The sequence below is a fragment of the Desulfurellaceae bacterium genome (genome assembly GCA_021296095.1).
In the GTDB taxonomy this organism is placed as follows: Bacteria; Desulfobacterota; Binatia; order Bin18; family Bin18; genus JAAXHF01.
The window spans coordinates 1-53,498 of the sequence record JAGWBB010000025.1; the positions used below are offsets into that span (position 1 = coordinate 1).

Annotated in this window: 49 protein-coding genes, 1 tRNA gene and 1 pseudogene; 21 read left to right on the forward strand and 30 right to left on the reverse strand. The window is 63.1% G+C overall.

From position 1 onward, the window contains the following. Positions 1-466 precede the first annotated feature (466 nt). The 3 genes and pseudogenes from J4F42_07725 (at position 467) to J4F42_07735 (ending at position 1,662) form a co-directional block, all read left to right on the forward strand. Positions 467-922, forward strand: coding sequence for a hypothetical protein (locus J4F42_07725; protein MCE2485387.1), 456 nt, complete (start codon positions 467-469; stop codon positions 920-922). Positions 923-1,081: 159 nt separating this feature from the next. Then, positions 1,082-1,360, forward strand: a pseudogene (locus tag J4F42_07730) (Uma2 family endonuclease). Positions 1,361-1,410: 50 nt separating this feature from the next. Further along, the gene (locus J4F42_07735) at positions 1,411-1,662 is read left to right on the forward strand and encodes a Uma2 family endonuclease (GenBank protein MCE2485388.1); all 252 of its coding nucleotides are present in this window, start codon (positions 1,411-1,413) and stop codon (positions 1,660-1,662) included. Between the two features lie 9 nt (positions 1,663-1,671). Here J4F42_07735 and J4F42_07740 read toward each other — a convergent pair whose 3' ends face one another. After that, a complete protein-coding gene (locus J4F42_07740; protein ID MCE2485389.1) occupies positions 1,672-4,071 on the reverse strand; it encodes a CoA transferase in 2,400 nt (799 codons plus the stop codon). A gap of 133 nt (positions 4,072-4,204) precedes the next feature. Between J4F42_07740 and J4F42_07745 the strand changes: the two genes are divergently transcribed. The 3 genes from J4F42_07745 (at position 4,205) to J4F42_07755 (ending at position 5,931) form a co-directional block, all read left to right on the forward strand. Next, positions 4,205-4,438, forward strand: a complete 234-nt coding sequence (locus tag J4F42_07745) for a hypothetical protein (protein ID MCE2485390.1) — start codon at positions 4,205-4,207, stop codon at positions 4,436-4,438. After that, positions 4,435-4,836 (forward strand): type II toxin-antitoxin system VapC family toxin, encoded by a 402-nt coding sequence (locus J4F42_07750; protein MCE2485391.1) that lies wholly within the window; start codon positions 4,435-4,437, stop codon positions 4,834-4,836. The genes J4F42_07745 and J4F42_07750 overlap by 4 nt, the downstream gene beginning before the upstream one ends. A 75-nt stretch (positions 4,837-4,911) precedes the next feature. After that, on the forward strand, positions 4,912-5,931 hold the full coding sequence (locus J4F42_07755) for a phosphotransferase family protein (protein ID MCE2485392.1): 1,020 nt from the start codon (positions 4,912-4,914) through the stop codon (positions 5,929-5,931). A gap of 40 nt (positions 5,932-5,971) precedes the next feature. Here J4F42_07755 and J4F42_07760 read toward each other — a convergent pair whose 3' ends face one another. From J4F42_07760 to J4F42_07780, 5 genes are all read right to left on the reverse strand, one after another. Beyond that, on the reverse strand, positions 5,972-6,583 hold the full coding sequence (locus tag J4F42_07760) for an invasion associated locus B family protein (GenBank protein ID MCE2485393.1): 612 nt from the start codon (positions 6,581-6,583) through the stop codon (positions 5,972-5,974). 181 nt (positions 6,584-6,764) lie between these two features. After that, positions 6,765-7,142 carry an HU family DNA-binding protein gene (locus tag J4F42_07765; protein ID MCE2485394.1) on the reverse strand — a complete coding sequence of 126 codons (378 nt, stop codon included), beginning with the start codon at positions 7,140-7,142 and terminating at the stop codon, positions 6,765-6,767. Positions 7,143-7,385: 243 nt separating this feature from the next. Next, positions 7,386-9,824: a phosphoenolpyruvate--protein phosphotransferase gene (gene ptsP / locus J4F42_07770; GenBank protein ID MCE2485395.1), complete on the reverse strand. Its 2,439-nt coding sequence runs from the start codon at positions 9,822-9,824 to the stop codon at positions 7,386-7,388. Between the two features lie 79 nt (positions 9,825-9,903). Next, on the reverse strand, positions 9,904-10,698 hold the full coding sequence (gene thiD, locus J4F42_07775; protein ID MCE2485396.1) for a bifunctional hydroxymethylpyrimidine kinase/phosphomethylpyrimidine kinase: 795 nt from the start codon (positions 10,696-10,698) through the stop codon (positions 9,904-9,906). Between the two features lie 3 nt (positions 10,699-10,701). After that, positions 10,702-11,382 (reverse strand): PHP domain-containing protein, encoded by a 681-nt coding sequence (locus J4F42_07780; protein ID MCE2485397.1) that lies wholly within the window; start codon positions 11,380-11,382, stop codon positions 10,702-10,704. 189 nt (positions 11,383-11,571) lie between these two features. On the opposite strand from J4F42_07780, the gene J4F42_07785 reads away from it, so the two are divergent. From J4F42_07785 to J4F42_07800, 4 genes are all read left to right on the forward strand, one after another. After that, entirely contained in the window at positions 11,572-12,777 is a 1,206-nt protein-coding gene (locus J4F42_07785; GenBank protein MCE2485398.1) for a CoA transferase, read from the forward strand. 45 nt (positions 12,778-12,822) lie between these two features. Continuing rightward, positions 12,823-14,040: a CoA transferase gene (locus J4F42_07790; protein MCE2485399.1), complete on the forward strand. Its 1,218-nt coding sequence runs from the start codon at positions 12,823-12,825 to the stop codon at positions 14,038-14,040. 105 nt (positions 14,041-14,145) lie between these two features. Beyond that, the gene (locus tag J4F42_07795) at positions 14,146-14,340 is read left to right on the forward strand and encodes a hypothetical protein (GenBank protein MCE2485400.1); all 195 of its coding nucleotides are present in this window, start codon (positions 14,146-14,148) and stop codon (positions 14,338-14,340) included. Positions 14,341-14,349: 9 nt separating this feature from the next. Further along, complete coding sequence (locus J4F42_07800) at positions 14,350-15,288, forward strand: DNA-3-methyladenine glycosylase 2 family protein (GenBank protein MCE2485401.1); 939 nt, start codon at positions 14,350-14,352, stop codon at positions 15,286-15,288. Here the strand turns inward: J4F42_07800 and J4F42_07805 are convergent. From J4F42_07805 to J4F42_07815, 3 genes are all read right to left on the reverse strand, one after another. After that, on the reverse strand, positions 15,249-16,646 hold the full coding sequence (locus tag J4F42_07805) for a cytochrome P450 (GenBank protein ID MCE2485402.1): 1,398 nt from the start codon (positions 16,644-16,646) through the stop codon (positions 15,249-15,251). The two genes, J4F42_07800 and J4F42_07805, sit on opposite strands and share 40 nt — an antisense overlap. A 52-nt stretch (positions 16,647-16,698) precedes the next feature. Continuing rightward, complete coding sequence (locus J4F42_07810) at positions 16,699-17,901, reverse strand: CoA transferase (protein MCE2485403.1); 1,203 nt, start codon at positions 17,899-17,901, stop codon at positions 16,699-16,701. Positions 17,902-18,175: 274 nt separating this feature from the next. Further along, on the reverse strand, positions 18,176-19,291 hold the full coding sequence (locus J4F42_07815; GenBank protein MCE2485404.1) for an amidohydrolase: 1,116 nt from the start codon (positions 19,289-19,291) through the stop codon (positions 18,176-18,178). Between the two features lie 147 nt (positions 19,292-19,438). Between J4F42_07815 and J4F42_07820 the strand changes: the two genes are divergently transcribed. Together J4F42_07820 and J4F42_07825 are read left to right on the forward strand one after the other, a co-directional pair. Beyond that, positions 19,439-20,875: an amidohydrolase family protein gene (locus J4F42_07820; GenBank protein ID MCE2485405.1), complete on the forward strand. Its 1,437-nt coding sequence runs from the start codon at positions 19,439-19,441 to the stop codon at positions 20,873-20,875. 10 nt (positions 20,876-20,885) lie between these two features. Then, on the forward strand, positions 20,886-21,716 hold the full coding sequence (locus J4F42_07825) for a methyltransferase domain-containing protein (GenBank protein MCE2485406.1): 831 nt from the start codon (positions 20,886-20,888) through the stop codon (positions 21,714-21,716). Positions 21,717-21,759: 43 nt separating this feature from the next. Here the strand turns inward: J4F42_07825 and J4F42_07830 are convergent, their stop codons facing one another. The 6 genes from J4F42_07830 to J4F42_07855 form a co-directional block, all read right to left on the reverse strand. Beyond that, positions 21,760-22,560 carry a hypothetical protein gene (locus tag J4F42_07830; GenBank protein MCE2485407.1) on the reverse strand — a complete coding sequence of 267 codons (801 nt, stop codon included), beginning with the start codon at positions 22,558-22,560 and terminating at the stop codon, positions 21,760-21,762. 596 nt (positions 22,561-23,156) lie between these two features. Then, positions 23,157-23,564, reverse strand: a complete 408-nt coding sequence (locus J4F42_07835; GenBank protein ID MCE2485408.1) for a nuclear transport factor 2 family protein — start codon at positions 23,562-23,564, stop codon at positions 23,157-23,159. Positions 23,565-23,733: 169 nt separating this feature from the next. After that, positions 23,734-24,762 carry an LLM class flavin-dependent oxidoreductase gene (locus tag J4F42_07840; GenBank protein MCE2485409.1) on the reverse strand — a complete coding sequence of 343 codons (1,029 nt, stop codon included), beginning with the start codon at positions 24,760-24,762 and terminating at the stop codon, positions 23,734-23,736. 22 nt (positions 24,763-24,784) lie between these two features. After that, positions 24,785-25,078, reverse strand: coding sequence for a DUF1330 domain-containing protein (locus J4F42_07845; protein MCE2485410.1), 294 nt, complete (start codon positions 25,076-25,078; stop codon positions 24,785-24,787). A gap of 73 nt (positions 25,079-25,151) precedes the next feature. Continuing rightward, the gene (locus J4F42_07850; protein MCE2485411.1) at positions 25,152-27,113 is read right to left on the reverse strand and encodes a pyrroloquinoline quinone-dependent dehydrogenase; all 1,962 of its coding nucleotides are present in this window, start codon (positions 27,111-27,113) and stop codon (positions 25,152-25,154) included. Between the two features lie 28 nt (positions 27,114-27,141). Continuing rightward, positions 27,142-27,891: a carboxymuconolactone decarboxylase family protein gene (locus J4F42_07855; GenBank protein MCE2485412.1), complete on the reverse strand. Its 750-nt coding sequence runs from the start codon at positions 27,889-27,891 to the stop codon at positions 27,142-27,144. A gap of 166 nt (positions 27,892-28,057) precedes the next feature. Here J4F42_07855 and J4F42_07860 point away from each other — a divergent pair, with 166 nt between their 5' ends. The 5 genes from J4F42_07860 to J4F42_07880 all read left to right on the forward strand — a co-directional run bounded on the left by J4F42_07860 (position 28,058) and on the right by J4F42_07880 (position 34,979). Continuing rightward, positions 28,058-29,365: a DUF2157 domain-containing protein gene (locus J4F42_07860; protein ID MCE2485413.1), complete on the forward strand. Its 1,308-nt coding sequence runs from the start codon at positions 28,058-28,060 to the stop codon at positions 29,363-29,365. Continuing rightward, positions 29,362-29,883, forward strand: a complete 522-nt coding sequence (locus J4F42_07865; protein MCE2485414.1) for a GDYXXLXY domain-containing protein — start codon at positions 29,362-29,364, stop codon at positions 29,881-29,883. Before J4F42_07860 ends, J4F42_07865 begins: the two co-directional genes overlap by 4 nt. A gap of 38 nt (positions 29,884-29,921) precedes the next feature. Then, on the forward strand, positions 29,922-31,997 hold the full coding sequence (locus J4F42_07870; protein ID MCE2485415.1) for a hydantoinase/oxoprolinase family protein: 2,076 nt from the start codon (positions 29,922-29,924) through the stop codon (positions 31,995-31,997). A gap of 12 nt (positions 31,998-32,009) precedes the next feature. After that, positions 32,010-33,794: a hydantoinase B/oxoprolinase family protein gene (locus J4F42_07875; protein ID MCE2485416.1), complete on the forward strand. Its 1,785-nt coding sequence runs from the start codon at positions 32,010-32,012 to the stop codon at positions 33,792-33,794. Positions 33,795-34,256: 462 nt separating this feature from the next. Continuing rightward, the gene (locus J4F42_07880) at positions 34,257-34,979 is read left to right on the forward strand and encodes a hypothetical protein (protein ID MCE2485417.1); all 723 of its coding nucleotides are present in this window, start codon (positions 34,257-34,259) and stop codon (positions 34,977-34,979) included. Here J4F42_07880 and J4F42_07885 read toward each other — a convergent pair. After that, entirely contained in the window at positions 34,976-35,668 is a 693-nt protein-coding gene (locus tag J4F42_07885) for a DUF429 domain-containing protein (GenBank protein MCE2485418.1), read from the reverse strand. The two genes, J4F42_07880 and J4F42_07885, sit on opposite strands and share 4 nt — an antisense overlap. A 32-nt stretch (positions 35,669-35,700) precedes the next feature. Continuing rightward, positions 35,701-36,171: a hypothetical protein gene (locus J4F42_07890; protein ID MCE2485419.1), complete on the reverse strand. Its 471-nt coding sequence runs from the start codon at positions 36,169-36,171 to the stop codon at positions 35,701-35,703. Positions 36,172-36,430: 259 nt separating this feature from the next. Between J4F42_07890 and J4F42_07895 the strand changes: the two genes are divergently transcribed. The 3 genes from J4F42_07895 to J4F42_07905 all read left to right on the forward strand — a co-directional run bounded on the left by J4F42_07895 (position 36,431) and on the right by J4F42_07905 (position 38,980). Further along, a complete protein-coding gene (locus J4F42_07895) occupies positions 36,431-37,075 on the forward strand; it encodes an OmpA family protein (protein ID MCE2485420.1) in 645 nt (214 codons plus the stop codon). A 12-nt stretch (positions 37,076-37,087) separates the two neighbouring features. Further along, entirely contained in the window at positions 37,088-37,711 is a 624-nt protein-coding gene (locus J4F42_07900; GenBank protein MCE2485421.1) for a cysteine hydrolase, read from the forward strand. A 69-nt stretch (positions 37,712-37,780) separates the two neighbouring features. Next, complete coding sequence (locus J4F42_07905) at positions 37,781-38,980, forward strand: formyl-CoA transferase (protein ID MCE2485422.1); 1,200 nt, start codon at positions 37,781-37,783, stop codon at positions 38,978-38,980. Positions 38,981-39,034: 54 nt separating this feature from the next. On the opposite strand, the gene recA is transcribed toward J4F42_07905, so the two are convergent. From recA to J4F42_07950, 9 genes are all read right to left on the reverse strand, one after another. After that, the gene (recA, locus tag J4F42_07910) at positions 39,035-40,081 is read right to left on the reverse strand and encodes a recombinase RecA (GenBank protein MCE2485423.1); all 1,047 of its coding nucleotides are present in this window, start codon (positions 40,079-40,081) and stop codon (positions 39,035-39,037) included. Positions 40,082-40,090: 9 nt separating this feature from the next. Beyond that, on the reverse strand, positions 40,091-40,747 hold the full coding sequence (gene thpR / locus J4F42_07915; GenBank protein MCE2485424.1) for an RNA 2',3'-cyclic phosphodiesterase: 657 nt from the start codon (positions 40,745-40,747) through the stop codon (positions 40,091-40,093). 21 nt (positions 40,748-40,768) lie between these two features. Continuing rightward, positions 40,769-42,052 carry a competence/damage-inducible protein A gene (locus J4F42_07920; protein MCE2485425.1) on the reverse strand — a complete coding sequence of 428 codons (1,284 nt, stop codon included), beginning with the start codon at positions 42,050-42,052 and terminating at the stop codon, positions 40,769-40,771. Continuing rightward, positions 42,049-42,501, reverse strand: coding sequence for a phosphatidylglycerophosphatase A (locus J4F42_07925; protein ID MCE2485426.1), 453 nt, complete (start codon positions 42,499-42,501; stop codon positions 42,049-42,051). Before J4F42_07925 ends, J4F42_07920 begins: the two co-directional genes overlap by 4 nt. Before the next feature lie 15 nt (positions 42,502-42,516). Beyond that, positions 42,517-43,749 (reverse strand): hypothetical protein, encoded by a 1,233-nt coding sequence (locus J4F42_07930; protein ID MCE2485427.1) that lies wholly within the window; start codon positions 43,747-43,749, stop codon positions 42,517-42,519. A 72-nt stretch (positions 43,750-43,821) separates the two neighbouring features. Next, positions 43,822-44,865, reverse strand: coding sequence for an alcohol dehydrogenase catalytic domain-containing protein (locus J4F42_07935; GenBank protein ID MCE2485428.1), 1,044 nt, complete (start codon positions 44,863-44,865; stop codon positions 43,822-43,824). A gap of 38 nt (positions 44,866-44,903) precedes the next feature. Next, positions 44,904-45,485, reverse strand: coding sequence for a hypothetical protein (locus tag J4F42_07940; protein MCE2485429.1), 582 nt, complete (start codon positions 45,483-45,485; stop codon positions 44,904-44,906). Between the two features lie 21 nt (positions 45,486-45,506). Then, a complete protein-coding gene (locus J4F42_07945; GenBank protein ID MCE2485430.1) occupies positions 45,507-46,637 on the reverse strand; it encodes an amidohydrolase in 1,131 nt (376 codons plus the stop codon). A gap of 88 nt (positions 46,638-46,725) precedes the next feature. Further along, positions 46,726-47,841, reverse strand: a complete 1,116-nt coding sequence (locus J4F42_07950; GenBank protein ID MCE2485431.1) for an amidohydrolase — start codon at positions 47,839-47,841, stop codon at positions 46,726-46,728. Between the two features lie 196 nt (positions 47,842-48,037). Here J4F42_07950 and J4F42_07955 point away from each other — a divergent pair. Beyond that, positions 48,038-48,111: transfer RNA gene (locus J4F42_07955), tRNA-Arg, on the forward strand. Positions 48,112-48,187: 76 nt separating this feature from the next. Here J4F42_07955 and J4F42_07960 read toward each other — a convergent pair. From J4F42_07960 to J4F42_07975, 4 genes are all read right to left on the reverse strand, one after another. Then, positions 48,188-49,207, reverse strand: a complete 1,020-nt coding sequence (locus J4F42_07960) for an amidohydrolase family protein (protein ID MCE2485432.1) — start codon at positions 49,205-49,207, stop codon at positions 48,188-48,190. Between the two features lie 70 nt (positions 49,208-49,277). Beyond that, positions 49,278-50,540: a glycolate oxidase subunit GlcF gene (gene glcF, locus J4F42_07965; protein ID MCE2485433.1), complete on the reverse strand. Its 1,263-nt coding sequence runs from the start codon at positions 50,538-50,540 to the stop codon at positions 49,278-49,280. A gap of 7 nt (positions 50,541-50,547) precedes the next feature. Next, a complete protein-coding gene (locus tag J4F42_07970) occupies positions 50,548-51,792 on the reverse strand; it encodes an FAD-binding oxidoreductase (protein MCE2485434.1) in 1,245 nt (414 codons plus the stop codon). Between the two features lie 76 nt (positions 51,793-51,868). Continuing rightward, complete coding sequence (locus J4F42_07975; GenBank protein ID MCE2485435.1) at positions 51,869-53,296, reverse strand: FAD-binding protein; 1,428 nt, start codon at positions 53,294-53,296, stop codon at positions 51,869-51,871. Positions 53,297-53,498: the final 202 nt, after the last annotated feature.

Sequence of the window (53,498 nt, forward strand, 5' to 3'; positions counted from 1 at the left end):
AGGTAGCCTGGATGGAGGGGGAACGGAATCCAGGGGTTCCGGCCTTGCACCCACGCGGTTTCAGATGGGCAAGTAATGGATGTCAGGCGAAAGTCGACAGGCCAACGAGTGCAATTCTCCTCTGAAAGCGAAGGAAAATCAGTCTGTTACCCGGGACGGCCGTATGCAGGGAATGTCCGAAGGCCAGGGCAGGTCTTCGGGCCAGTGCTCCAAGAACCAGAGCAGCACGCGAAGATAGGTGTTGGTTTGGCAATGACGGTTCTTCTTTTTGAGATCAACAAAGAATGAGCCACGGCTCGCAGCCAAGTGTCCCACCCGCCATAAGCTCACCCCTATTTTGGCCGCATACAGATCGGCCAGCGTGACCAAGGAGTCGTCTAAGGCATCCAGATATAGGGAATACATGCCCCATGTATAAGGCATGTATTCCCTTAGTGTCAAGCAAAAAAATTGCTATAGGGAATATATGACCTATACAGAGGCTCTTCTTGAGGCTTTGGCCCAAAGCGGACGCTCGGGGAGAGAGGTGTCGATTGACGCGGTAGGCCATGAAAGTGCCATTCGGAGCCTCAAGCGTGGCTTAGACCTGCGCGTATCGACTCTTCAGGCGCTGTGTCGGGTGCTTGGTCTGGAATTTTACGTTGGCCCGCTACGCGAAACGGGCCCGCAGCCTGCACGATCCGAGGCTACCCCCTACCCAGAGCTGCAAGAGCAAGGCGAGAGATCGGTGGCCTCTGCCGGTGTCGTTCGGGAAGCTGGTCTGAGTCGTGCCGACCATCAATTGCTGCGCTCTATCGGGGAAGTGCTGGGCAGGCTGGATGACCCGGACTTTCGGACCGCCCTAGCGAGCCTGATGCGTTTCGCCCACAAACACGCCGCGTCCGGTCAGGGTCCGGGCGGAGACGCGGATACGGCGCAATAACGCGCGGCGTGGGCGGAGAAAACCGAAGACACGTGATCTTTTCCAGCTCGCAACAGAAGGGAAAGAGGAGGGTTGGGAAGGATCGCAGGAGATGCGCAAGACTGCTTGACACAGGTGCGCATTCAGGCTTGGCTGGGCAGCACGGGGAGTCAGAGCCTTATGTCAGGACAGCCGCAAGCCCGTTATTCTCCACAGGAATACCTGAAGCTTGAGCGAAAAGCCGAATACAAGAGCGAATACGTCAATGGCGAAATCTTCGCCATGTCGGGGGCCAGCGAGGAGCATAATTTAATCGTAATGAATGTCGCTGCCGCCCTCCACGCCCAGTTTCGTGGCCGTCCGTGTAAAGTCTACGCCAACGATATGCGGGTCAAGGTCAGCCCGACCGGACTGTATACCTATCCCGATGTGGTCGCCGTGTGTGGGGAAGCCCAGCTTGAGGACGCCCACCTCGATACCTGCTCAATCCAACGCTGCTCGTTGAGGTGTTGTCCAGCTCGACCGAAGCGTATGACCGGGGCGAGAAGGCCGAGCACTGCCGCCGACTGCCGTCGCTGGCCGAATATCTCCTCATCTCACAAGACAAGCCCCACCTTGAGCACTACCGCCGACAGGCGGACGGGCGCTGGCTGCTGTCCGAAGCCAGCCAGCTACACGCGCTTATCAGCCTGCCGACGATCGATTGCACACTGCGCCTTGCCGCTGTCTATGACCGGGTGTTTGCAGAGCCAGCCGCCTGATTCTCCGGCCTAATACAACACCTCGGCGTCCTTCAGCTCGGCGACTTCTTGGGCCGAGTAGCCCAGCAGATCCCGCATCACATAGTCGGTGTCGTTGCCGATCAGCGGGGCGGGCGTGCGCACCCCGTTGGGCGAATTGCTCAGCCGCCAGGGCATAGCCGTGTGGGCGCGGACGCCCACCTCGGGGTGCTCCAGGCGGGCAAAAAAACCGCGTGCGTTCAAGTGTGGATCGTCGGCCAGGTCTTTGCTGGTCATGGACGGAAAGGCCGCGACTCCCGCGGCTTGCAGGGTCTTGGTCACCTGCCACTTGTCTCGGCCTTGGGTCCAGGCGGTCAACAGCTCCTCCAAGGCGTCTTCGTTGGCCTTGCGCGCAGCGGCGGTCTGGAAACGCGCGTCGCCGGCCAATTCGGACCTGCCGATGGTCTGACACAGCGCCCGCCACTCGCCGTCCGTGCCGCAGGCAATGCTGACCCACTCGTCCTGTCCGGCACACCGGAAACAATTATGGGGAGCCATCAGGGGGTCGCGGTTGCCGATGCGTTCCGGCTGGCGTTGATTCATGGCGTAGTCCATCCAGCCCTCAAAGATCAGGACCGCCATCGACTCCCACAGCGACACGTCAATATACTGGCCCTGGCCGGTCCGCTTTTTGGCAATGACGGCTGCGGCGATGGCCACCGCCGCGTTCAAACCGCCGTTGGGATCACCGTAGGAAATGCCGACCTCGCTCGGTCCGCCGTCCGCATAGCCGGTCAGAGACGACAGCCCGGTCAGGGGCACGATCGCCGGACCGTAGCCCATATAGTTCTTTTGCGGGCCGGTATGTCCATAGCCCGAAATGGAGGCCATGATGAGGCCGGGATTGCGCTGCTTCAGCTCTGCATAGCCCAGCCCCAGACGCTCCATGACGCCGGTGGCGTAGTTTTCGACCACCACATCGGACGTTTCGATGAGGGCTTTGGCGATGGGGATGGCCTGCGGCTTGCTCAGGTTGAGCAGGGTACTCTTTTTGCCCTGGTGCCACTGATTGGCATAACCAGAGCGGTTCAGGCCGGGCTCCATCCCAGTCGGATAGATCGGCACCCGCCGACCCAGGTCGGGCCGGGCCTGGGACTCGACCCGAATCACCTCGGCGCCCAGATGGGCGAGTTGCATAGCGCAGAACGGGCCGGCCCAGGCCCAGCTGAAATCCACGACGCGAATGCCCTCAAGCGGCAGGCGAGGAGCTGAAGCCTGGGGACGGGTGGGCGGAGACGCGGAGCGCGCCGGCCGGTTCAGGATTTCCCGGGTATGCTCGCCGAGCAGGGGGGCCGGACGGGTGATCTGCCACCAGTCGTCCTGAAAACGGTACGGCGGGCCGAGATGGCTGAGGGTCCCGGCGGCAGGATGGCTCACCTCGACAAAAATGTTTCTGTCCTGGAGCTGCCGTTGCCTGGGCAGCTGCTCCAGGCTGTACACCGGGGCAAAACAGATCCGTCGCTCCTGTCCGGCCTTGAACAGCTCCTCGACCGTCCAGGTCTGCATCCATTCGTCCAGATAGGGTTTGAGCACGTCCCAGTTCTGAGCCCGCATGAACGGGTCCTGGAAAATCTCCCAGCTGGCCCACTCCGGGTTGCCCATCAGCTCGACGAGGCGTAGCCACTGGTCCTGCTCGACCGTCACCATAAAAATCAGCCCGTCCCGGCAGGCAAACATGCCCCACGGCGCGAGGAGCCGCTGGCCCAGGCGCGAGGCGACCTGGCCCATATAGCTGTAGTAGACAAAGTTCTGTTCCAGGAAAGATGCCACGTATTCCTGGACCGACAGATCGATGTGCTCCCCCTGCCCGGTCTCCAGCGTTCTGGCGTAGGCCGCCATTGAGACCATGGCCGCGGTCAGGCCGGCCTGCAGATCGGTCTGGTGGCCGGCCGCCTTGAGGGGCGGCAGCTCGGGCCGCTCCGACGCGCCCGGACTGAGCCACGCCCAGCCGCCGCCGTGGGCGGTGGTGAGTTCGTAGGCGTGATAGTCCTTGTGCGGACCTGTCAGCCCGAACGGCGTGATGGAGCACATCACCAGCCGGGGGTTGAGCTGGCGAAACGGCTCATAGGCAATACCCAATTCGGCCATGCGACGGGGCGGATAGTTGTGGATGAGGATATCGGTCTCGGCAACGAGTTGCCGGAGGGCGGTGGCGTCTCGAACGAGGTCAAGGCTGACCCCGCGTTTGTTGGTATTGAGCGCCAGAAACGTTCCGCTTTTTTCCGCATCGACACGGTCGTCGGGGAAGGGCCCCCGCTGGCGGGCGGGATCGCCGCCGGGCTCCTCGACCTTGATGACCTCGGCGCCCAGATCGCCGATCAGCTTGCTGGCATAGGCTGCGGACACCATCTCGCCCAGCTCCAGCACCCGCACCCCTTCGAGTCCTCGCATGACACACTCCTTCTCGTATGGATAGGCTAGGCTTACACACTTCGGGGTTCGTGCTCAACTGCCCGACCGAGAAAATATCACCTCGTCCAGGCTTCACTTGACCACGTCACCTGACCTGGTTAAGGTTCCCCATATGAAGACCATGGTCGTGTCTGAATTCAAGGCCAAGTGTATTGCCGCGCTGAAGGAAGTGCAGCGGACGCGTGAGCCAATGCTGATCACCCTCCGCAGCAAGCCTCTGGTGCTTATCCAGCCGGCCGCAGAGAATCCAGCCGGCAAACAGCTGGGTGGACTGAAGGGCAAGATGGAGATTTACGGCGACTTGATCCAGGCAGACTCGGCAGACGATTGGGACATGCTCGCGTGACCCTGCTGCTCGATACCCATGTCTGGATCTGGTCGCAGGGACAGCCTGAGAAACTCGGACAACGCTCGGTACAGGCCCTCCTCACTCCCCAGTACACCAACACGATCTGTACCATATCCACGCTGGAGTTGGCCCGCCTCCTGGCGGTCGGAACGATTTCCCTGGCCATGCCCTTGCGTGACTGGATCGAGCAATCCCTGAGGGAGCTGGCCGCAACAACCCTGCCGCTCACGCACGAGATTGCAGCGGAAGCCTACGCTTTGCCATCCGCCTTTCACAAAGATCCGGCGGATCGCATCCTCGTCGCTGCCGCGCGTATTCACCGGCTGACCCTGCTGACTGCCGATGAACGGATTCTTCACTACCCACATGTCCGTACCATTGACGCACGGCGCTGAGCAGGACGCGGCAGGCTTGAGTAGACAGGGGAGAATAGGGCATGATGCGGAGGCTGTAGCAAACAGGAGGCAGCAATGGCAGTCGATTTAGCAGTCCTCACCCAACAGCTCCAAGACTTCGCCACAGCGCATTACGGCAAAGATGCCTCGGTCAGCCAGGTGGAGGTCATGCCCGGTCACGCCGGCCTCAGCTTTGGCTTTCGGGTCGATTTCTCTCGCGACGGCCAAGCGCGCAACGAATCGCTGGTCATGCGCCTGCCGCCCAAGGGCGTGCGGCAGAGCGGCAATACCGATGTGCTGCGCCAGGTTCCGCTGCTGCAGGCGCTGAAACAACGGGGCGTGCCGGTGCCCACCGTCCGCTGGTCGGGGGCTGACCTGCGCTGGTTCGAGGTGCCCTACATCATGGTTGAGCGGCTGCCGGGCCGGACCTTTAACGTCTGGGAGCCGGACCCGTCGTTCGATACCAGCCCATCGGCGGTCGCCGGGCTGTATCATCAGGCGGTCGATGCTCTGGTCCAGGTCCACAGTCTGGACTGGCAAACCGACCTGGCGGGCTGGGAACAGCCGCGTTCTTTGGAGACCGAAATCCGCTTTTGGGACAGCATTCTGGCCAAAGCCGCAGAGCCGCAGTGGGTCAGTCAGGGGCAGGCAGTCCGCGAGCTGCTGCTGGCCAGTCAACCCGCCACGCCGCCCGTGGGGCTGTTTCACGGCGACTTTCAGGGGACAAACTTTCTGTTTGACGGGGACCGCCTGGTTGCCCTGCTGGACTGGGAAATCTCGGGCATCAGCGGCCATCTGCTCGATCTCGGCTGGCTGCTGGTGTTCACCGATCCCGAGAGCTGGGAGGCCGGCCATCGTCCGATCGAAGCCGCTCCGGCCGCTCAGGATCTGATTGGCCGCTACGAAGAGGGCATGCAGCGCAGGGTAGCTGACAGTGCCTGGTATCAGGCCCTGGCGGGCTACCGCTTTGGCGTGATCAGCGGCTTTAACGTCATGCTTCATCGGCGCGGCAAACGCCACGATCCGGAGTGGGAGGTGATTGCCCCCTCGGTGTCCCTGCTGTTCGAGCGGGCCAGGACCCTCCTCTCCAAGTGAAGAAGGGCGCTGCCGCTCCGCGTTTCATACACCGGCCGGCTTATTGGGCGACCGCCTCCTGCAAACGCGCCGAGGCCGCCGCAAATCCCTCAAGCGAAACCTGCACCTGTAAGAGTTGTTTCCCGGTCGATTCGACCATCCGTGCGGTCAGGATTTTTCCTCCACCGAGTTGGTCCAGGACTTCCCCGGTCAGCTGGCCCTGAGCCAGGCAGCCAACAGACAGACAGGTCCGAAAGGGCAGCCGGAAGCCTCTCCCCGTATCAATCTCAAGCTCGACGCCCCGGTCGAGGAGCAGGCCCAAGGGGGTCAGAACGCTCATGGCCGCGCCGTCCGGCTGCGGCAATGTCAGCGTCACCGTCAACAGCTGCCGGGTCTGGCCCGACTCCTCGTCGTGTAGGGCGAGCCGCTGCTCCATCCCACACTGACGACTCTGCTGGCCGGCCGTGGTTTCGCGCATCGTACACTCCACGAGCCAGTCCCCATGGGTTTCCGAAAAGGTGCCGAGGGCGACAGGCCCAGGCCGATCCTGGGGCTGGCCGGCCTGGGACGTGGCGGCGTCCGGGTCTGTCGTTTGCGCCAGGGCGGGCGCATGGACGCCCCAAACAAGAAACGCAACCACAAGGCCGCGCAGACCGCACAGAAACGCTCGCATGCTCTCTCCTCACTGCCCTGGTCCGATCAGCCGACGACCCAGGACAGTCGAGTGGTGACCGCTGTTCAACTGCGCTGAAACAAAAATCTGGACTAGGCTGGTCCCGGTGAATATCCCACGGGGATGGGGGGTATGGTATGGAGGAGGCCGAACAAAAAGGAATGTTCGGCCCCCTTCTTGTTTACCGGCTGGCCGTCGACCTGGCCCTGGAGCGGCTGGTTGTTGTTTTTTTGGCCGCCGTTGAGCGGCTGGTCGTCGCTTTTTTGGCCGCCGTTCTGGGCGCGCCCAGAATGCCCTCTTTGAAGGCCTTGGACGGAGTGAAAGCCACTTTTTTCCGCGCTTTGATGCGGATGGGATCACCGGTCTGTGGGTTGCGGCCCGTCCGCGCTTTGAGCTGCCTGAGCCGGAAGGTGCCCAGGTTCGGAACTTTCAGCACTTTGTCTTTTTTGACGGTTTTGGTGATAAAGGAGATAAAGGCCGTCAGGGTATCATCCGCCTGGCGGTTGGGGATCCCACCCCAATCATCCGCCAACTTCTTCACCATCTCTGTCTTCGTCATAGACTTCGGCGTGGACTGCGTCGTAGACCTCGGCATAACACCACTCTCCCTTCTCCTACAGCTAACAAGCCTTTGGACTTCTCGTGACTGTGAACGTGCAAGGGCTATCGAGCCCAGGGCATCACGCTCGGGCGTCCAGCCCCCATGAACACAGCACTTTCTATCTACCATGCCCGAAAAAGTCAATAAAATTAGGGCTGAATGAGAAAAAATCAAAAGAAATTCGCACGAAATACGGTCAGGTCAATGATACATCTCGACCAAGTCCATCATTCCGCGCTGTTTCAGCTCCCTGAACAGGCGCCCTTTGACCTGTTGGGCCGTTTCCATGCGGACCGCTTCCTGGGCCAGACGACGCGCCGATCTGGCCGACAGGGAGCGTACCACCCGCTTGATGACCGGCACGAAGAAGGGTTTCATGCTCAGTTCGTCAAGTCCCATCCCGAGCAGCAGCAGGGTGCACAGCGGATCGGCCGCCATCTCGCCACACAGGCTGACCCGTTTACCGGCCTGCCTGGCCGCCTGGACGGCGGTATGAATGGCCCGCAGTACGGCCGGGTGCAGCGGCTCATACAGGGGCGCGACTTTGGGATTGTTGCGATCAACGGCCAGCACATACTGAATGAGATCATTCGTCCCGATACTGAAAAAGTCGACCTCCTGGGCCAGCCGTTCGGCCATCCACACCGCAGCCGGAACCTCGACCATCATGCCGATCGGCATGTTGGCGTCAAAGGCCAAGTCCTCCTCGCGGAGATCGTCTTTAGCCTGGGCAAAGAGTTCTTTGACCTGATTCAGCTCTTCGACGCTGGAGATCATGGGAAACAGAACACGCACCGGGCCGCGCGCTCCGGCGCGCAGGATAGCCCGCAACTGGACCTTGAACAGATCGCGCATCTCAAGCGAGATACGGATTGACCGCCAGCCCAAAAACGGATTGTCCTCCTGTGGCAGGCGCAGATACGAGGGGTATTTGTCGGGTCCCAGGTCAAGCGTCCGAATCGTCACCGGCAAGCCGCCCATCCCCTCGAGAACCCGGCAGTAGAGAGAAAACTGTTCCTCTTCGCTCGGAAAATCGTGATAGGTCAGAAACGGGACCTCGGTCCGGTACAGGCCGATCCCTTCGGCCCCGTGGCGTTTGGCAAACACGGTGTCGCTCAGCAGCCCGACATTGGCGCCGAGGCTGATCCGCACCCCATCGCGCGTTTCGGCCGGCAACTCGCGCACGTCTTCGAGGTCGCGGGTAAACGCCTGGTACTCCCGGTCGAGCCGCCCGTACTCGCGCATGACCTCGCCGCTCGGGTTGAGATACACCACCCCGGAGTTGCCATCGACGATCAGCGTATCGGCCTGCTGGATTAACTCGGTGTGAGACACGCCAACGACGGTCGGAATCTCGAACGACTTGGCCAGGATAGACGCGTGCGAGGTCGCCCCCCCGCTGGCCAGGACGACGCCTTTGAGCCGAGTATGGTCAACCCGGCACAGGTCTGAGAGTGTCACCTCATCGGCCACCAGGATAAAACTCTCGCCCTGTGGACCCTCCCGCTCTTCCAGACCCAGCAGGTGGCGCAACACCCGCTGGCCGATGTCGCGCAAATCGGTGGTCCGCTCCTGGAGATGCGCGTCGCCGACGCGGCTGAGCGTCTCGATATACTCTTCAATGACTTTCTTGAGCGCGGTTTCCGCAGCCACGCCCTGTTTGATCAGGGCCTCGACCTTGTCGATCAGGCCCGGATCCTCCAGCATCAGACGATGGGCGTCAAAAATCGCCCGGTCGATTTCCGGCAGGCGCTCGTGCACCTGTTCCTTGAGCGCCTCAATCTCTTCGATTGAGCGCTGGAGGGCGTGATGAAATTGCTGGAGCTCGGCCTGGGGGTCGTCCGTCCGGCGCTCGGCCAGGGCGTCAAAATGGATTTCGGGATGGATCAGGTAGGCCTGGCCAGTGCCAAAGCCGGGCGACGCGCCGACCCCGGTCAGACGCCTGCGTCTGGTGCGCTCCTGGGCGCCGGCCGGTGTGCTGCGCTCCGGCTGGGGCGCGCTGAGGCGCTGCATGGCCTCACGCATCTGGGTCCGATACGCCTGATGTTCGCGCTCCTTGGTTTCAAGCGTCTCTGACAGCCGGGCCTGAATAATAATGGCACTGACGTGTGACGAAATGGTTTTGAGCAGACGGATTTCGCCCTGCGAGAAGCGCCGCCGACTGCGGCTCTGGACCACCAGGACGCCAATCGGCTTGTCGTGCTCGAGCAGCGGCAGCCCCAGAAACGAGTGAAAGCGCTCTTCGCCGGTCTCGGGAAAATACTTGCTGCGCGGATGGGCCATGGCGTCGGGCACGATGACCGGCTCCAGCGTTTCGATCACCAGACCGGCCAAGCCCTCGGTCGTGCGCATCCGCACCTTGCCGACCGCGCCCCGATCAAGACCGGTCGTCGCCCACAGGGTCAACCAGCGGTTCCTGGTGCCGAGCAGGTAGAGCGAGCACACATCGGTTGCCATCCGCTGGGCGATCGTCTGGGTGACCTCTTCGAGCGTTTGCTTGAGGTCGCGCGAGCCGGCAATCAGGGCTCCGATGTCCTCGATCAGTCGGAGATCACGTCCGGGGCTGGGCTGGGCATGGGCGGAAGCCCGCGTCTTCGACGTGCGGCGCTTGCGGGTCGTCTTTTTGGAAGCTCCAGCCATGAGGAATTAGCCACTGGCCGCGCATCATAGCGCACACCAGATACAGCGACAAGGCGAGCCGGAGGCGGCCGCCCCGGCCTTAGTCTCTAACCCAGCCGGCTCGGTGGTTCAGGGGAGCGTGCCCGTGGCCGATGCGGAACCCGGCGCGCATGGCCCGGGTGACAAAGGCTTTGGCGGTGGCGACGGCCTCGGGAACCGGCCGGCCCTGGGCCAGCCCGGCGGTGATGGCGGCGGAGAAGGTACACCCGGCACCGTGGGTGCACACGGTCTCCAGCTTTTGGCTGGTATAGGTGTGAAAGCTGTGGCCGTCGAACAGCAGGTCGCAGGCCTCGTGCGCCAGATGGCCGCCTTTGACGATGACATGGGCCGGACCGAGCGCTTTGATGCGTCGGGCGGCTTCTTCCATGCTGGGGCGGTCGGTGACCTCCAGGCCGGCCAGCAGACCGGCCTCGTGCAGATTGGGGGTCACAATCAGGGCCAGGGGGAGGAGTTGCTCAACGAGCGCTTGTCTGGCCTCGGCCCGCAACAGCGGGTGCCCGCCCTTGGCGACCATAACCGGATCGACCACAAGCCGGCGGATCTGGTACTCGGCGATTTTCTTGCTGACGGCCGTGACCAGGGGGATGGACGCCAGCATGCCCGTTTTGGCCGCCTGGGTACCGATATCGGGCAGGACGCTGTCGAACTGCTGGGCCACAAAGTCGGGCGGCAGCTCACTGACCGCCTGTACGCCCCGGGTGTTCTGGGCGGTGACGGCCGTCACAATGCTCGTTCCGTACACGCCCAGGGCGAAGAAGGTTTTGAGGTCGGCCTGGATACCGGCCCCACCGCCGCTGTCGGAGCCGGCGATGGTCAGCGCTTTGGCGACAGGCATGGGTCAGTCGGGGAAGGCTCTGAACTGGCCGGTATTCAGACCCTGGCCGGCCGAAAAACGTCCGGCCTTCAGTTCAGCGATCAGCTCACGAGTGCTGGTGACCGGCTTGTCCAGGACCGTCACGGCACAGCCGATCGACGGGCTGGAATGGCTGTCGCTGCCGCCTATGCCTTTCAGGCCCAGGTGCTCGGCAACGGCGTGGGCGTACAGGTTTTCCTGCTCGGAACAGGCGCCGTTGATGATTTCGATCGCGTCCACATACTGCAAGACTTCCAGCGCCTTGACCCCCGAGACGGGATCATCGACATCGATCGCCGGGGTCTTATGAATGAACTGAAAGCGGGGGTCGAGCTTATAGCGGAAGGGGTGGTTGGCAATCAGAAAGCCGTCCACCTCGTCAATGACCCGACGTAACTCCTTGACCTTATAGATGCCGCCGACGTAGCGGTCGAGGCCGAAGGCGCCAACATGGCCCCATTCGGTCGAGACCTCGATACCCAGAAACAGCGTCACCCCCCGCTCTGCGGCGTAGTCGTGGATGGCCGCGTCGCTCCAGGCGTTATCGTGCTCGGTAATACAGATGCCTTCGAGACCGATTTTCTGGGCTTGGTCGATCATGGCCAGGGGATCGAGATTGCTGTCGGCGCTGCCCCGGGTCGTATGGGTATGGAAATCAATGCGCATGCCGGCTGGGTTCTCCTTTGTGACGCGCTCCAGGCTTTCGGCGCAAGGCCCTGTATAGCGTCTTCACGGCGGGCGAGCAAGGCGCAGGACTGGGGTCAGGGAGGCGCCCCTGAGCCGCTTTTTCCGTTTTGCTCTGGGACCAGCCTGTGCTAGAGTCCGCTCCTAAGACAGGAGGACAAGCCTATGGTGATGCCGCTGGAAGGAATTCGCGTACTCGACTGGACGATTTGGCAACAGGGACCGGTCTCAACCATGATGCTGGGCGATCTGGGGGCGGAGGTCATCAAGATTGAAGAGCGGGTTGGCGGCGATCCGGGCCGGGGAGTGATGAGCATCGCCGGGACCGGCATGGCCGGTCAGCGCAACTACTATTTTGAGGCCAACAACAAGCACAAAAAAAGCCTCACCCTGGACCTGAAAAAGCCCCAGGCCAAACAGATTGTGTATAAGCTGGCCGAGCAGTCGGACGTCTTTGTCCAGAATTTCCGCAAAGGCGTGGCGGGCCGGCTCGGCCTCGACTACAAGACCCTGTCCGAGTACAACCCCAAGCTCATCTATGCCAGCGCCAGCGGCTACGGCCCCATCGGCCCGGACTCCGCCGAGCCGTCGTTTGACGCCATGGGCCTGGCCCGCTCGGGCATCATGAACGCCATCGGCGAGCCGGATATGGAACCGCTGAGCATTGCCGGCGGCGTGGCCGACCAGATGGGGGCCATCATGCTGGCCTCGGGAGTCATTACCGCCCTGCTGGTCCGCGAACGGCACGGCATCGGCCAGGAGGTCGATACCTCACACCTGGGCAGCATGATGGCGGTGCAGGGCCTCAATCTGGCCTGCCGCCTGACCCTGGGCAAGGAGTTCCGCCGCTCGCAGCGGTCCAGCGCGCCCAACCCCCTGTACAATCACTACCGGTGTGGCGACGACAAGTGGCTGTGTCTGGCCATGATTCAGGCCGACCGCTACTGGGCGGACTTCTGTAAGGCCGTTGGCGTAGCCGAGTTGGAGCACGATCCGCGTTTTGCCTCCATGAAGGAGCGGGGCAAAAACAGCGCCGCCCTGATCCGCGTCCTGGACGAGCGCTTTGCGGCCAAGTCGCGTGACGAATGGATGGCAACCCTCAAGGAGGGCGGAGACTTTATCTATACCGTGGTCAACACGGTGAACGACCTGCCCGACGACCCGCAGATGCTTGAGAACGAGTATGTGGTCCCGTACGAGCACCCGGCCTGGGGCCCGACCAAGGTCGTGGGCGTGCCGGTGCGCTTCAGCAAGACACCCGGCGACCCCCGGGCGGCCGCGCCGGAGTTCGGCGAGCACACCGAGCAGATATTGATTGACCGGCTGGGCTACTCGTGGGAAGACATTAGCCGCCTGAAGGAAGAAGAAGTGATATAGCCAACCGCGCGTAGACGGTCGGCCTTTTCCAAAGGAGGGAAGACGATGGCTATGCCATTAGACGGCGTTCGTATCATCGACTGGACAATTTTCCAGCAGGGGCCGGTCGCGACGATGATGCTCGGCGACCTCGGGGCGGAGGTCATCAAGCTCGAAGAGCGAGTCGGCGGCGACCCCGGTCGGGGCGTGATGAGCATTGCCGGCGCCATGATCGGCACCAGCGAGGGCCACAACTTTTATTTTGAGGCCAACAACCGCCACAAGCAGAGCCTGACGCTCGACCTCAAAAAACCCGAGGCCCGACAGATCGTGTACAAGCTGGTGGAGAAGTCGGATGTCTTTGTCCAGAACTTCCGCCAGGGCGTGGCGGGCCGGCTGGGCCTCGATTACAAGACCCTGTCCGAGTACAACCCCAAGCTCATCTACGCCAGCGCTACCGGCTATGGCCCGTTCGGGCCGGACTCGGCCGAGCCGTCGTTCGACTACATGGGCCTGGCCCGCTCGGGCATCATGAATGCGGCCGGCGAGCCCGACATGCCGCCGCTCAACATTACCGGCGGGATTGCGGATCAGATGGGAGCCATCATGCTCGCCTACGCGGTGCTGGCCGCCCTCATGGCCCGCGACAAATACGGCGTCGGCCAAGAGGTCGATACCTCACACCTGGGCAGCATGACAGCCCTGCAGGGTCTGAACGTCGCCTGCCAGACGATTCTCAACGCGGAGTTCAAACGCATGCCGCGGGCGGCCGCCCCGAGTGCCCTGTGGAATCACTATCAGTGTGGCGACGGCAAATGGATCTGCCTGGCCATGGCCCAGCAGGACCGCTACTGGGCGGATTTCTGTAACGCGCTGGGCATCTCCGAGATCGCCAGCGACCCGCGTTTCGACACAATGGCCAGGCGGACCGAAAACGCGGCCGAGCTGGTCCCGATCATCGACAAGGTGTTTGCCTCCAAACCGCGCGAGCACTGGATGAAAGTCCTCAAGGAGGGCGGCGATTTCATCTACACCGTGGTCAACAGCATCGCCGACCTGCCGAGCGACCCGCAGATGATCGAGAACGACTACGTGGTGGACTACGATCATCCGACCTGGGGCCAGACCCAGATTGTCGGCGTGCCGTTTCGGCTCAGCAAGACGCCCGGCAATCCCAAGGCACCGGCGCCCGAGTTCGGTCAGCACACCGAGGCGATTCTGACCGAGCTGCTGGGCTATTCGTGGGAGGATGTGGCCAAGCTGCGCGACAGCGAAGTCATCTAGCGAACCGTGGCGTCGCTGTGACGCCACGGTTTGAAGCTGCCGGTTTGCCGCTCTTGACGAATAGGCGCCATTGACGCTGACACCAATGGCGCCTATTTTTCCTCCATGTCCATCCGCTGGCAAACCGCCGTCAAGCTATCTGCATTCAACAAGCTCATGGCCGGACTGGAGGACGCCCGCGTCTACTTGGACGGCCAGCGCAGCGGCTTCGCAGTCCACAAAGCCAAGGTCCCCGAGCCGATGTTGCAGCCGTCGATTGTTCAGGAAGAACGCGGCCGCTCGCAGACCGGCCGCTCATGACTGAAGGCCGTGAACACCAGACACGCTTTCGATATCACTCCGCAGGTGCCCTACTCGTTTGAGCTTACCGCCGCGCGCTTTATGCGCTTTGCGAGTGAGAACGTCGATCTTATCGAGGGCCGACAATACCAGCGCCTGCTCGCGGTCGGCCGCCAACTCGCGCTGGCCACGGTGACGGATGTCGGTACGCTGGCAAAGCCACGGCTCAGCGTCGAACTGTGCAGCCCGTCCAGGGCCGATCTCAAGACGGCGGAGTTCGAGGCGCACCTGCGGCATATGCTGTGTACCGACTTCGATCTCAAACCGTTCTACCGCCTGGCGCGCAAGGACGAGATGCTGGCGCCGCTGGTGAGCCGCTTTCGCGGACTGCGCATCACGTCGAGCCCGACGCTGTTCGAAGCGCTGGTCATGGCCGTCCTGTCCCAACAGGTGAATCTGACGTTTGCGTATTCGATCAAAAAAGAACTGGTCGAAAGCTTTGGCCGCAGCTGGCGCTACCGGGGACGCACCTACTACGCGTTTCCAGAGCCACGCCGGTTTGCCGACCAGAGCGTAGAGGGTCTGCGCCGCTTCCGGCTGAGCACAGCCAAGGCCGGCACGCTGGTCCGCCTGGGCCAAACCTTTGCCACAACAAACCCGCTCCCGGCCACCGCAGCGGACTGGGCCGGGGTGGCCGACGAAGCAGTCGTCGAGCGTCTGACCGCTATCAAAGGTATCGGTCGCTGGTCGGCGGAGACCGCGCTACTGCGCGGCCTGGCCCGCCACGATACGTTTCCGGGTGGCGACCTGGGCGTCGTCAAATACCTGGTCCAGGGCCTGCTGGGCAAAACCGAAAAGGCGACCGAAGCCGAGATGCGGGCGTTTGCCGAACGCTGGCGACCGTATCGCGGGCTGGCCCTGGTGTACTGCTATGCCGAGCTGGCAGACAGACCTGCCGAGAAATCCTGAGGCGCCCCGCCTCGCGCCGCCAGCGCGTCGCACACGACCGGCATTCCCCGCGACGGGGCAAAGGTAATCCCGCGTCGGACCAGACGCACCCGACGCCACGAAGCGGCCCGCAGACTGGCCCGGGACAGCACCTGCGCCAGCACAATTTTCATTTCGTACAGCGCAAACGCCGCGCCGATGCAGTGGCGAATACCACCGCCGAACGGAAAGAATTCGTACGGGCTGACCCGTTTGGCCAGGAATCGGTCCGGGTCGAAGGTGTCCGGGTCGGGCCAGATATCCGGGTTATGGTGAGCCAGATAGATACACGGGGCAACTCCCACGCCGGCCGGCAGGTCTTGGCCGCCGATCTGTAAAGGCTCGTGCAACAGACGCCCAACGAGGGGCAGGATAGGATACACCCGCTGGCTTTCTCTGATCGTCGCGTCGAGATAGGCGAGCTTGGCGATATGCTGCGACTCGACCGGTCCTGAGCCGATGACGGCTTGGAGTTCGGCCCGCAGCTTGTCCATCACCTCGGGCCGCCCCAGAATACAGTGGAAGGTCCAGGCCAGGGAGGTCGCCGTGGTCTCGTGGCCGGCCACCAGCATCGTCATCATCTCGTCACGCAGCTCCTCGTCGCTCATCGGCTGGCCGTCCTCAGCACGCGCCTCGACCAACAGCGACAGGATATCCTCGCGTCCGGCCCCGCCCTGTTGGCGACGCCGGGCGATCTGGGCGTACAAGAGGTCGTCAATTTCCTGCAAGAGGTCGTCGAGCTGCCGGCCTTTGGTAAAAAAGCCGATCAGTCGCTGAAACCATGGAAGCAGGCGTAGGGGATTGGCCGCCAGGGTGAGGAATTCGGCCAGGCCCTGCCGCAGCCGTCCCTGCTCGGGTCCCTCGTCCATGCCAAAGACAGTGCGAAGGATCACATCCAGGGTAATCTCCTGCATGCAGGTGTGGAGAGAAAAAGCCCGACCGGTCGGCCAGGTGTCAAGGTTACGGTCGGTCATCTCGCGCATGACCTGACCGTAGGCCCGCATGCGCTCGCCATGAAAAGACGGCGCCATGAGCCGCCGGTGGTGTTGATGGCGCGCGCCGTCGAGCAGGAGCAGGGAGTGTTGGCCGACCAGGGGGCGCAGGATCTCACGCGTTTCGCCGGCCGGAAGCTGTTCGGGATCGCCGGTGAATATCTCTTTGACCGCCTCAGGCGCACTGAACAGGACCATCGGCGGGTTCCGGGGCAGACGTAGCGTAAAACACGGGCCGTAACGCTGGGCACAGTCACGCAGGAACGGAATGGGGCGAAAGACCCAGTCCAACAGCTGAGCGGCGGCGGACTCCTTGGGGCCGGCGGGCAGCGTCTTGCGAGCAATCATGGAGTTCAGGATAAGAAACTGGGCGGGGTGAGGCAAGCCCGGCAAGCGTGGTTCAAATCACCCCGTGCTCCCGCAGCGTCTGAATCTCGCCCGCGCTCAGGCCCAGCAGCTGACCGTAGACCAGCTCGTTGTGCTGACCGAGACTCGGACTCGGGGAATCGATCGGCGGGTGCTCGTCGTTCAGCCGCCAGGGGGAGCCCAGGACGGCCATCCTGCCGGCCTGGGGGTGCTCAATGTCCTGCAACATGCCGCGCTCGCGGATGTGGGGATCGGTCAGCAGTTCGTCTACTTCCTTGACCGCACCGCAGGTAATGTCGGCCGCACCGCAGCGATTCATCACCTCCTGTTTGGGAAGCGACTGGGTCCAGGCGCCGACAATGGCGTTCACCTCGTCGGTCCGTTTGCGGCGGACCGCGTTGGTGGCAAAGTGCGAGTCCTCGGCCAGCTCCTCGCGGCCCATCAGCCGGCACAGCGCCCGCCAGCGGTGGTCGTCGGCGCACAGCAGCAACACATGGCCGTCCTGGGCCGGATAGCAGTCGTAGGGCACAAAGGCGTTATTCGGCGCCGTATTGCCGGGCCGGCGGTATTTTTTACCACCGTGGGCGATGTAGCTGGAGATCTGGGTTGTCAGTGGAGGGAGCGCCGCCTCGAACAGCGAGGTCTCGACGAAGACGCCCTGTCCGGTCCGGTCGCGCTGGTGCAGTGCCGCCAGGATACCGGTCGCCAGATGAATCCCACCCAGCATGTCCAGAATCGGCGGGCCGGCCTTGAGCGGCGGCCCGTCGGCAAAACCGGTTGTGCTCATGACCCCGACCATGGCCTGGATAATGGGGTCGAAGGCCGGGAACTGACTGTACGGCCCGCTGCGTCCGTAGCCGGTGCTCGAGGCGTACACCAGCTGCGGGTTTTTCTGCTTCAGAACCTCGTAGCCCACGCCGAGCTTATCCATGACCCCAACCGCAAAGTTTTCGACCACCACGTCAACGTGTTCCACCAACTCCTGGAACAGCTCTTTGCCGCGCGACGTTTTGAGGTCGAGGGTAATGCCTTTCTTGTTCGAGTTGAGCATGACGAACGGAAAGCTCTCCCGATTGGTATCCGGGATGGGAAAGATCGTTCGGGCCCGTTCTCCCTTGCGCGGCGGTTCAAGTTTAATCACTTCCGCGCCCAGGAAGCCCAGCACCAGGGTCGAGTAGGGACCATTGTAGAAGTGGGTCAGATCGAGAATACGGATATCGTCCAAAGCCCGGACCATGTTGCCCTCCTCACACGGCGGTCGGCTCTCCGCTATCAGGCACACCACAAAAAGACAAGGAAAAAGGGGAACGGGGTGGGGAGGGGCGTTGCCCGAGGGGGGCAGCCACGGGGGGCTGCCCCTGCGGGTTAGACGCCACAGCCGGTATGGCTGCGGGAAGCAGGCGGGTCAGGGACCCGGGTAGACGCCGGCTTCCTGACTGTTCTCGAAAGTGACCTCGCCGTTGACCATAATCCAGCGATAGCCTTCGAGTCACTAGACCGGGCACACCGCATTATTCAATGCTGTATATCCGGGCGGCGGTATCGTGCACGACCTTTTGCCGGTCGGCGTCCGACAGACCGCTGAAGGTCTCTTTGATGAACTCCTGCGAACGCGGCCAGATGGCTGCCGTGTGGGGATAGTCCGACGACCACATGGCGTTGTCGGCCGCATAACGGTGGAAACCGTCCAGCAGAATCGGCTCTTCGATGAAGCTGGCGTAGACCTGACGCTTGATGTACTCGCTCGGCTTCATCGTCAGCTTGACCGGTGCGCCCGAGGCCTGACCGACCCGGCCGTGGGCAAAATCCATCCGCCACATGAAGTACGGCATCCAGGCCACGTCGTTCTCGGCCGACACGATGGTCAGCTTGGGAAAGCGCTCCAACACCCCGCCCAGCACAAACACGGCGATGGAACGCTCCACCTCGTGGTGCAGAGTCGAGACCTGGAGGGCCAGGTTGTCCTTGAAGAAATCCACTCCCATGCCCTTGCGGCCGGTCAGGATGTGCAGCGACAGGGGTATGTTGAGATCCGAGGCAGCAGCCCAGAACGGATCGTAGTCGGTGTGGCTGTAGGGCCGGTCGGCAGGCGGCTCGGCCCAGATCATGGCCCCCCGCATGCCCTTCTTGGCGACCCGCTCCAGCTCTTTGACCCCGGCGTCAATGTCTTCCAGGGTGACGAGCCCGAGCGGCAGCAGACGTTTCGGATCGTGGCTACAGTACTCCACCGCCCAGTCGTTATAAGCCTGAAAACAGGCCACCCGCAGGTTGATATCGTCCAGCCCGTACAGCGGCATGCCCATCGAGGTATAGATCACCTCGGCCTGCAAACCGTCCCGATCCTGGTCGGCGATACGGGCCGCCGGATCCCAGACGCTGGCCGGCGCGGCTTCAAAGCCTTTCCTGTTATGGGCGGCGAGGTCTGCCGACGGGACGCCGGCACCGAAAAATCCGGCCACCGGAATGGGGGCAATGTTCTCACACACAAAGAACTCGCCCTCTCTGCCGCCATAGCCCTTGACGGTGTGCGGGGCGCGGTCGCGGAACTGCTTATCCACCCGCTCGGCCCACATATCCGGGGGCTCCACAAAGTGCGAATCTGCCGAAATCACACGCGTATCTGCCATAACTCTCCCTCCTTTATAGGTATGGACTGTTGTTGCCACCTACCCGACTGCTCTCCCCCTAGCACGTTGGGCGGGGAGATCAAGAGGCGCGAAGCCATTGCATCCGGCGGCCGTTGGGGCAATGATTTCTCCCCGGGGAGGGATGCCATGTTGGACGTACTCATTCGCAATGGACAAGTTGTGACGCCCCAGGCGGTCGGGCGCCTGGACGTGGGGATTCAGGGCGAACACATCGTGGCCGTAGGCCAGCCGGGGACGCTCAGCGGCGAGGTCAAGCGGGTTATTGACGCCGGCGGAAAAATCGTCATTCCGGGCGGTATCGAGCCCCACGCCCACATCGGCATTCCGGTGCCGCCGGACTGGACCGGCCATGCCGATGTCATGACCCAGCCGCCGGAGGCTGCCAGCCGGGCGGCCGCGTTTGGCGGGGTGACGACGATTATTGATTTCACCGGCGATCTGTCGCGCCCGGCCCTCAGCGGCCAGCGCCGGCGGCCAGTCCTGGAGACCCTCGACCGCCGCCGGGCGGTGTTCCGCGACCACTGCTACACCGACTTTGCCTTTCATTATATTATTGCCGGCCGGGCCGCCGGTCAGGCGATCGGTCAGATCCGTGAGGCGCTCGAAGAGGGGATCGGCAGCTTCAAGATTTTCACCACCATGGAGATTCGGGTTCCGTACGGCCATCTGTTCGGCATCTTCAGCGAGGTGGCCAAGCACGGCGGGATGATGGCGGTCCACGCCGAGGACGATGAAATCGTGTCGTACATGACCGACACGCTCAAGCGCGAGGGCCGCGCCCAGGCTCACAACATCCACCTGGTGCACAACAACATGTCCGAGGACATCGCCTTTCGGACCGTCATCCGGCTGGCCAAATACGCCGGCGTGGGGCTGTACTTTGTCCACACCACCGCCAAGGAAGGCGTGGCCGCCATTGCCGAGGCGCGAGCCCAGGGCCAGCCGGTGTACGGCGAAGCGCTCCACCACTATCTGGAGTTCACCTGCGAAGACTACAAAAAACCGGGCGGCACGGCGATTCATACCTATCCGGCCATCAAGTACGCCGACGACCGGGACGCCCTGCTGGCCGGACTCATGGACGGTCGCCTGGCCACCACCGCCACCGATGAATATACGACCTTCAAGGGACCCAAGCTGTTCGGCGATACAATTGAGACCGTGTGTGGCGGGCATAACGGCATTGAGACCCGGCTGCCGGTTGCCTTTACCAAGTTCGTGACCGAGCGCAACATGCCGCTCCAGCGCTTTGCCGAGATCACCTCAACCAACGCCGCCAAACTGCTCGGTCTATATCCACAAAAGGGCGTCATCCAGCCGGGCAGCGACGCCGACATTGTGCTCATCGACCCGGACCTGCACAAGACGCTCAGCCTGAGCGATCTGCACGCCGACTCGGACTACAGCATCTGGGACGGCTATCGGTGCCAGGGCTATCCGGTGCTGACCATGCTGCGGGGCAAGATCATTGTTGAGGACGGCAAGCTGGTGGGCAGCGAGCGGGACGGGCGGTGGGTCAAGCGCAGGGTGGAGAACAGCGTGCTGGCCAGACCGACCGTGTAGAGCGACAGGCATGAACCGCTGGGATCCCCACCAGTACCAACGCTTCGGCCGTGAACGCGCGCAGCCCTTCTTCGACCTCGTCGGCCGCATCCCTGACGACCGACAGGTCCACACCGCAGCCGACCTGGGTTGCGGTCCCGGCACGCTGACCCGGACCTTGTGTGCGCGCTGGCCCGAGGCCACGGTCTACGGCGTCGATAATTCTCCCCACATGCTGGAAAAGGCCGGCCAGCTACCGGCCCAGCCCCGGCTGCATTTCATCCAGGCCGACCTGGCCGCCTGGCAGCCCGAGCACCGGCTCGATTGTATTGTCTCGAACGCTGCGTTGCAGTGGGTGCCCGACCACGCCCGCGTCCTCCCCCACCTCCTCAGCCTGCTTGCCCCGCACGGCGTATTGGCCGTTCAGATGCCGCGTAACTTCGATCAGCCCGCTCACCGGCTGCTGTACGAGCTGGTCCGCCAAGACCCATGGGCAACCCGGCTCGACTCAAAAGGGAATCGTGATCACAACACGATATCTCAAGGACATCACGATTCCCTTTTCTGGGAGGAGCGCCAGTTTGCAGAGAAACCGGACTGGTACGCCCAGACCCTGCGGCGGGCCGGCTTCGGGGTCGAGGTGTGGGAAACGATTTACCACCACCTGCTCGACGGCCAAGACGCGGTGCTCGAATGGATGAAGGGCACGGCGCTACGCCCCGTTCTCAGTCGGCTGCCCGAGCAGCAGCATGAGGCCTTCCTGGCCGTCTACGGACAGCGGCTCGCCGCCGCCTACCCGCCGGGTCCGCACGGCACGCCGTTTCCGTTTCGTCGCCTGTTTTTTGTTGCCCAGCGGTCGTAGCAGAGGTGTCGGCTTACGCTTCGCTAATCCGACCTACCAGGCTCTAGTCGAAGAAGGCGAGACACCGACATTCCACATTGGCGCGGGGAGGAACCGGCATCGGGCAGGTAGGGTCGCGGAACGCAGTATGGGGAACGATGGAGGCGAAGGCGGGGTCGGAGTCGTAACCGCACCAGATGAGAACCTCGTCGTTGCTCAGGTCAGGGTAGAAGTACCAGCGGTGCGCCGGGTTGAAGCGGAACATCGCCATCTCCCCCCACAGGGCCGTGTTGTCGGGACCGCCGTAGTAGGCCTTCCCCGGGACGACATCGGCGGATCGGACGGATCGCGCATCGCACAGCGCGAGGGGGACGTCCTGCGGTGCTCCTGATACCAAACGCCAGACATTGTACGCCGCGAATCGCTTGGCCAGACGAAGGTCGGCCAACTCAGGGTCCAGCTGGCCGACATGCATGGCGGCGCCGACAGACGTGAAATCGCTGTGACAAAAGGAAGCCGGCGCGAAACTCCCTTTGAGTATCACGCTGCGGTAGGCCGCGCCGAGAGTGACGACGGCCGACGCCCCGGTCAGGGCTTTGAGCAGCTGCTCCACCTCAACGAGAAATGGGGGATGCCAGGTATCCGATTCGTCAAACACTCCAATAGCAGTGGGGTGTTTCACCGCACGAAAGCCGTGGGTCTTCAGCGAGGCGCCGCCAGGAATGGTCCGGGCGCTTCGGATCTCGACCTGCTGCCAGTCATAGTGCAGGTTTTCTAATTCCGGGTAGCCGGCGTAGGAGATGGGCGCTTCTTTGGTTGGCTTGATGTAGGGTAAGGATGCTTGTGCTTGGATGGGGCTGCTCATGAGCTTCTCTCCTGGAACGAGCCAAGACGGACCAGAGCATCATATTCGCACGTGTCACCTATATCTCCGGCTCGGGGCTTCTCATAGCATGGCGCCGACAGCGAGGTCAAGACACGAGCAGGAGCGGGTACTGTCCTAATTTGAGGTTTTTCCCTCAACAGAAACAGTGGCTTACAGTTCAAAATAGGACAGCACCCAGGAGCGTCGACTCGCGCTGAGCCTCCCTCCCGAGCAAGGGTGTCGGATGACGCTTCGTTAAGCCGACTTCTCCGACTCCATGCCGTTCCGAAAATGCGGGATCACATGCGTGCCCATCAGCTCAAGCGGTAGGTTAGGTTAGAGCATTTTCAGTGATCTTCGATACGCCTGCGAGGCTTCACAAGCGGTCGGCGTCATGCTCCCGGCTTCCATGTCTGGCCCGAGGCATGTCCCACGGCCTCGCCCACACAGCCATGACTCAACATAGGGTGAAAATGCTCTAGACGAAAATGTCGGCTTACGCTACGCTAAGCCGACCTACCGACCCACCGGACTTGACGCGGAAGCGGTTCAGCCAAGCGGGGAATCCCGCCGTTTACAAAGCTGTTCCGTTGCACTCAAAGTCCAAGGTCATTCAGACCCGGATGGTCGTCGGGGCGGCGGCCCAAGGGCCATCGGAAATGACGCTCGCTTTCGGCTATCGGCAGGTCATTGATGCTGGCGATCCGACGGCGCATCAAGCCGTTTTCGTCAAATTCCCAATTTTCATTGCCGTAGGCGCGGAACCAAGTGCCGCTATCGTTGTGATACTCGTAGGCGAAGCGCACCGCGATACGATTCTCGTCAAACGTCCAGAGTTCCTTGATGAGTCGATACTCGAGTTCCTTGTTCCACTTTCTGGTCAGGAACGCCTCAATATCAGCACGCCCGCTGAGAAACTCTGCTCGGTTGCGCCATTTGCTGTCGGGGGTGTACGCAAGCGCGACTTTGGCGGGATCACGACCGTTCCACGCATCCTCGGCCATACGAACCTTTTGCCTCGCGGTCTCTTCATTAAAAGGAGGAAATGGCGGACGTTGCATCGTCAAGCTCCCTCGCTTTCCCCTCACCGACTTGGCGATCACTCGCCCGGGGCCATATCTGCACCGAAACGGTCACGTCTTTCCGGAATGGCATCTCGCTGTCCGAGGAGTCTTAGCTGTCCACAGGGTCTTGGCCGTTCCGAAAATGCGGGATCACATGCGTACCCATCAGCTCAAGCACCCGGTAGGCGTGGTAGGCTTCCATGCCCGGCCACCAGATGCGGAAAATAAAATGGTTGACGCCCAACCGGTCCCGATGGGTCTCGATCTGTTGAATCACGTCGTCTACGCTGCCCAGGATGAAACGGTCGTGGGCCAAGGCTTCAAACGGTACCCGAAACGACTCCTGGCCCGGCATGGCCTTGTCCTGACCCCAGTCGGCGTAGGCCTGATATTTGGGTTCGAGATACGGCTGAGCGACCCGCACGGCTTCGTCCCGGGTGGTGGCCAGGTGCATTTCCTTGATGATGGGAAAATCTGACGGTGGGCTGGCATCGGCCTCTCTGAGCGCTGCCTTGTAGACCTCCATCTGACGTGCGAGCGTAGACAGGGTTGCGTGCGGGTTGAGCAGCCAGGCGCAGCCCAGGCGGCCCGCCCGGGCAACCGCGCTATCGTGATTGGCCGCGATCCAGATTGGGGGGTGGGGCTTTTGGACCGGGCGGATGGTGCAGGTGCCGCCGCTCAGCGAGAAGTGCTGGCCGGCAAAGCTCACCTCGTCTTCGGTCCACAACCGACGAATCAGCTCCAAGGCTTCGAGAAAGCGGCCGGTACGATCTCGCCGGGTGGTATTGAACGCCTCATACTCAATGTCCCGGTAGCCCAGCCCCAGCCCGAACACCAGCCTGCCGTCGCTGATGACATCCAGCGAGGCCACGTCTTCGGCCAGCCCGACCGGGCTGTACAGCGGCAGCAGCACAATCGACAGGATGAGGTCCATCGAACCGCTGTCGGCCGCCAGCCGCGCCAGCAGCGGAATGCTCTGCAGGTTCTGGTACGGCGGCGACAGAAAGTGCTGGCCGCAGGCAATCGAGTCAAAGCCGGCATCCCGCGCCAGACGGGTGAGTTGGAGCGTTTCGCGGAACCGTTTGGTCGAGGAATCGGTCCGCGGGTGCTGGGGCATGACCATAATGCCGAACTTCATCGCTACGTCCCCTGTGTATCGCTTATTCCTGATACAGCGTGATCTCTAAATCCGCATACGCCTCGTGGCGCAGCGGCAACACAGCCTGGTAGTCGGGGTCGGCATACCAGGCGTCAACCGCAGCTTTATCCGGAAAACGGATTACGATACCGACCTGATACTCTTTTGCACCGTGCAGCTTGCCGAGGCCGCCGCCTCTCGCCAGGACTTCGCCGCCATGCTTGGCGACAACCGTCCGGGCCGTCTGTTGGTATTGTTTCAGCGCCTCAGCCTTCGTCGGATCGGGATTGCCTTGAACCAGAACCATGACACTCATGAGCGTACTCCTTTCGGGGACTCTTGTAGCCGCCGGGTCACGGCTTGTCCAGGCGACGCGTGGCAGACCCACCTCATTCAAGCGCGAAAGCGACCAGCGCATCGCCCAGGTTGCCGGGCAGGTCGACCCGCCCGTACCCGCCCGCAGCAATGACGACGTACTGTTTGCCGCCGGTGCGAGACCGATACGTCATGGGAGTGGCCTGCCCGCCGGCCGGCAGACCGGCCCGCCAGACTTCCTCGCCCGTCTCCAGATCAAAGGCCCGCAGAGAGTTGTCAAACGTCGCGCCAATAAAAATCAGACCGCTGCCGATAACGAGCGGACCGCCGGCGTTGGGTAGCCCCTCCAACGCAAGAGGGCCGAGCCGAGCAATACCGAGCGGCTCCTGCCAGCGCAGCTCACCGCTGACCAGATCGACTGCGGCAAGGCTGCCCCACGGCGGGGGGTTGCACGGCAGACCCAGCGGGGACAGGGGCATTTCGCGGTGCAGCCCATACGGCATACCGCGCTGTGGCGCAATCTCGACACCGGGGTGGGCGGCGCGTTCGCGTTCATAGTCCTCAGCCGCAAACAGCCGCACTATCCAGGGCAGGTCTTGGGTATTGGCAATCAGCAGCTGCCGCTCCGGGTCGAAGGCAACGCTGCCCCAGTTTGACCCCCCGGCGTTACCCGGATACATCAGCGTGCCCTCCCGGCTTGGCGGGGTGTACATGCCTTCCCAGCGCAGGGCCTTCAGCTTGTCTCGACACACGACCCGGTCCAACCGGGTCAAGCCCCAGGCCTGCTCGGGCCGCAGGTCCAAGCCCGCCAGCGGCGGCGGCTTGAGCGGAAAGGGCTGGGTGGGCGAGAGGCGCTCGCCCGGCACCCGACCCTGGGGGACCGGTCTCTCCTCGATCTCGAACAGGGGACGGCCGGTCTCACGATGGAGAACAAACACGAAACCCATTTTTGTGGTCTGGACCAGTGCGGGAACGGCTTGGTCGCCACGTCTCAGGCTGACCAGAGCGGGTTGAGCCGGAACGTCAAAATCCCACAGGTCGCGGTGCACGGTCTGGTAGTGCCAGACGACCCGCCCGGTCGAAGCCCGGAGCGCCACGACCGCACTGCCGTAGTAGTCGAGGTTCGAGTCGCCCCGGAAGTAGTCCGGCGACGGATTCCCGGTCGGCACAAAGACGAGGTCGCGCCGGGTATCAACCGACATGGGCGCCCACACGTTTGGCGTGCCCAGGGCATAGCCCACCGAACCGGTGTTGTCCGGGCTCGGTACGAAGTCGGGCGGGGCAAGATCCCAGCTCCAGCGCAGCTTCCCGGTTCGCGCATCCCAGGCCCGCACCACCCCGCTGGGCGGATTCACGCGTACATTATCGGCCACCGCTGATCCCACGATCACCAGATCGTGCACAATCGCCGGTGGCGAAGTCACCTGATACTCGCCCAGCCACCGGATATCCCCAACGCCGGGATTCAGATCGACGACGCCCGTGTCGCCAAAGTCCGCGCACGGCGTACCGGTGGCCGCGTCGAGGGCGATGAGCCGGGCGTCGTTAGTGGCGGTGAAGATACGTCGCCGGCAGGCAGCTCCGGCCGGCCGGTCTGCGTCCAGCCAGCTCGAAACCCCGCGACACACCAGCTGGTTGGCGTACTGCCCGGACAGATCGGTGTGCGGGTCGTAGGTCCAGCGCTCCTGGCCGGTTTCAGGATCGAGGGCGATCACCCGGTTGAAGGGCGTACAAAAATAGAGCGTCTGATCGACCATAATGGGGGTGGCCTGAAAGGCGCTGGTTGACGGGATGTCTCCCGTCCCGTCCGACAGGTCCCCGGTATGGTACTCCCAGGCAATCGCCAGACGGTTCACATTATCCCGGGTGATCTCGCTAAGCGGGCTATGGCGTTGCCCCCCCTCATCGCCGCCATAGGCCGACCAGGGGCTGACCGGCGCGTCGGGGCGAGGGACGAACGGAGCGGAGGCGGAGGGATCGCAGGCGCCGCAAAAGATCGCCAGGAGGAGGCCGACAACACCCCAAATCAAGCGCATATCCATGACGCCCAGAGGTGCTGTCGTCCTACTGGCGTGCCTCGGCAATATGCTGCCGCGCGGAGGCCAGCGCGTTTTTATCCACAATGTCCGCTACCGCTTCAAGCAAGGCATCGACCAGGCTGTCATCGCCCCCAACCCGGAGCAGGGCCTTGTAGTGAAACGCGATCTGGAGCGCCCCCTGGGCAATCAGCGCACCCAGCACGATGGCTTCGCGTTCGATCAGCAGCAGCCCGGCCCGACCAAAGACCCGGCCAAAGTCGTCGTAGCGCACCCATTCGGCCAGTTCGGGACTGATCTGACTGAGCCGCTTGATGAGCTGCTGGGTCTCCTCACTGCCGCCGGTCAGCCGCTCTTGCACCCGCATCCCGCGTTCGCCCCAAATGCTCGGGGCATACTCCGGCCAGGGTTCGGTCGGCTGCGGACTCTGCCCCTGCGAGCGTTGGCTGATGTAGTCGGGATACACCCGCTGAAAGCGTCCCAACGTGCTCAGGGTCCGCGGATAGCCGATGTAGGGCAGCAGGTTCAGGACCGCCTCGTACATCTGGAGCTGGCTGAGTCCGGCGTCCTTGCCCTGGCTGAAGAGCTGCTCGGCAGTGTCGAACCGTCCCGAGGCGCCGGCCGCAGATATTTTACACAGCGCAACCAGCGCGGTCTGGTTGTAGGCTGTGCTTTGGGCTTGCGCGGCCAGCGGCAACAGGCCCACAGCACAAACGAGCCCGATTGCCAGCGTCCCGCTTCCCCTCCAACCGCGCGTCATTGTTGTCCGCTTGTGCATACGCCCCCCTGTCACGAGCCGAGAATACGTCCGTCTTACTGCAAATGCCTGTGCCGTGCCAGGCGCTTGCCGGCCACCCGCGTAGAGTATGGGACCAGGCAGACATGGGCGGCCTGTTTCACGGCACGCTGGAACCTGCGCGCTCGGTCCTGGTATGCTGACAGGCGTGCGACTGATCCGCCTGCTCAAAAAAGACTTGGCCAGAGAGATCTCGACCTGGGTTGACCGGGAGCTGATCTCGGTTGACCAGGCGCAAGCGATCTGCCGGCTGTACGGCGTCGATTACACCGCGATACTCGCCCGTTCGACGTCCTACAGTCTGCTGGTCGTCCTGGGCTGTGTCTTCATTGGGCTGGCCCTGATTACGGTGATCGGAGCGAACTGGGACACGCTCCCACGGGAGCTGCGGATGGCGGGCTTACTCGCCCTGACCGTCGGCACCCACGGCCTGGCGCTGCGGCTCCACCTGTCGGACAGGACCTCGCAGGCTGCGGGCCTCTTCATCCTGGGCAACCTGTTCTACGGCGCATCCATCATCCTGATCGCGCAGATCTATCATCTGGGCGAGCATATGCCCGACGGGGTGTTCTGGTGGGCGCTCGGCGGTCTGCCGCTCGGCGTCGTGCTGTGTCATGCCTGGCTCACGCTGCTGAGCGCCTGGCTGGCCCTGGTGTGGTTTTTCATGGAATACGCGCTGGGCTTCTTCGGCGCGTCGTTTCCGCTGTTTCTGGCGGCGCAGCTGTACGTCCTGGTCAGGGGCCGACCGAGCATCACCCTGTTTCTGACCGCTGTCGTCAGTCTCTTCTTCTGGATTGAAGCCGCGTTGTCTGTCCTGTGGGCAGACAGCTCTGGACGATTGGAGCCGGCGGCCGAGCACCTCTTCGTCGGCGTGGCGCTGTTCATTCTTGCCCACGCCGCCAGCCATTGCTTGCAGGCCAGAGACGAGGCCAAGGCCAAGGACTATGGTGCGGTGCTGTCGCTGTGGACCCTGCGCTTGGGTCTCCTCAGCCTGCTCGTGCTGAGCTTTGAGGCGCCCTGGGCCGGTCTGATTGAGGCCGACTGGAACAACCTGGGGTCGATGTGGGTCATGGTCGGTGCCTTGCTGGCAGGCGCCGTGTGGCTTGGGACCAAGACCGCACGGCTGCCCTCGCTCCTCACCCTGAGCCTGCTGAGCGCTGCCGCCATGCTCGCAGTGATCCTGATCGAGGATGCGGATGATGCGGTGTATCTCCAGATCCTCGATAATATCGCCCTTGTCGGGGCGGGCACCTGGCTGATCGTTCAGGGCACGCTGCGCGGCGTCTCGCACTACTTCTCGCTGGGTGTCGGCGCAATTCTTCTGACCGCCTTCCTGCGCTATGTGGACTTGATCGGCGACTACATCGGCGCCGCGCTGCTGTTCCTGGTGCTGGCCCTGCTGCTGGGAGCGGCGCGGTATTGGAAAGTGCGGCAGACACAGGCAGGCCCAGCATGACGCGCCGACACATCGCGCTCGCGCTGTGCGCCACCATCGCCTTGCAGTTTTTCGTCCTGCTCGGCATGGTCGTCAACGCCGCCATCCCCCTGTGGACCGGCAGGGAAATCCACGTCAGAACGATTCCGGTTGATCCCCGTTCGCTGTTTCGCGGCAACTACGCCCGCCTGAGCTACGGGTTCACCACGCTGCCCGAGGACGCGCTGGGCGAGCCGATAACACGTCCCCGCGTCGGCGAGGTCTTGTACGTGAGCCTCCAACAGGACGAAGAGCATGTGTACGATTTTGCCGGGGCGTCTGTCGACCGGCCGGCGGACGGCGTCTTTCTGCGCGGCCGGATTACCCATAATACTCCACCGTATCGCGTCGCGTATGGGATCGAAGCGTTCTTTGCCCCGAAAGACAAAGCGGTGCAACTGGAGGACGATCTTCGTAGTGGCGGCCTTGCCGTTGTGATGGTATCCGAGACTGGCAAGGCGGCGCTCAAGGAGGTCATTCCGCCTCCGGCTCAGGACTGAGGCGAGCCGCAGCAGGCGAGCAAGAAAGAAGGCTGTGTATGAAACGTGTTGGTATTGATGTCGGCGGAACCTTCACCGACCTGATTTATGTGGACGAAGACCAGGGTCAGGTGGTGATCCATAAGCTGCCCAGCACCCCGGCCGACCCGGCTGAGGCCACCCTGCTGGGGCTGGACGCCGTGTGCGAGCGGGCCGGGGTTGAGCCGGCTGGCCTTGACCACCTGTTTCACGGCACGACGGTCGCCACCAATATCGTGCTGGAACACAACGGCGCCAAGGTCGGCATGCTGACGACCAGGGGCTACCGCGATATTCTGCACATCGCCCGCCATAAACGCCCCCTGTCCTTCAGCCTGTACCAGGACGTGCCGTGGCAGCAGCACCCCCTGGTGCGGCGACGCTATCGGCGTCCGATCAGCGAGCGGGTCATTGCCCCGGACGGCGAGGTGCTCGCCCCGCTCAACGAGGACGAGGTGCGTGAGGCGGTGCGGATGATGAAGGCCGAGGGGGTCGAAGCGGTCGCCATCTGTTTTCTGTTTTCGTTTCTGAACCCGGACCACGAGCAGCGCGCCAAGGCCATTGTCCAGGAGGAGTTTCCCGACGCCTATTTGTCCGTGCGGCACGAGGTGCTGCCCCAGTACCGCGAGTACGAGGGCTTCAGCACGGTGTGTTTGAACGCCTCAATCGGTCCCAAGGTCAGCCAGTACATCGAGCGCCTCAACCGCGCGGTGAGCGCCAAAGGCCTGCGCGGCGGCCTGCACCTGATGACCTCGGTGGGCGGCGTAGCCACGCCCCAGGGAGCGATGCAACGGCCGGTCAACCTGCTGATGTCGGGACCCGTGGCCGGCCTGATCGGCGGGATTTGGACCGGCAAAACGGCCGGTTCGCCGAGCGTCATCACCCTCGATGTGGGCGGCACCTCGGCCGATATCGGCGTGGCAGCAAACGGCCAGACGCGCATGAAGCACCTGCTCGACACCCAGGTCGGGGGCTATCACGCCATGATCCCGATGGTCGAAATTGACGCTATCGGAGCCGGGGGCGGCAGCCTGGCCTATATTGACGCGGGCGGCATGTTCCGGGTCGGGCCAAAAAGCGCGGGCGCCGAACCCGGTCCGGCGTGTTACGGTCGGGGCGGCGATCAACCGACCGCCACCGACGCCCTGGTCGTGCTCGGTCGGCTGCGGCCCGAGAGCTTTCTGGGTGGCCGGGTCCCGCTCCACAAACGGCTGGCCGAGGACGCCATTGAGCGCCAGCTGTGCCGCCCTCTGGGTACAGACCTGGAACAGGCCGCGCTGGGCGTGGCGCGGATTCTGACCCACGGCATGGTCGAGGGCATTGAGATCAGCAGCGTACGCAAAGGCTACGACCCGCGCGATTTTGCGCTGGTGGCGGCGGGCGGCGCCGGGCCGCTGTTTGCCTGTGATATCGCCCAGGAACTGGGTATTCCGCAGATCCTGGTGCCGCGCTATCCGGGCATTACCTCGGCCCTGGGTCTGCTGGCCACCGACATCGTGTACGAGTTCGTCAGCACCGAGATGCAGCTGTTCTCCAGCCTGGACCGCGACAGGCTGGGCGCAGACTTTGCCAGCCTGGAGCGACAGGCGACCGAGCGCTTGCAGGCCGACCGGCTCGACCCCGCACACAGCCTGCTGCGGCGCATTGCCGACTGCCGCTATATCGGTCAGGGCTATGAGCTGCGGGTCGAGCTACCGGCCGGACCAATTGACCAGGCCTGGCAGGAGCGAGCCGCAGAGGCGTTTCATCAGGCCCACGAGCGCGAATATGTGCGCCGCTTCCCGGACAGTGACATCCAGATTGTGAACATCCGGGTTCAGGGCGTGGGGCTGATGCCCGAGCTGCGGCTCACACAGCTGCCGGCCGGAGACGCCTCGCCCGCAGACGCGCTGACCGCCAGCCACGAGGTGGTGTTCAGCCAGGACGGCAAGCCGACACGGCTGGCCAGCGCATTTTACCGACGAGACCTGCTCAAGGCCGGTAACCGCATCAGCGGCCCGGCCATCATAGAACAGCTCGACAGTACGGTCGTCATCAATCCCGGCCTGACCGCCGAGGTTGATCGGTACGGGACGATTCTGATTGAGTGTCGATAAGGAGACAGGCGTATGTCACAGACAGACAGTAGCGGTAGCCACGGCTCGGCTCGGACGATCGATCCCATTACCCTGCGCGTCCTCAACGGCGCGTTCACGGCTGCGGCCAAGGAGATGGCCCACGTCCTGTACCGGATGTCGTACTCCAGCATCATCCGCGAGTCCGAAGACCTCGGCGCCGGGCTGTACGACGCCGAGGGCGACGAGATCTGCGAGAGCGACACCTCGCCCATGCACGTCGGCTCGCTGCCGGCCTATATCCGGGGCTTTCTCAAACGCCTGGACGGCAAGATCAACGACGGCGATGTGATCCTGCACAACCATCCCTACCACGGCTCGACCCACACGCCCGACCTGGCCGTGGCCGTGCCGGTGTTCTGGGACGGCCGCCTGATCGGTTTTGCTGCGGTCACGGCCCACCTGCTCGACATGGGCGGCGCGGCGCCGGGCCTGAACGTGGATGTGGTTGACGTGTGGGCCGAGTCGCGGCTGTTCAACGGCATCAAGCTGTACAACGCCGGGGTCAAAAACGAGGATCTGTGGCAGTTCTTCCTGGATAATGTCCGCACCCCGGAGATGAATACCGGCGATATCGAGTCGATGATTGCGGCCTGTCAGCTGGGGCGCGAGCGTTTCCTCAGCCTGGTCGAGAAGTACGGCGTGGAGACGGTGCTGGATACCGCCCATGAGCTGATGGACTACTCGGAGCGCATGCTGCGCAGCGAGATCGAAAAAATCCCCGACGGCGAGTACACCGCCCCGACCCAGTATCTGGACGACGATGGGCGTAACCGTGACCAACCGCTGGCCGTGTGCGTCAGCGTCAAGGTCGAGGGCAGCGAGCTGACGATTGACCTGACTGGCTCCAGCCCGGAAGTGCCGACCGGCTATAACGTGCCGTATGAGGGCAGCACCCTGGTCGCCTCGTATGTCATTGTGCGCAGCATCCTGCTCGACGAGGCCACGTTTCCGGATGCCGTGCCCCAGAACGAGGGCATCTTTCGGCCGATCAAGGTCATTGCGCCGGAGGGCACAATCTTTAATCCGCGCTTTCCACGCGCCTGCTTCAGCCGCTTCAACCAGGTCCAGTATCTGGCCGACGGGGTGAACCTGGCGCTGGCCCAGGCCGTGCCGGACAAGGTGTGTGCCGGCAATGCGGCCCACGTCCATTTTCTGAGCTACAGCGGATTTCAGGAAGACAAAGGCCAATACTGGGTCTATCTGGAGGTCAACGAGGGCAACTGGGGCGGCCGACACGGCAAGGACGGCCTCGACTCGATTGCCTGCCTGATTGAAAACACCCGCAATAATCCGGTCGAAGAGCTTGACCTGCGCTTTCCCATGCGCAACGAGCGCTATGAATTGCGAGAAGAGCCGATCGCGCCGGGCAAGTGGCGCGGCGGAGTCGGGATTGTCCGGGAAAATCGCTTTCTGGTGCCCGGCTATCTGTCCTCGGAGGCCGAGCGGCATTTCGATCCGCCCAAAGGCATCTTCAAGGGCCAGGACGGCTGTCGGGCGTCCATGATCAAGAACCCCGGGGTCGAGGGCGAACAGCGTCTGCACAGCAAAGTCACCGGCTATCCGATGCAGGCTGACGAGTTGCTACAGATCAAGACGGCCAACAGCGGCAGCTACGGCGATCCGTTTGAGCGCGACCCGGAGCGGGTGCTGGACGACGTGCTGGACGATTTCATCACCCTTGCCATGGCCGAAAAAGACTACGGCGTGGTGATCGATCCAACGACGATGCGGATCGACGCCCAGGCGACCGCGCGGCGCAGGGCGCAGCGGTCGTGAGTCTTGCCCAGCTTCCAGGTTCCGCGCCACAGAACACAGATAGTGATAGGCGTACCTCGGAGGCCCGCACGTTTTCTTTGACGCGGAATGACACGGGTCGGTCCCAGACGATTCGGCTTCTTCCTGCTTGGAGGGTTGTGCCTGATGTCGGGGCCGGTATGGGCTCAGGAAGCTGACGCGCTGGGGACCGTCTCCGTGGGAAGCGGACACGGGGTGTATACCTGGAATCCTTTTCCAGACAGCGAACCGGGGGCATTTCGTGGTATCGCCGAAAGCGCAGACAACGTCCTGGGGCCTGCGACCTGCACCTCTGCATATTCGTATCGGTTCGTTGGAGATGCCGAGCCACCGGCCGCCGTCCCAGAGGGCCTGTGTGACCCGGCCTCGGCAAATGTCTGGTCCGTCTCGGTTGAGGACAGCGACATACAATGCAGGCTGGACAACACCGGGCAGCGTTTCAGCATGACTTTCGACGACTTCGTGCTGTGCGTTCCGCTCTCCTGCTATGGAGAGTATGATCCGGCTCTTGGTTTTCCACCTGTCCAGGCGGGGTGCGTTGGAGCCGTCATTGCCACGTTTACAGCGACGGAGCAAAACGGGGCTTTTGAGACAACAACACACACAGTCGAGCACGTGAACTACGATCAGGTGGAGTGGGACGCGGAGCGCAGTCTAGTCGTGGCTCACGTCAGCAGCACGGCGGCTGGAACGATAACGGCGGCCACCTTCAGCGCCCCGGAAGCAGACCGACCCGCCCGTGATGTTGCGCTGGAAGTACCGGCGCAGGGTTCGACGGTGAGCGGCATCGGCCTGATCTCAGGCTGGTCGTGCCTGGAGGGGAACCTTGAGGCCGAGATCAGCGACGCGAATGGGGTCATTACCAGCGTTCCCCTTCCGCATGGCGGCTCGCGAGCGGATACCGAATCCGCCTGTGGCGATAGCCTCAACGGTTTCGGTGCACCCATGAATTGGACCCTTCTCGGCTCGGGCGAGAAAACCATCCGCCTCATGCAAAACGGCGAAGCGGTGGCTTCCCGGGACTTCTCTGTTGTGGCCTTCGAGACGGAGTTCGTGAGCGGGGCGAGCGGCATGTGCCGCGTCGATGATTTTCCGAGTGCGGGCCACAGCGTTACGGTCGAGTGGGACGAGCCTCAACAGAGTTTCGTGGTCACCGAGATACGCTAATACCAGATCTCCATCCGCAGGCCCTTGGCATCGAGCGGCGGCTGGGCCGGAAGCCGCTGGGCCGCGCCGGCGGCAATCCGCCCGGCCAGCCAGGCCAGGACACACGCGTCCAGACAATCGTCGAGCCCGACCTGCACACGCCGGTAGCGGGTCGTGACCGTGTCGAGCAGATTTCGAACAGCCCGAAATGAGGCCAGCCGTTCGAGTGCCCGCAGGCGTTCCTCACGTCCGACCGGGGTCTTTTTACTGTGCCGCATCACCACCCCGTCCAGCGACCGAAAGGCCAACTCGGGGTGGGCTTCGTACACCCGCCCTTGCAGCTCGGGGGTCATCAGCCGGTCCACTTCCCGGATTTTGGCCATGATGCCAAATGCCTGGATGCTCAGCCCGTGGCCACGGACCTGGTCATAGCGGGTCGCTCCGAGCAAACTGCGGACCGGCGGACTGAACACGCTGCTGGCCCGGCCGGGCAGCCGGCGGCGCGCCAGGCGGTCGCATTCCCGCCCACCGACCTGGCGCCGGTCCAGCAGACCAATCGGGATATCAATGGCGATGAGGTTCGGCCTGGGGTGGAGGGCAAGGACGGCGCCAAAGTCGGGGCACAGCCGGACGACGGGTTCCTGCGTCTGGGGACTAAGACACACCACCAACCACCCGGCCGGACAGCCATCCACGCCAGCCGTCCACATACTCTTCCGGTGCTCCGATCAAAAGATGCGGATCAGGACTGGTCCGAGCTGGCCCGAAACGGCTCAAGGTCGGCAAAATTGCCGCTCCGCAGAAGGTCTACCACCCAACGGTGACCCTCTTCGGCTTCCTGCTGCTGGTGCCACTGGAGGCCGTACACGGCCTGGGCCTCGTCAGCTACGTCCTGGCCTTCCAACGGGTACACCGCAGTGCCAAAGCGCGCGCCGTGTTTGGCCCGCCGCAGGATATAGGGCGGAAATTGCTGGGTCGAAACCACGAACGGGTGCGGATGCGCTTCAACCTGATCCTCCCAGCCGGTGGGTCGCCACATGGGACTGAAGCCGTAGTACCAGCCCCAGGCTGCGCTGACGGCGAGCAGGCCCAGGCTGCCGACGACCATCGGCAGGCCATACGGAGAATGGTAGACCCAGGCCAGACCGCCAAAAAAAAGGCCGGCCAAGCCGGTCACCACCCCAGCGTGGGTCATAATCGTAATGCTCCTCACCCGTCTCTCCTTTTTCTGCGGGCTGAAGCGTCTTTATAGTCCGCCGCCCCACGCCCCTGCAATCGCGTCTATCCAGTGTCTGAGCTGTTCTTGCTTTTCCGAAAAAAGTCAGATAGGGGCGTGATCCCAGAGACCTGCCCAAATCACACGCGGCTGGGCAGATGGGGGAAGGACTGCGGAAGAGAGGGACGCGATGCAGCGAGGAGTGAGATTCTGGATACTGTGGGTGTTCGCTATCGTCGGGATAAGCGCGTGCAGCATGCCAGCAAAAAAGCGGGACGGGATGGTCCTCGGCGCGCTCGCCGGAGCCCTGGCCGGCGGAGGGATAGGCGCCGGAATCGGACCCGAGGCGAGTGACAATGAGGGCGATGGACGGGGGGCGGGGATCGCCATTGGCGCGGCTGTCGGGACCGTCCTTGGCGGGATGATCGGCTATGCGCTGGCTCAAGAGGAGCCCCCGCCACCACCCCCACCACCTCCGCCGCCCCCACCGCCCCCCCCGCCACCTCCACCGCCACCCCCGCCCCCACCGCCGGAACCGGACCCGTGTGAAGGACTGGTCCTGCCGGGCGTCATGTTTGACTTCGATGAGTCGGACATCCGGCCTGACTTCGAGCCGGTGCTCGATACAGTCGCCGCCCGGCTCACCGAGTGTCCCGATGTCCACATCACGGTCGAGGGGCATACCGACTCGCGGGGCTCCGAGGCGTATAACCAAACCCTGTCCGAGCGACGGGCTGCGGCGGTTGCCGGCTATCTGGAAGCCCAGGGAGTCGCGGCCGCGCGGCTTGACTCGGTCGGCATGGGCGAGGGAGTTCCCATTGAACCGAACCAGAACCCGGACGGCAGCGATAACCCGGACGGACGGGCCATGAACCGACGGGTCGTCCTGACGCCCCGATAAAGGAGACAGGCTATGAGTACGGTGACACTGCCCAAGGGCCAAACGGCGCTGCTCATCATGGATTGTCAGAATGACATCGTTCATGAAGACGGCAAGTTTGGCGGAAAACTGACCGGCGGCACGATGCCCAGGCGCATCCGGGAACAAGGCATCCTGGAGACCATCAGCAAGCTCGCCGCTGCGGCTCGGCAGGCCGGCGTACCGGTCATTCACGTCCGCCACGCCTACCGGCCGGACTATGTCGATCTGCCCACCAACGCCCCGCTGTGGGCAAACATGAAGGAACTCCAGGCCCTGCAAGACGGCAGCTGGGGAGCCGAGATTCATGATACGGTCAGCGCCCAGTCCCAGGACATCGTCCTGGTCAAAACGCGGGTCAGCGCCTTTTACGCCAGTCCGCTGGCCGGTATTCTCGAGGCCCAGGGGCTGCACCACCTGATCCTGACCGGCGTCGCCACCGACGGCGTTGTCGAGGGCACGGCCCGGGACGGGATCGACCGCGGCTATTCTCTGACCATCCCCAAGGACTGCTGTATCGCCACCAGCGAAGAGGCCCATCAGGTCATCCTGGGTGGGATACTGTCGGCCTTTGCCAGCGTGTGTGAGGCTGACGACATCATCCAGGCCCTGGCCTAGCACGCCCTCCCCTGTCAAAAAGGGGACGCTGATCTCTGCCAGCAGCGTCCCCTGCTAAGGAGCACGGACATGACCCAGACCAGTGCGCTGGCCGGTATTCGGGTAATTGACCTCACCAATAACCAGGCCGGTCCGTCGTGCGGACAGATGCTGGCCTGGCTCGGAGCCGAGGTGATCAAGGTTGAGGAACCGAGCAAGGGCGATGTCGCTCGAACCAGTCTGGGCGATCAACCGGGCGTCGACAGCCTGTTCTTTCTGACCTTTAACGCCAATAAACGCAGCCTGACAATCAACCTCAAAAGCGCCCAGGGCAAAGAGGTGTTCAGCAAACTGATCAAGACGGGTGATGTCCTGCTGGAAAACTTCGGGCCGGGCGTCCTGGACCGTCTGGGCTTTGCCTACCCGAAGCTCAAGAGCCTGAACCCCGGCCTGGTCCTGGCCAGCATCAAGGGCTTTGGCACCTACGGTCCCCACAGCCACTACAAGAGCTATGAGCCGATCGCCCAGGCCATGGGCGGTTCGATGAGCGTGACCGGTTTTCCTGACGCACCACCGACGGTGACCTGGGCGTGTGTCGGCGATTCGGGCACCGGCATGCACTGCACCATCGGGATTCTGGCCGCGCTGATGCAGCGCCACGCGACCGGCGAGGGACAGCAGGTTGAGGTGTCGATGCAGGACGCGGTGGTCAATCTGGTCCGGGTCAGTCTGCGCGACCATCAGCGCGCCGGGCGGCCGGTGGAGCGCAACGGCAACCAGCTCGGGCCGTTTGTGCCGGCCACGACCTACCGCTGTCATCCCGGCGGCCCGAATGACTATGTGTTCATTATCGCCCAACAGCAGATGTGGTATCCGCTGCTGCGCACCATCGGCCGCGAGGAGCTGATCGGCGATCCGCGCTATGACACGGTCAAGGCGCGGGTGGAGCGACGGGATGAGGTCAACGCCTTTATCGAGGACTGGACCAGCCAGCGACCCAAACACGAAGTGATGCGTCTGCTGGCCGAGGCGGGCGTCCCGTGCGGAGCCTGTCAGGACACCGGCGAACTCCTGACCGACCCCCATCTGCACGCCCGGGACATGATTGTCGAGGTCGAGCATCCGGCGCGCGGCAAATACCTGACCGCAGGCAACCCGATCAAGCTGTCGGCCTCGTCGGTGCCGATTACCAGCTCACCGCTGCTGGGTCAGCACAACGCCGAGCTCCTGGCTGAGCTGGGCTATTCAGAGGCGGACATGGCCACCCTCAAGGAAGCCGGGGCGATTTAATCTGGAGCGACACTCCGCCGGGGCGTCGCCACGACACGAGTGGAAGCGACTTCCTTATTCGACGGCCTCCTGGGCTTCGGTCTGGGGGATAGCGACGCGCAGCCCGAACTTCTCCCGGATTCGGGCCTCAACGTCGGTCGCAATATCAGGATTGTCGCGGAGATAGGTCTTGGCGTTCTCCCGGCCCTGGCCGATCCGGTCTCCGCTGTACGAGTACCAGGCTCCGGCTTTCTCGATAATGCCCTGGTCGGTCCCGATGTCGATCAGCTCGCCCTCTTTGGACACACCCCGGCCGTACAAGATATCGAACTCGGCCTCTTTGAACGGTGGCGCAACCTTGTTTTTCACCACCTTGACCTTGGTGCGATTGCCGACAACGGCGTCGGCGCTCTTGACCGCGCCGGTCCGACGAATGTCCAAACGCACCGAAGCATAAAACTTGAGGGCGTTTCCTCCGGTCGTTGTCTCCGGATTGCCGAACATCACGCCGATCTTCATCCGCACCTGGTTAATGAAGATGACCATGGTCTTTGAGCGTGCAATCGTCCCGACCAGCTTACGCAAGGCTTGGGACATGAGGCGGGCCTGGAGTCCCATCTGTGGCTCGCCCATCTCCCCCTCGATCTCTGCCCGGGGGACCAGGGCGGCCACCGAGTCGACGACAACGATATCAATCGCCCCGCTGCGCACCAGGGTTTCGGTAATCTCGAGCGCCTGCTCACCGTTGTCCGGCTGCGAGATCAGCAACTCCTCGCCCTGTACGCCCAGCTTTTGGGCGTAGGTCATATCGAGCGCGTGTTCGGCGTCCACAAAGGCGCAGGTGCCACCCGTTTTCTGGGCCTGGGCCACCACATGCAGGGCCAGGGTCGTTTTTCCCGATGACTCGGGACCGTAGATCTCAACCACCCGACCGCGCGGCAGCCCGCCAATGCCCAAGGCCAGGTCCAGGGTCAGCGAACCGGTCGAAATGGCCTCAATGTCCTGGATGACAGCGTCTTCGCCGAAGCGCATGATTGAGCCCTTGCCAAACTGTTTTTCAATCTGGCTGACCGCCAGATCAAGCGCTCGCTCGCGGTCTCTATCGTGTTTTTCACTCGCCATGGCTGCTCCTTAGTTGCTGAGGGGGACTGATCCCAAGGCGGTATAGATCGCCCCGGTAGGCAAAGGCAAGCGTGATCTCCTTTTGACCTCTTGTGTTATCACGCTTGCCTTTGGTCGCAGGTCGCTCCGATACAGGCTGACCCGGTCTATGACACTCGTGCCAAAAGAGACGTGCCGGTAGTCCTGGACGAGGGGCAAGACCCGGTCCCAGCCGCGCTGAGAACGAACCCGACCAAGCGTGACATGGGGGCGAAAGTCGCGCTGTTCGGCCGGAAAATCCAGCTCTGACAGAGCTGTTTCAATGGCTTTGCTCAACCCAGGCAACGGGGAGTGCTGCTCGCCCTGGAGATCCTCAGCGTTCGCATTGCCGTGCAGCCCGGCCCAGATGACCCGCGGCCGCTTGAGACTCGGGAATCCGCCCAACTGGCGGGCCTCGACCTGAAACGCCGGGCAGTCACGTCCGACATGCCGCAGCCGGGTCAGGATGGGGGCGACCTGATGCTGATCGATATTCCCCAGAAATTTCAGGGTCAGGTGCATGTTTTCAACCCGGGTCCAACGCACCGCGCCCGTCTCGCCGTCGGCGCGGCGCAGGACAGCCTGGACTTTCGCTATTTCTTCGACTACAGATGGAGCCAGATTAACCGCGATAAAGGCGCGAATCAAGGGGATTCCTCGAAACGGCCCCTATCTCCGAATAAAACTGGCCTCATTGATCGGAAGCCCGAGCAGAGCCCGCCGGACCCAGTCAAGCGCCAGCTGGGAGATGAGGGTTTTGATCCAGTCGCGGTTGCCCCACAGTTTGTAGCGGCGCGAGACCACACCGGCGTCGTTGGCCAGGGCCAGACAGGCGGTGCCGACCGGCTTGTCCTCGGTCGCGCCGTCCGGGCCGGCAATGCCGGTCATGGCAATCCCGATATCGCTGGCCAACCGCTCGCGCACACCGCTGGCCATTTCACCCACCACCGCTTCGCTGACCGCGCCGTGGCGCTCCAGGGTCTGGGGCTCGACGCCCAGGAGCTGGGCTTTGGCCGCATCCGAGTAGGCGACAAGACTGCCCCGGAAGTAGGTTGAGCTGCCCGGCACGTTGGTCAGCCGATGACCGACCAGCCCGCCTGAGCAGGCTTCGGCCACGCCGAGCGTCTTCCCGCTGTCTGTGAGCAGCCGGCCGACCACCTCTTCCATGGTGACGTCCCCCTCGCCGTAGACGTAGGCGCCGATCTTGTCCCGGATCCGCTCGGACAGGCCGTCCAGCCGCTGCTCAGCCTCGCCCGGCTTGCCACGGACCGTCACCCGCATCGAGATCTGGGGAAAATTGGCCCGAAAGGCGAGCCGGCCCTCGTCCTCGTCAATCGTTCCGGCGATCATTTCGTCGAGCCCGGATTCGCTGATCCCGAAGGTCTGAAAGGTGCGGGTCAGAAACAGGTCACCCCCGCCGCGCATCTCCCGCACCCAGGGCAAGACCGTCTCTTCCATCATCGGCTTCATTTCGCGCGGTACGCCGGGCAGCACAATCAGATGTTTTGTGCCGTGGGGCGTATCCAGGTCGAGCCGATAGCCGGGCGCCGTACCCAGATGGTTGGGTACGATGACCGCGCCGGCCGGGAACTGGGCCTGTTTCAGATTGTTCTCGGGCATGACCCGATTGAACGAGGCGAACAAGCGCCGGATATTCTCGGCCACCTCTTCGGAAAACGTCAGCTCCAGGCCAGCGACTTTAGCCACCAGCTCGGTGGTCAGATCGTCGGCCGTCGGCCCGATGCCGCCCGTTGAGACAATCACATCGGCCTGCTCCATAGCCTGACGCCAGGCCCACACGATCCGCTCGGCCACGTCGCCGACGGTAATCACCGTCGCCACCTCCAGGCCGGCCTCGACAAACTTATTGGCAATATAATTGGCGTTCGTATCGACCACTTTACCGGTCGTGATCTCGTCCCCAGTGCTGAGAATGGCCACCCGTTCAATCATAAGACACTCCTGGTGAGAAGGCGGAGCACGAGATTGGCGTACAGCCCCGCCACAACATCGTCGAATACAACCCCGAGCCCGCCGGCGACCTGGCGATCAAAGTAGCGCGCCGGCGGGGGCTTGAGGATATCAAACAGGCGAAAAAGCGCAAAGGCGAGAATCAGGCGAGTTGGTGTGAGATCCAACCAGGCGGTCGCGCACAAAAAACCGGCGACCTCATCAATGACGATCTTTCCGCTATCGTGCTCGCCGAGGTAGCCCTCGGCCGCGCCGGCCAGCCAGCACGCCACGCCAATGAACACGCCGAGGGCGAGGAACTGAACGGCGGGCGGCAGTGTGGCAAAGACGAAGATCAGCGGCAGGGCGGCCAGGGAGCCGAACGTCCCGGAGGCCACCGGCGCGTAGCCGAGGTAGGCGCCGGTGGCCAGAAAAAGGATCAGCCCGCGCACGCTGCGCCCCAGACCTCAGAGGCTGTTTTGCAGCGCGTCTCGAAAATCCGGGTGGGCGATGCCGATCAGGGCTTCGGCCCGGGCGTGCAGGTCTTTACCTTTGAGTCGGGCGGCGCCGTATTCGGTCACAATATAGTCGGTGCAGAAGCGCGGGGTGGTCACCATCGCCCCGCTAGCCAGGCTCGGCACAATCTTGGAGTGCTTGCCGTCTTCGGTGGTGGAAGGCAGGGCGATGATCGAGAGGCCGTCGTCCGACAGCGCGGCCGCCTCGACATAGTCCAGACTGCCGCCCACCCCGCTGATTTGGACCGGCCCGATGGTCTCGCCGTTGCTCTGGCCGTGGAGGTCGATCTCGACCGCCGAGTTGATGGATATGAAGCGGGGCAGTTTGGCCAGCAACAGGATATTATGCGTTACGCTCGAGGTGACCATTTGCACGCTCGGCGTTCGACCGCAGAAGTCGTACAAGTCCTGTGTGCCGGCCAACTCACCGGTGACCAGCTTGGGCGTGTGGCGGACCTTATCCATGAACTCGATCAGCCCCTGTGAGAGCATGCCCGAGTACAGGTTGACCCCACGTTTTTCGGCCAGACGGCCCAACACCATATCGGGCACCGAGCCGACTCCTAACTGCACCCAGGCGTTGTTCGGCACCAGTTCCAGAACAGTCTCGGCGATCTTTCGGTCCCGCTCGGTCTGGTGCGGAGGGGTGTAGACGCCGAGCGGCTCGGACGATTCAATAGCCAAGTCAATCTTATCGACCGGCACTCGGCTGTTGCCCGCAGTCACCGGCATATTGGGATTGACCTCGGCAATGACGAGCTTGGCGCTGTCAATGAAATCCTGGTACAGACTGACCGAAATCCCCAGGCTGACCGCGCCTTCGCCGTCCGGCGGCGAGACTTGGGCGACAACGACATCGGGCTGAATCAGTCCGTTCTTGCTGACAATTTTGGTGATCTCGCTGAACCGCATCGGCACGAAGCCGACCTTGTTGGCCTTGAAAAGATGGCGAATCTGGGGCGCGGCCTGCCAGGTTGTATACGTGAAGTTCGTGCCCAGGCCATGACGTAAAAACGGGTAGGAGCCAAAGGCCAGGCCGGAATAAATCATCAGATTTTTGAAGCGCTCAACCTCTTGTTCAAAGGCCCCATAAAACGTCATCGGTTCGACGCAGCCGTGGGGGAAAATAACGGTACTCGCGTCGGGAATGGCCTGGACAGCCTGGCTGGGACTCACAAGTTTCATGCTGGCCTCGCTTTGGGTGGGTCATCCATCGTGCCACCCTATGATGACACGCTGTCCGCGTCTAGGGCTTGCCTAGGGAAGAATCGCATACTTGATCCCCCGCCCCTGCTGCAAGAGTTCAAACACCGCCGGCAGCTCGGCCAGGGGATAGCTGGCGCTGATCAGGGCGCGGCTTGGAATGCGCCCGTCGACCAGCAGGTCATAGGCACGTCGGACCGCCGCAGGGGTGAAATGGAAGGGACTCAGCAGGCGAACCTGGTCGTAGTGGACCCGATACGTATCGAGGGCGATCGTTGTCCCCGGCGGACAGCCGCCAAAGAGCATCAGCTGGCCGCCCGGCCGGGGCCAAAAAACCGACTCCTGCCACACCTGGGGCTGGGCCGTACACTCAACCACCAGATCGGCTCCCCGACCCTGGGTGAGGCGCATCACCTCGTCACGGGCGTCTTCGGCCGAACGGGCGATAATCCCGCTCGCCCCGAGCCGGCGGGCCACCTCGGCCCGGTATGGGTTGCGGGCCACCACATACACCCGCTCGACTCCCAGCAGACGCAGGACTGCCAGATGCAGGAGACCGAAAGCCCCGGCGCCGATGATGAGCGCGGTATCGTCCGGTCGCAGCGCCACCGGTTCCAGACCAAACATCACACACGACAGGGGCTCCAGCAGACACGCCTCGGCAAAAGACAGCCGGTCGGGCTTGGGGAAGAGATTCACGCGATGAACCCGGGCCGGAATCCGCACATATTCGGCGTAGCCGCCCAGCACCATCGTGTCCATGAGCGACACGCACAGGTTTTCCTGCGCACGCTGGCAGTAAAAACACTGGCCGCAGGGGCCGGTCGGGGCGACCATCACCGCATCGCCCTCGCGGACGGACTGCACACGGCTGCCACACGCGGCCACCGTGCCCGCATACTCGTGTCCGAAGCGCACCGGCGGCGGCCACTTGGGATGCCCGCGCCGAAAAGCCTTGAGGTCGGTGCCACACGTCAGCGCGGCACCGATCTTGAGCACGATGTCGTCCTCTCCCGGCTCGGGGATAGCGGTGGGCTGAAAAGCCATCCGGCCCGGACCCAGCAGCATCATGGCCTGCATGTATCCCTCGGCTGGCATACGGCCTCCTGCTCGGTGGCTTTGTCCCAAACCGGCTCTCACCACAACAGCGGACGCACATGGAAATGATAGTGGTCCGGAATCTGGCGCATGGTGTGATCAAAGGTCCATTTGGGAAACCGGCCGGTGTATTTCTGCTCGGCGACCAGATTGAGCGCCTGTTCCATGAAGCTGACCTCGTCCGGCGTGAGCTCCACCCGGTGTTCGGCCAGGACCGCAATCGGTACCTCACAGGCGTCACAGTCGAGAATAGTGAACTTCAGCGGCCGATGAAACTCGGCATACCAGGGGGTGTAGTGGGCCAGCTGGCACAGATCGCACACCCGACCCGACGGCATGCTCCCGGTCGGGGGCAGCTGATAGTCGGCCGGTCGCTCAAATTTGCCGCTGGCCTGCTTGTCGGCCACCAGACGACGGAGCTTTTCGATATAAGTGAGATCCTCGGCACTCAGCTCGTACGGCCTCTCCCCGCCGTCCGGGTCGGGCAGCACCCGAACCGTGGGTAGACCCGAGCCACCGTCGAGGAGGACGAAATGCAGCGGCTGATGAAACTCAACCAGCAAAGAGTCGGCTGTCTGGGCGGATGAACCGAACGACAGCCACGCTGGGTGGTCGGCCATAGGTGGTGTCTCCTGTGTCCCTCAGTTAAGATCAATGTGGTACAGGCGGGCGGCGTTCTCGCGCACGATTTTTTGCCGCACATCGTCGCTGATACCCTGGAAGTTGCGGTCCACGGCCTCGCGCGAGCGGGGCCAGGTCGCCATCAGATGCGGGTAGTCGCTCGACCACATATAGTTATCGGTTCCAAACAGGTCGGCGTTGCGCACGCCAACCTCGTCGTCAATAAAGGTGGCGTAGACCTGGCGGCGGAAGTACTCGCTGGGCAGCAGGGAGAGCGTGACGCCGCTCCAGGTGCCCAGCTTGAGTGAGCCCAGCTTATGATGGGACAGGTCGGCCCGGGACAGGAAGTGCGGCAGCCAGCCAATATCGTTTTCGGCAGACACGAACTTGAGAGCGGGGAAGCGTTCCAGGACGCCGCCAAACACCAGCGTGGCAAAGGTTCGCTGCACCTCGTGGGGGATACTCATGGCACGCAGAAACAGGTTGGCGTCGTAGCGGCTTTCTTTGCCGTGGCCGGTGCCCAAGTGCAGACTGAGCGGCATGTCCAGCGCCTGGGCTTCGGCCCAGAACGGATCGTAGCTGGCATCCGCATAGGTCTGCCCTTCGGGTGGCGAGCACATGATCAGCGCACCGCGCAGCCCGAGCTTGGCACACCGCCGTAGCTCCTCGATGCCACGCTCGATGTCGAGCAGCGGGATCATCGCCAGCCCGAGGAGTTGTGTGGGCGCATACCTGCACAATTCGGCCAGCCAGTCGTTGTACACGCGGAACAATTCCCGCTGAAAGGGCTCGTCGAGCAGGCCGAACAGGCGAAAGCCCAGGGTCGTATAAATGACTTCCGCCTCAACCCCGTCGAGCGCCATGTCTTTGAGCCGGGGGGCGGCCTCCCAGCCGCCGGCAATACCGTCGTCGTAGTTGGTGGCCTTTTGAAATTCGTTATACTCGCTCGGGTCCTTGCCCGCAGCAAAGGCCAGCGAGGCCGGGCGCGGTTCCAGGCCCTCGCAGATAAACCACTCCCCGCTCAGATTGCCCGGATTAGTCTCAACCCGCGGGGCTCGGTCACGAAAGGATTGCTGCATCCGTTCGACCCACAGATTGCGCGGCTCGATGACGTGCGAATCGGCCGATACCATCATCTCCTGAGCTGCCATAGGTGTCCCTCCTGAAAAAAAACCGGACAACCGGGGAGGCCAACCGACCTCCCCGATTCCCCGGTTTATGTTGGGCTATGGGGGTGTATCAGACTTCGATGTTATACAGCTTGGCCGCCGTGTCGTGCACGATCTTGCGCCGGTCGGTCTCGTCGAGCTCACTGAACGTTTTGTTAATGAAGTCTTGCGAGCGCGGCCAGGTGGCGGCGGTATGCGGGTAGTCCGAGGACCACATCGCGTTGTCCGGGCCGTACAGGTCGAGGGTGCGGATGAACAGCGGCTCGTTGATGAAAGTAGCGTAGACCTGGCGTCTGACGTAGTCGCTGGGCTTCATGCTCAGCTCTGCGGGCGTGCCCATTGAGCCCAGACGGCCATGGATCAGATCCATCCGCCACATGAAGTACGGCAGCCAGGCCACATCGTTCTCGGCCGAGACGACCTTGAGCTTCGGAAAACGCTCCAGCACGCCGCCGAGCACGAACACGGCCAGCGAGCGCTCGACCTCGTGGTACAGGGTGGTCGCTTGCAGCGCCAAGTTCTTGCTGAAGAAGTCGATGCCGGTGCCCTTGCGGCCGGTCAGGATATGCAGGGACAGGGGCATGTTGAGCTCGGACGCCGCAGCCCAGAACGGATCGTAGATGGGATCGCTATAGGGGTGATCGCCCGGCGGCTCGGCCCAGATCATGGCTCCCCGTATGCCTTTTTTGGCGCAGCGTTCGAGTTCTCTGGTGCCGGCCTGAATGTCTTCGAGCGTAATCAGACCCAGCGGCAAGAGGCGTTTGGGGTCGTGGCTGCAATATTCGGCGGACCAGTCGTTGTAGGCCGAGAAACAGGCGGCCCGCAGCTCAACATCGTCGAGCATGTACAGCGGCATACCCATCGAGGTGTAGATCGCCTCGGCGATCACGCCGTCCCGGTCCTGGTCCTTCAGCCGGGCGGCCGGATCCCAGACCGAGGCCGGAGCCTGATCCATGCCTTTTTTGTTGTGCTCGGGCAGGTCGGCCGACGGCACGCCAGCGCCAAAGAAGGCCGCCACCGGGAAGGGAGAGATGTTTTCGCACACAAAATACTCGCCCTCTTTGCCGTGCAGGTCTTTGACGGTGTGGGGCGCCTTATCCCGGAACCTCTTGTCCAGGCGTTCCTTCCACATGCTGGGCGGTTCGACAAAATGCGAATCCGCGGAAATAACACTGTAGTCTGCCATACGAGACCCTCCTTTATAGGTTGTGTTTCCTGTTTGTCTGAACCTGCCCCGTCCCCCGCAGGTGTGTGTCGGATTCCTCCTCGCCAGGGCCACGATACGCCTTTTTTCCCTCCCAGTGCAAGAGCTGGGGTCGTCCGCATGAGCAGGATTGCCGGACGGTCGGTGAGTCTGGTAAGCTCCTCCCGTCCCACCCTGAGCCCCCGTAGCTCAGCCGGATAGAGCATCGGATTCCTAATCCGAGGGTCGTGCGTTCGAATCGCGCCGGGGGCACTGCTGATTGCACATTGAGCGGAGTATCACGGCCATCATGACAGAGTGGCCAGCCCCCAAAAGATTCGGGCAGACGCTAGACTGCCAAGGCGTCGAGGGTTTTCAGCCGATAGGCCCGGGCGGCCGTGTCATGAAACAAGGCCAGCCGCTCGTCGGTCGAGAAGTCCTGAGTGATGCGTTTGAACGCATTCCACAGCACGACGTAGGAACATGACGTTTTATCGACCGGGAAGTTGCTCTCGAACATGCACCGCTCGACCCCGAACTGTTCGATACAGAACAGGTAGTAGGGACCGAGGGCCTGAGCCAACTGAGCCGAGGTCGGCGGGGTGTCGTGTGTATGCCAGCCAAAGCCGCACATCGGCATGGTCAGACCGCCAAGCTTGACCACCACGTTGGGGCAGCTCGCCAGCTCCGCCAGGCCCCGTTTCCAGTCCTGAAAGACGGCGTCGCGCTGTCCTGCGTAGGGACCAATGCCAAGCGGTCCGCCGACATGGTTGAGAATGATCGTTCCGTCCGGGCAGGCGCGCGCCAGGTCGACCAATTCCATGAGCTGGGTATGGTACAGCCAGGCGTCAAGGCTCAGGCCCAGCCGGTGCAGACAGGCCAGCCCTGTCCGGAATCCGGCCTCCAGCATCAACCCCTCGGACGCGCCCGTGTGGGCGTTCCGAATGTCGGGGCTGGCGTGCCAGCTGGCCGCGTGACGAATCCCCCGGAAGCGGTTGGGGCTGGCCGCCAGATGCGCCTCAAGAACCGCCTGCACCCCGTCGCCCAGCGACAGATCGGCAAAGCCGACAATCCCGCTGCACGCGGCCATCGGTCCATAGTTGCCGCTGGCGCTCTGGGCGGCTATGCCCTGGACAAACTCCGTCTCACCGACGGGTTTCAGCTCAGGCGGACCGTCTTTGCGGTACATCGACAGACACTCGACAAAGACGGTCTGCACGACCGTGTGGCCGCTATCGGTGTCGTGTAACAGCTCGTCAAGCAGATAGCGGTTGCCGGGATGATCCCACAGATGATGGTGCGGGTCACAGATGGGTAGCCCGGGGTCGAGGGCAGTCTCGGTCTCTGTCATGTCATGCTCGTCCGCCATATTCCCTCCAAAGGTAATCGTGATAACAGACAGAGATCGCAAAGGGGATCACGCTTCCCTTTGTCTGCGTTTATTCGTCTTCGTAGGCCTCGGCCAGCAAATCGACCGTATGTACGGCGTCAACCGCCAGGCCGCGCTGCTGCAAGCCGGCCCGAATCTGCATCAGGCAGCCGGGGTTGCCCATCACCACGGTCTCGGCTTCGGTGCGCTGGATGTTGTCGATTTTGCGACGCAAAAGCCGCTCGGCCATCTCGGGCTCGGTGATGTTATACGTGCCGGCACTGCCGCAACACCAGTCCGACTCGGGCAGTTCGGCGAGCCGCAGGCCCGGAATCCTTGCCAGCAGGGCGCGCGGTTGGGCACGCACCTGCTGGCCGTGGGCCAGATGACAGGCGTCATGATAGGCGACGGTTTTGTTCAGAGGCTGAGTCGGCGTGGTCGGCTCAATCTCGGCCAGAAACTCCGACACGTCTTTCATCTTGGCCGTTAGCTGCTCGGCCCGCTCACGGTACACCGGGTCGTCCTTCAACAGCTCGCCGTACTCCTTCATCATAGCCCCGCAGCCGGACGCATTGATGATCAGGGCGTCAATATCAAGCTCGCCGAAGACCTCGATATTGCGCCGCGCCAGGGCCAAGGCCCCGGATTTATTGCCGTTATGCAACAACAAGGCTCCGCAGCAGGCCTGGCTTTTTGGCACCAGCACCTCACAGCCGTTATGCCGCAGCACTTTGACGGTGGCCTGATTGGTCGCCCCAAACAGCTCGGGCATGACACAGCCGGACAGCAGGGCCACCCGGTAGCGCCGGTCCCCGACTGGGGCGTAGCGCTCGTGCAGAACCACCGAGGACAGCCGGCCCCGGTCGGGAATGAGGCCAAACTGCGCGCGCAGGCGGGCGGGCAGCCAAGCGACCCGGGCCAGACGGCCAAGCCCGAACAGGGCGCCGAGTTTGAGCAGCCAGGCGAACAGGCGCATGCCGACCGGGTTGGGGAAAATCGCGTCAATAGCCCGGCGAATCAGGCGTTCGTGCAGCGGCCGTGCGTAGTGCTGCTCGATATACGGCCGGGCGCCTTCGATCAGCGCCCCGTACTGGACCCCGGACGGACACGCCGTCTCACACGCCCGACAGCCCAGGCACAGGTCGAGGTGGCGTACGACTTCCGGGTCCAGATCGAAACGGCCCTCTTGCAGCGCCCGCAGGGTCAGAATCCGGCCCCGCGGCGAGTCCATCTCGGTGCCCAACTCCGCATACGTCGGGCAAAACGGCAGGCACAGCCCGCAGTGCACGCAGTCGAAGAACTTCTCGTGGTCAACAAATTCATTGGCTGGCATACGATGCCTATATTCCTCCGACAAAGCGGCCGGGGTTCAGCACCTGCTGAGGATCGAAGCTGTCTTTGAGCTTTTTCATCAGCACAAAGGCGCCGCCGCTCGGCCCCCACACATCAACCCGGTCTTTGAGATCGGGGTCAATCTGTTCGACGACGATATAGCCGTGCATCTTTTTGACCAGGATACGCAGCCAGTCGAGCAGGGAGACGAACTGGTCGGGCGGGGCACCCTCCGGGAGCGCAAAGCGGCTGTACACAATGCCATTCCCGGCCCGGGCCTGAAACCGGACCGTCAGGCCGCGCAGGCCGACCTCTTCCTCGACCCGGGTACAGAACTCGGCCACCTGGTCCGACAGCAGACTGGTCTTACACCGCAACACTGTGGGCGATTTGCTCAGCTGGTCATCATCGCCAACGCTGCCGGCCGGGCCGCTGACCGGAAAGTCGCGCAGGGCGAGGGTCAGCGCGTGGGCAGCCTGGCCTTGGATATGTTCGAGGCGACACCCGGCCTGGCCGGCCAACTCGGTCAGGCGTCGGCGCTGATAGTCCACCTCCTGGGCCACGCCGGCCAGGCCAACGAGCAGTCGAAAGCCGCTCGGAGCCTCGGCCGGGCGTACGGGATCGCAGTTGCTCAGCTCCAAAAAGAAGGGCTGCAGCGCGGCGATCTGTTGCAGGGCGAACTGCATGGCCTGATCGGCCGAGGGGAAATGCAGCATCACAACCGCCTGGGCCTCGGGCCGGGGACGGATCTTGAAAGTCGCCTCAACGATAACCCCCAGGGTCCCGAACGACCCACAGTAGAGCTTGGCCACATCATAGCCGGCCACGTTTTTGACCACCCGGCCGCCGCCTTTGACAACGGAACCGTCCGGGCGGACAACGCGCAGACCGATCAGAAAGTCGCGGACCGTGCCCTGTGACAGACGCGCCGGGCCGTTCAGATTCGTGGCGATCAGGCCGCCGATCGTGACCCGGTCCGGGCTGGGCGGGTCGAGCGGCAGCCACTGACCGTTCTCGCCCAGGACGGCCTGGAGTTGCGACACCGGCATGCCGGCCTCGACCGTGACCGTCATATCGGTCGGCTGGTAATCAACCAGGCTGTTCAGCCGGTCCAGACACAGGGCCACATCGTAGCGCCGGGGCCGACCGCCCAGGTGCAAAAACGCGCCGAGGCCGACCGGGGCGACCGCGAGTTCGTACTCACCGGCGCGACGCAGGGTGTCTGAGACCTGCTCAAGCGAGGTCGCAGACACTACCTCCTGCGGCTCCGTGCCGTCGATCGCAAACCGCGCCCTGTTCGTCAAAGGCAAGCGTGATCTCCTTGTCTCCTCACAGCGGGACCTGGCGACGCGGCGCCCGCACGTCAATACAGCCCGTCCCGGGCGTGGGAATGATCTTGTGCGGATTACACCGGTTGTCGGGGTTGAACACCGCGCGCAACTCGGTCATGCACAGCAGGTCTTCGGGGCTGAAGATCAGCGGCATCTGGCCGCGCTTCTCAACGCCGATGCCGTGCTCGCCGGTCAGGCTGCCGCCCAGATCGACACACGCCTTGAGAATCTCCTGGCCGGCCTGGACCACCCGCTCGGCCTCGCCCGGATTGCGCTCGTCGTACATCAGGATGGGATGAATGTTGCCGTCTCCGGCGTGAAAGACGTTGGCAATCCGCAGGTTGTACTTTTCGGCCACCGCCGCAATCGTGCGCAGGATATCCGCCACCTTGGTACGCGGCACCACGCCGTCCTGGGTACAGTAATTCGGAGCCAGGCGGCCCACCGCGCCAAACGCCCGCTTGCGGCTCGTCCACAGCGCCGTGCGCTCGGCATCGTCTGCAGCCACCCGGACTTCGCGGGCGCTGTTGTGCTGGCAGATGTCCAGAATCTTGCGCGTCTGGGGCTCAAGGCCGGCCTCCAGACCGTCCAGTTCAATAATCAGCACCGCCCCGGCATCGGTCGGAAAACCAAAATGAAAAGCAGCCTCAATGGCCTGAATAATCAGCCGGTCCATCATTTCCAGGGCCGCCGGTACGATCCCTGCGGCAATAATGTCCGATACGGTCTGGGTCGCCTGATGGACCGACTCGAATACACCCAGGAAGGTGCGGTAGGCCTGGGGTTGGCGGGTCAGACGCAGCGTTGCCTCGGTCACCAGACCAAAGGTCCCCTCGGCCCCAATCGTGACGCCGCGCAGATCATAGCCCGGTACGTCTTCGACCGCTCCGCCGAGCGTTACCACCTCCCCGTCCGGCAGCACCAACTCGAGGCCCAGGACGTGGTTGGTCGTCACCCCATATTTCAGGGTGTGGGGTCCGCCCGAGTTCTCGGCCACATTGCCGCCAATGGTGCACGCCTGCTGGCTGGACGGATCGGGCGCGTAGTGCAGGCCGTCGTTTTTGACGGCATTGCTGACCCACAGGTTGACCACCCCGGCCTCGGCGACAACATGGCGGTTGGTCAGATCGATGTGCTTGATAGTGTTCAGGCGGCTGGTGCCGATCATGACCGGCGCCTCAACCGGCAGACAGCCCCCGCTCAAGCCGGTCCCCGCCCCGCGGGGGACAAAGGCGATGTTCTCCTTGTGCAGGAAGCTGACAACGGCAGCCGTCTCCTGGGTTGAGCGCGGCAGCACGACCACCTCGGGAACCGACTTCTCCAGGGTATAGCCGTCACACTCATAGGTCGCCAAGGCTCGCGTGTTGACCACCAAGCCGTCGGCACCCACAATCTCGCCCAGACGCTCAATCGTACTCGCATCCATACAGCTGTCCTTCCCAGGGGAGCCCTCAATCGCTTGACCGGGCATTCTGGCCGCCAGGGGAAAGAAATGCAAGGACACGCGTCGTGGCCGGCAGATTACTCCCGGGGTTCTTCAGTAGATAATTATCAGACGCCCTGACGCCCTATTTCTGGCCGTTTTGGCGGGTTTAGCATCCGGCCTGAACGAATCGTGGGTCAATCGT

Excerpts from the sequence above, each read along its gene's own strand:
- J4F42_07725 (MCE2485387.1), top strand. The coding sequence starts at position 467 with ATGACCTATACAGAGGCTCTTCTTGAGGCTTTGGCCCAAAGCGGACGC.
- J4F42_07740 (MCE2485389.1), bottom strand. The coding sequence starts at position 4,071 with ATGCGAGGACTCGAAGGGGTGCGGGTGCTGGAGCTGGGCGAGATGGTG.
- J4F42_07745 (MCE2485390.1), top strand. The coding sequence starts at position 4,205 with ATGAAGACCATGGTCGTGTCTGAATTCAAGGCCAAGTGTATTGCCGCG.
- J4F42_07755 (MCE2485392.1), top strand. The coding sequence starts at position 4,912 with ATGGCAGTCGATTTAGCAGTCCTCACCCAACAGCTCCAAGACTTCGCC.
- J4F42_07760 (MCE2485393.1), bottom strand. The coding sequence starts at position 6,583 with ATGCGAGCGTTTCTGTGCGGTCTGCGCGGCCTTGTGGTTGCGTTTCTT.
- J4F42_07765 (MCE2485394.1), bottom strand. The coding sequence starts at position 7,142 with ATGACGAAGACAGAGATGGTGAAGAAGTTGGCGGATGATTGGGGTGGG.
- ptsP (MCE2485395.1), bottom strand. The coding sequence starts at position 9,824 with ATGGCTGGAGCTTCCAAAAAGACGACCCGCAAGCGCCGCACGTCGAAG.
- thiD (MCE2485396.1), bottom strand. The coding sequence starts at position 10,698 with ATGCCTGTCGCCAAAGCGCTGACCATCGCCGGCTCCGACAGCGGCGGT.
- J4F42_07780 (MCE2485397.1), bottom strand. The coding sequence starts at position 11,382 with ATGCGCATTGATTTCCATACCCATACGACCCGGGGCAGCGCCGACAGC.
- J4F42_07785 (MCE2485398.1), top strand. The coding sequence starts at position 11,572 with ATGCCGCTGGAAGGAATTCGCGTACTCGACTGGACGATTTGGCAACAG.
- J4F42_07790 (MCE2485399.1), top strand. The coding sequence starts at position 12,823 with ATGGCTATGCCATTAGACGGCGTTCGTATCATCGACTGGACAATTTTC.
- J4F42_07795 (MCE2485400.1), top strand. The coding sequence starts at position 14,146 with ATGTCCATCCGCTGGCAAACCGCCGTCAAGCTATCTGCATTCAACAAG.
- J4F42_07805 (MCE2485402.1), bottom strand. The coding sequence starts at position 16,646 with ATGATTGCTCGCAAGACGCTGCCCGCCGGCCCCAAGGAGTCCGCCGCC.
- J4F42_07810 (MCE2485403.1), bottom strand. The coding sequence starts at position 17,901 with ATGGTCCGGGCTTTGGACGATATCCGTATTCTCGATCTGACCCACTTC.
- J4F42_07815 (MCE2485404.1), bottom strand. The coding sequence starts at position 19,291 with ATGGCAGATACGCGTGTGATTTCGGCAGATTCGCACTTTGTGGAGCCC.
- J4F42_07820 (MCE2485405.1), top strand. The coding sequence starts at position 19,439 with ATGTTGGACGTACTCATTCGCAATGGACAAGTTGTGACGCCCCAGGCG.
- J4F42_07825 (MCE2485406.1), top strand. The coding sequence starts at position 20,886 with ATGAACCGCTGGGATCCCCACCAGTACCAACGCTTCGGCCGTGAACGC.
- J4F42_07830 (MCE2485407.1), bottom strand. The coding sequence starts at position 22,560 with ATGAGCAGCCCCATCCAAGCACAAGCATCCTTACCCTACATCAAGCCA.
- J4F42_07835 (MCE2485408.1), bottom strand. The coding sequence starts at position 23,564 with ATGGCCGAGGATGCGTGGAACGGTCGTGATCCCGCCAAAGTCGCGCTT.
- J4F42_07840 (MCE2485409.1), bottom strand. The coding sequence starts at position 24,762 with ATGAAGTTCGGCATTATGGTCATGCCCCAGCACCCGCGGACCGATTCC.
- J4F42_07845 (MCE2485410.1), bottom strand. The coding sequence starts at position 25,078 with ATGAGTGTCATGGTTCTGGTTCAAGGCAATCCCGATCCGACGAAGGCT.
- J4F42_07850 (MCE2485411.1), bottom strand. The coding sequence starts at position 27,113 with ATGCGCTTGATTTGGGGTGTTGTCGGCCTCCTCCTGGCGATCTTTTGC.
- J4F42_07855 (MCE2485412.1), bottom strand. The coding sequence starts at position 27,891 with ATGCACAAGCGGACAACAATGACGCGCGGTTGGAGGGGAAGCGGGACG.
- J4F42_07865 (MCE2485414.1), top strand. The coding sequence starts at position 29,362 with ATGACGCGCCGACACATCGCGCTCGCGCTGTGCGCCACCATCGCCTTG.
- J4F42_07870 (MCE2485415.1), top strand. The coding sequence starts at position 29,922 with ATGAAACGTGTTGGTATTGATGTCGGCGGAACCTTCACCGACCTGATT.
- J4F42_07875 (MCE2485416.1), top strand. The coding sequence starts at position 32,010 with ATGTCACAGACAGACAGTAGCGGTAGCCACGGCTCGGCTCGGACGATC.
- J4F42_07880 (MCE2485417.1), top strand. The coding sequence starts at position 34,257 with ATGACTTTCGACGACTTCGTGCTGTGCGTTCCGCTCTCCTGCTATGGA.
- J4F42_07885 (MCE2485418.1), bottom strand. The coding sequence starts at position 35,668 with ATGTGGACGGCTGGCGTGGATGGCTGTCCGGCCGGGTGGTTGGTGGTG.
- J4F42_07895 (MCE2485420.1), top strand. The coding sequence starts at position 36,431 with ATGCCAGCAAAAAAGCGGGACGGGATGGTCCTCGGCGCGCTCGCCGGA.
- J4F42_07900 (MCE2485421.1), top strand. The coding sequence starts at position 37,088 with ATGAGTACGGTGACACTGCCCAAGGGCCAAACGGCGCTGCTCATCATG.
- J4F42_07905 (MCE2485422.1), top strand. The coding sequence starts at position 37,781 with ATGACCCAGACCAGTGCGCTGGCCGGTATTCGGGTAATTGACCTCACC.
- recA (MCE2485423.1), bottom strand. The coding sequence starts at position 40,081 with ATGGCGAGTGAAAAACACGATAGAGACCGCGAGCGAGCGCTTGATCTG.
- J4F42_07920 (MCE2485425.1), bottom strand. The coding sequence starts at position 42,052 with ATGATTGAACGGGTGGCCATTCTCAGCACTGGGGACGAGATCACGACC.
- J4F42_07930 (MCE2485427.1), bottom strand. The coding sequence starts at position 43,749 with ATGAAACTTGTGAGTCCCAGCCAGGCTGTCCAGGCCATTCCCGACGCG.
- J4F42_07935 (MCE2485428.1), bottom strand. The coding sequence starts at position 44,865 with ATGCCAGCCGAGGGATACATGCAGGCCATGATGCTGCTGGGTCCGGGC.
- J4F42_07940 (MCE2485429.1), bottom strand. The coding sequence starts at position 45,485 with ATGGCCGACCACCCAGCGTGGCTGTCGTTCGGTTCATCCGCCCAGACA.
- J4F42_07945 (MCE2485430.1), bottom strand. The coding sequence starts at position 46,637 with ATGGCAGCTCAGGAGATGATGGTATCGGCCGATTCGCACGTCATCGAG.
- J4F42_07950 (MCE2485431.1), bottom strand. The coding sequence starts at position 47,841 with ATGGCAGACTACAGTGTTATTTCCGCGGATTCGCATTTTGTCGAACCG.
- J4F42_07960 (MCE2485432.1), bottom strand. The coding sequence starts at position 49,207 with ATGGCGGACGAGCATGACATGACAGAGACCGAGACTGCCCTCGACCCC.
- glcF (MCE2485433.1), bottom strand. The coding sequence starts at position 50,540 with ATGCCAGCCAATGAATTTGTTGACCACGAGAAGTTCTTCGACTGCGTG.
- J4F42_07975 (MCE2485435.1), bottom strand. The coding sequence starts at position 53,296 with ATGGATGCGAGTACGATTGAGCGTCTGGGCGAGATTGTGGGTGCCGAC.